Source organism: Thermoanaerobacterium sp. PSU-2, assembly GCF_002102475.1.
Classification (GTDB): domain Bacteria; phylum Bacillota; class Thermoanaerobacteria; order Thermoanaerobacterales; family Thermoanaerobacteraceae; genus Thermoanaerobacterium.
This window is the reverse complement of record NZ_MSQD01000001.1, coordinates 1-57,671: the sequence shown is the minus strand read 5'-3', so window position 1 is coordinate 57,671 and position 57,671 is coordinate 1. Positions and strand designations below refer to the sequence as shown.

63 protein-coding genes, 10 tRNA genes and 2 other RNA genes (1 of these 75 running past the window's edge) are annotated in these 57,671 nt (G+C 36.6%); 67 read left to right on the top strand and 8 right to left on the bottom strand.

The genetic code is table 11. From position 1 onward, the window contains the following. A protein-coding gene (locus BVF91_RS00370; RefSeq protein WP_085111578.1) for a hypothetical protein crosses the window boundary here: on the top strand, positions 1–252 show its 3' end. The gene continues 324 nt to the left of window position 1, outside the view; the window shows 252 of its 576 coding nt (coding positions 325–576); its start codon lies off the left edge, out of view; it ends in the stop codon at positions 250–252. A gap of 86 nt (positions 253–338) precedes the next feature. Beyond that, complete coding sequence (locus BVF91_RS00365; RefSeq protein WP_013787579.1) at positions 339–704, top strand: ATP-binding protein; 366 nt, start codon at positions 339–341, stop codon at positions 702–704. On the opposite strand, the gene BVF91_RS00360 is transcribed toward BVF91_RS00365, so the two are convergent. Beyond that, the gene (locus BVF91_RS00360) at positions 691–996 is read right to left on the bottom strand and encodes a hypothetical protein (protein ID WP_085111577.1); all 306 of its coding nucleotides are present in this window, start codon (positions 994–996) and stop codon (positions 691–693) included. The two genes, BVF91_RS00365 and BVF91_RS00360, sit on opposite strands and share 14 nt — an antisense overlap. Before the next feature lie 124 nt (positions 997–1,120). On the opposite strand from BVF91_RS00360, the gene BVF91_RS00355 reads away from it, so the two are divergent. The 18 genes from BVF91_RS00355 (at position 1,121) to BVF91_RS00270 (ending at position 19,439) form a co-directional block, all read left to right on the top strand. Further along, entirely contained in the window at positions 1,121–1,669 is a 549-nt protein-coding gene (locus BVF91_RS00355; RefSeq protein WP_013787581.1) for a rubrerythrin family protein, read from the top strand. Positions 1,670–1,905: 236 nt separating this feature from the next. Continuing rightward, a complete protein-coding gene (locus tag BVF91_RS00350) occupies positions 1,906–2,853 on the top strand; it encodes a phosphoglycerate dehydrogenase (protein WP_085111576.1) in 948 nt (315 codons plus the stop codon). A 227-nt stretch (positions 2,854–3,080) separates the two neighbouring features. Then, positions 3,081–5,735 carry a sigma-54-dependent transcriptional regulator gene (locus BVF91_RS00345; RefSeq protein ID WP_085111575.1) on the top strand — a complete coding sequence of 885 codons (2,655 nt, stop codon included), beginning with the start codon at positions 3,081–3,083 and terminating at the stop codon, positions 5,733–5,735. A 34-nt stretch (positions 5,736–5,769) separates the two neighbouring features. Then, on the top strand, positions 5,770–6,306 hold the full coding sequence (locus tag BVF91_RS00340; protein WP_240495744.1) for a PTS sugar transporter subunit IIA: 537 nt from the start codon (positions 5,770–5,772) through the stop codon (positions 6,304–6,306). An 80-nt stretch (positions 6,307–6,386) separates the two neighbouring features. Beyond that, positions 6,387–7,166, top strand: coding sequence for a PTS mannose/fructose/sorbose/N-acetylgalactosamine transporter subunit IIC (locus BVF91_RS00335; protein ID WP_085111574.1), 780 nt, complete (start codon positions 6,387–6,389; stop codon positions 7,164–7,166). Between the two features lie 14 nt (positions 7,167–7,180). Next, positions 7,181–8,065: a PTS system mannose/fructose/sorbose family transporter subunit IID gene (locus BVF91_RS00330; RefSeq protein WP_085111573.1), complete on the top strand. Its 885-nt coding sequence runs from the start codon at positions 7,181–7,183 to the stop codon at positions 8,063–8,065. 79 nt (positions 8,066–8,144) lie between these two features. Further along, the gene (locus tag BVF91_RS00325; RefSeq protein ID WP_206198988.1) at positions 8,145–8,648 is read left to right on the top strand and encodes a PTS sugar transporter subunit IIB; all 504 of its coding nucleotides are present in this window, start codon (positions 8,145–8,147) and stop codon (positions 8,646–8,648) included. 65 nt (positions 8,649–8,713) lie between these two features. Next, positions 8,714–8,890: non-coding RNA, 6S RNA (gene ssrS / locus BVF91_RS00320), on the top strand. A gap of 92 nt (positions 8,891–8,982) precedes the next feature. Next, on the top strand, positions 8,983–10,626 hold the full coding sequence (locus BVF91_RS00315) for a nucleoside kinase (protein WP_085111572.1): 1,644 nt from the start codon (positions 8,983–8,985) through the stop codon (positions 10,624–10,626). A 110-nt stretch (positions 10,627–10,736) separates the two neighbouring features. Beyond that, the gene (locus tag BVF91_RS00310) at positions 10,737–12,077 is read left to right on the top strand and encodes a radical SAM/SPASM domain-containing protein (protein WP_085111571.1); all 1,341 of its coding nucleotides are present in this window, start codon (positions 10,737–10,739) and stop codon (positions 12,075–12,077) included. A gap of 49 nt (positions 12,078–12,126) precedes the next feature. Beyond that, positions 12,127–12,786 (top strand): helix-turn-helix domain-containing protein, encoded by a 660-nt coding sequence (locus BVF91_RS00305; protein ID WP_085111570.1) that lies wholly within the window; start codon positions 12,127–12,129, stop codon positions 12,784–12,786. 69 nt (positions 12,787–12,855) lie between these two features. Next, on the top strand, positions 12,856–13,056 hold the full coding sequence (locus BVF91_RS00300) for a hypothetical protein (protein ID WP_014759327.1): 201 nt from the start codon (positions 12,856–12,858) through the stop codon (positions 13,054–13,056). 63 nt (positions 13,057–13,119) lie between these two features. Continuing rightward, the gene (locus BVF91_RS00295; RefSeq protein ID WP_013787592.1) at positions 13,120–13,308 is read left to right on the top strand and encodes a ferredoxin; all 189 of its coding nucleotides are present in this window, start codon (positions 13,120–13,122) and stop codon (positions 13,306–13,308) included. 72 nt (positions 13,309–13,380) lie between these two features. Then, positions 13,381–13,599, top strand: coding sequence for an alpha/beta-type small acid-soluble spore protein (locus tag BVF91_RS00290; protein WP_085111569.1), 219 nt, complete (start codon positions 13,381–13,383; stop codon positions 13,597–13,599). A 134-nt stretch (positions 13,600–13,733) separates the two neighbouring features. Continuing rightward, positions 13,734–16,103, top strand: coding sequence for a Lon protease family protein (locus BVF91_RS00285; RefSeq protein WP_085111568.1), 2,370 nt, complete (start codon positions 13,734–13,736; stop codon positions 16,101–16,103). Between the two features lies 1 nt (position 16,104). After that, entirely contained in the window at positions 16,105–17,247 is a 1,143-nt protein-coding gene (gene queG, locus BVF91_RS00280; protein ID WP_085111567.1) for a tRNA epoxyqueuosine(34) reductase QueG, read from the top strand. After that, entirely contained in the window at positions 17,228–17,872 is a 645-nt protein-coding gene (gene nth, locus BVF91_RS00275; RefSeq protein ID WP_085111566.1) for an endonuclease III, read from the top strand. The genes queG and nth overlap by 20 nt, the downstream gene beginning before the upstream one ends. An 82-nt stretch (positions 17,873–17,954) precedes the next feature. Beyond that, the gene (locus BVF91_RS00270) at positions 17,955–19,439 is read left to right on the top strand and encodes a VanW family protein (RefSeq protein WP_085111565.1); all 1,485 of its coding nucleotides are present in this window, start codon (positions 17,955–17,957) and stop codon (positions 19,437–19,439) included. Positions 19,440–19,460: 21 nt separating this feature from the next. On the opposite strand, the gene perR is transcribed toward BVF91_RS00270, so the two are convergent. Further along, complete coding sequence (gene perR, locus BVF91_RS00265) at positions 19,461–19,883, bottom strand: transcriptional regulator PerR (RefSeq protein WP_085111564.1); 423 nt, start codon at positions 19,881–19,883, stop codon at positions 19,461–19,463. Positions 19,884–20,076: 193 nt separating this feature from the next. Here perR and BVF91_RS00260 point away from each other — a divergent pair, with 193 nt between their 5' ends. The 9 genes from BVF91_RS00260 (at position 20,077) to eno (ending at position 29,762) form a co-directional block, all read left to right on the top strand. Further along, positions 20,077–20,901 (top strand): Cof-type HAD-IIB family hydrolase, encoded by an 825-nt coding sequence (locus tag BVF91_RS00260; RefSeq protein ID WP_085111563.1) that lies wholly within the window; start codon positions 20,077–20,079, stop codon positions 20,899–20,901. Between the two features lie 30 nt (positions 20,902–20,931). Further along, positions 20,932–21,204 carry an acylphosphatase gene (locus BVF91_RS00255; protein WP_085111562.1) on the top strand — a complete coding sequence of 91 codons (273 nt, stop codon included), beginning with the start codon at positions 20,932–20,934 and terminating at the stop codon, positions 21,202–21,204. Positions 21,205–21,301: 97 nt separating this feature from the next. Continuing rightward, positions 21,302–22,651, top strand: coding sequence for an RNA polymerase factor sigma-54 (gene rpoN, locus BVF91_RS00250; RefSeq protein ID WP_085111561.1), 1,350 nt, complete (start codon positions 21,302–21,304; stop codon positions 22,649–22,651). A 169-nt stretch (positions 22,652–22,820) separates the two neighbouring features. Beyond that, positions 22,821–23,843, top strand: coding sequence for a sugar-binding transcriptional regulator (locus BVF91_RS00245; RefSeq protein ID WP_085111560.1), 1,023 nt, complete (start codon positions 22,821–22,823; stop codon positions 23,841–23,843). Between the two features lie 52 nt (positions 23,844–23,895). Further along, on the top strand, positions 23,896–24,903 hold the full coding sequence (gene gap, locus BVF91_RS00240) for a type I glyceraldehyde-3-phosphate dehydrogenase (protein ID WP_085111559.1): 1,008 nt from the start codon (positions 23,896–23,898) through the stop codon (positions 24,901–24,903). Positions 24,904–24,959: 56 nt separating this feature from the next. After that, the gene (locus BVF91_RS00235) at positions 24,960–26,141 is read left to right on the top strand and encodes a phosphoglycerate kinase (protein ID WP_085111558.1); all 1,182 of its coding nucleotides are present in this window, start codon (positions 24,960–24,962) and stop codon (positions 26,139–26,141) included. Between the two features lie 13 nt (positions 26,142–26,154). Beyond that, positions 26,155–26,901 carry a triose-phosphate isomerase gene (gene tpiA / locus BVF91_RS00230; protein ID WP_085111557.1) on the top strand — a complete coding sequence of 249 codons (747 nt, stop codon included), beginning with the start codon at positions 26,155–26,157 and terminating at the stop codon, positions 26,899–26,901. Between the two features lie 12 nt (positions 26,902–26,913). Then, complete coding sequence (gene gpmI / locus BVF91_RS00225) at positions 26,914–28,455, top strand: 2,3-bisphosphoglycerate-independent phosphoglycerate mutase (protein ID WP_085111556.1); 1,542 nt, start codon at positions 26,914–26,916, stop codon at positions 28,453–28,455. A gap of 20 nt (positions 28,456–28,475) precedes the next feature. Next, positions 28,476–29,762, top strand: coding sequence for a phosphopyruvate hydratase (gene eno, locus BVF91_RS00220; protein ID WP_085111555.1), 1,287 nt, complete (start codon positions 28,476–28,478; stop codon positions 29,760–29,762). 29 nt (positions 29,763–29,791) lie between these two features. Here the strand turns inward: eno and BVF91_RS00215 are convergent, their stop codons facing one another. After that, complete coding sequence (locus tag BVF91_RS00215; protein WP_085111554.1) at positions 29,792–30,118, bottom strand: hypothetical protein; 327 nt, start codon at positions 30,116–30,118, stop codon at positions 29,792–29,794. 155 nt (positions 30,119–30,273) lie between these two features. Between BVF91_RS00215 and BVF91_RS00210 the strand changes: the two genes are divergently transcribed. The 15 genes from BVF91_RS00210 (at position 30,274) to BVF91_RS00140 (ending at position 40,724) form a co-directional block, all read left to right on the top strand. Continuing rightward, positions 30,274–30,648 carry a DUF134 domain-containing protein gene (locus BVF91_RS00210; RefSeq protein WP_085111553.1) on the top strand — a complete coding sequence of 125 codons (375 nt, stop codon included), beginning with the start codon at positions 30,274–30,276 and terminating at the stop codon, positions 30,646–30,648. A 70-nt stretch (positions 30,649–30,718) separates the two neighbouring features. Beyond that, on the top strand, positions 30,719–30,958 hold the full coding sequence (secG, locus tag BVF91_RS00205; protein WP_013298463.1) for a preprotein translocase subunit SecG: 240 nt from the start codon (positions 30,719–30,721) through the stop codon (positions 30,956–30,958). A gap of 58 nt (positions 30,959–31,016) precedes the next feature. Further along, positions 31,017–32,027 carry a deoxyguanosinetriphosphate triphosphohydrolase gene (locus tag BVF91_RS00200; RefSeq protein WP_085111552.1) on the top strand — a complete coding sequence of 337 codons (1,011 nt, stop codon included), beginning with the start codon at positions 31,017–31,019 and terminating at the stop codon, positions 32,025–32,027. Between the two features lie 129 nt (positions 32,028–32,156). Continuing rightward, positions 32,157–33,953, top strand: a complete 1,797-nt coding sequence (dnaG, locus tag BVF91_RS00195) for a DNA primase (RefSeq protein ID WP_085111551.1) — start codon at positions 32,157–32,159, stop codon at positions 33,951–33,953. Between the two features lie 31 nt (positions 33,954–33,984). After that, positions 33,985–35,058, top strand: coding sequence for an RNA polymerase sigma factor RpoD (rpoD, locus tag BVF91_RS00190; RefSeq protein ID WP_014759306.1), 1,074 nt, complete (start codon positions 33,985–33,987; stop codon positions 35,056–35,058). A gap of 45 nt (positions 35,059–35,103) precedes the next feature. Then, a tRNA-Asn gene (locus BVF91_RS00185) sits at positions 35,104–35,178 on the top strand. Between the two features lie 6 nt (positions 35,179–35,184). Further along, a tRNA-Ile gene (locus tag BVF91_RS00180) sits at positions 35,185–35,260 on the top strand. A 55-nt stretch (positions 35,261–35,315) separates the two neighbouring features. Then, entirely contained in the window at positions 35,316–36,026 is a 711-nt protein-coding gene (locus BVF91_RS00175) for a tRNA (adenine(22)-N(1))-methyltransferase (RefSeq protein ID WP_085111550.1), read from the top strand. Next, a complete protein-coding gene (locus BVF91_RS00170; protein WP_085111549.1) occupies positions 35,989–37,104 on the top strand; it encodes a Nif3-like dinuclear metal center hexameric protein in 1,116 nt (371 codons plus the stop codon). The genes BVF91_RS00175 and BVF91_RS00170 overlap by 38 nt, the downstream gene beginning before the upstream one ends. Before the next feature lie 63 nt (positions 37,105–37,167). Then, positions 37,168–37,545, top strand: an RNA gene (gene rnpB / locus BVF91_RS00165) — RNase P RNA component class A. Between the two features lie 76 nt (positions 37,546–37,621). Beyond that, positions 37,622–38,731: a tRNA 2-thiouridine(34) synthase MnmA gene (gene mnmA, locus BVF91_RS00160; protein WP_085111548.1), complete on the top strand. Its 1,110-nt coding sequence runs from the start codon at positions 37,622–37,624 to the stop codon at positions 38,729–38,731. A 69-nt stretch (positions 38,732–38,800) separates the two neighbouring features. Further along, complete coding sequence (deoD, locus tag BVF91_RS00155; RefSeq protein WP_085111547.1) at positions 38,801–39,502, top strand: purine-nucleoside phosphorylase; 702 nt, start codon at positions 38,801–38,803, stop codon at positions 39,500–39,502. 18 nt (positions 39,503–39,520) lie between these two features. After that, positions 39,521–40,477 (top strand): mannose-6-phosphate isomerase, class I, encoded by a 957-nt coding sequence (manA, locus tag BVF91_RS00150; protein ID WP_085111546.1) that lies wholly within the window; start codon positions 39,521–39,523, stop codon positions 40,475–40,477. A 55-nt stretch (positions 40,478–40,532) separates the two neighbouring features. Continuing rightward, positions 40,533–40,609 (top strand) — tRNA-Val (locus BVF91_RS00145). 38 nt (positions 40,610–40,647) lie between these two features. After that, positions 40,648–40,724: transfer RNA gene (locus tag BVF91_RS00140), tRNA-Val, on the top strand. A 70-nt stretch (positions 40,725–40,794) separates the two neighbouring features. On the opposite strand, the gene BVF91_RS00135 is transcribed toward BVF91_RS00140, so the two are convergent. Then, positions 40,795–41,421 carry an SGNH/GDSL hydrolase family protein gene (locus tag BVF91_RS00135; protein ID WP_085111545.1) on the bottom strand — a complete coding sequence of 209 codons (627 nt, stop codon included), beginning with the start codon at positions 41,419–41,421 and terminating at the stop codon, positions 40,795–40,797. A 129-nt stretch (positions 41,422–41,550) separates the two neighbouring features. Between BVF91_RS00135 and BVF91_RS00130 the strand changes: the two genes are divergently transcribed. From BVF91_RS00130 to BVF91_RS00095, 8 genes are all read left to right on the top strand, one after another. Then, positions 41,551–41,622: transfer RNA gene (locus tag BVF91_RS00130), tRNA-Ala, on the top strand. 139 nt (positions 41,623–41,761) lie between these two features. Then, complete coding sequence (locus tag BVF91_RS00125; protein ID WP_085111544.1) at positions 41,762–41,971, top strand: DUF3006 domain-containing protein; 210 nt, start codon at positions 41,762–41,764, stop codon at positions 41,969–41,971. An 11-nt stretch (positions 41,972–41,982) separates the two neighbouring features. Next, positions 41,983–42,900 (top strand): ComEC/Rec2 family competence protein, encoded by a 918-nt coding sequence (locus tag BVF91_RS00120; protein ID WP_085111543.1) that lies wholly within the window; start codon positions 41,983–41,985, stop codon positions 42,898–42,900. A gap of 105 nt (positions 42,901–43,005) precedes the next feature. Then, positions 43,006–44,049: a glycosyl hydrolase family 18 protein gene (locus BVF91_RS00115; RefSeq protein WP_502688649.1), complete on the top strand. Its 1,044-nt coding sequence runs from the start codon at positions 43,006–43,008 to the stop codon at positions 44,047–44,049. 123 nt (positions 44,050–44,172) lie between these two features. Continuing rightward, positions 44,173–44,949, top strand: coding sequence for a prolipoprotein diacylglyceryl transferase (locus tag BVF91_RS00110; protein WP_085111541.1), 777 nt, complete (start codon positions 44,173–44,175; stop codon positions 44,947–44,949). Positions 44,950–45,001: 52 nt separating this feature from the next. Then, positions 45,002–45,508, top strand: a complete 507-nt coding sequence (locus BVF91_RS00105) for a GAF domain-containing protein (RefSeq protein ID WP_085111540.1) — start codon at positions 45,002–45,004, stop codon at positions 45,506–45,508. After that, a complete protein-coding gene (locus tag BVF91_RS00100; protein WP_013787624.1) occupies positions 45,505–46,074 on the top strand; it encodes a LemA family protein in 570 nt (189 codons plus the stop codon). Before BVF91_RS00105 ends, BVF91_RS00100 begins: the two co-directional genes overlap by 4 nt. A gap of 12 nt (positions 46,075–46,086) precedes the next feature. Next, the gene (locus BVF91_RS00095) at positions 46,087–46,890 is read left to right on the top strand and encodes a TPM domain-containing protein (protein WP_085111539.1); all 804 of its coding nucleotides are present in this window, start codon (positions 46,087–46,089) and stop codon (positions 46,888–46,890) included. Here BVF91_RS00095 and namA read toward each other — a convergent pair. Next, a complete protein-coding gene (namA, locus tag BVF91_RS00090) occupies positions 46,887–47,909 on the bottom strand; it encodes an NADPH dehydrogenase NamA (protein ID WP_085111538.1) in 1,023 nt (340 codons plus the stop codon). The genes BVF91_RS00095 and namA overlap by 4 nt on opposite strands. 170 nt (positions 47,910–48,079) lie before the next feature. Here namA and BVF91_RS00085 point away from each other — a divergent pair, with 170 nt between their 5' ends. The 12 genes from BVF91_RS00085 to BVF91_RS00030 all read left to right on the top strand — a co-directional run bounded on the left by BVF91_RS00085 (position 48,080) and on the right by BVF91_RS00030 (position 53,747). Next, positions 48,080–48,301, top strand: a complete 222-nt coding sequence (locus tag BVF91_RS00085) for a NifU family protein (RefSeq protein WP_013787627.1) — start codon at positions 48,080–48,082, stop codon at positions 48,299–48,301. 111 nt (positions 48,302–48,412) lie between these two features. Further along, the gene (locus BVF91_RS00080; RefSeq protein WP_085111537.1) at positions 48,413–49,912 is read left to right on the top strand and encodes a peptidase propeptide domain-containing protein; all 1,500 of its coding nucleotides are present in this window, start codon (positions 48,413–48,415) and stop codon (positions 49,910–49,912) included. Between the two features lie 11 nt (positions 49,913–49,923). Next, positions 49,924–50,070 carry an alpha/beta-type small acid-soluble spore protein gene (locus BVF91_RS00075; protein ID WP_014759292.1) on the top strand — a complete coding sequence of 49 codons (147 nt, stop codon included), beginning with the start codon at positions 49,924–49,926 and terminating at the stop codon, positions 50,068–50,070. 42 nt (positions 50,071–50,112) lie between these two features. Beyond that, positions 50,113–50,868 carry an SIR2 family NAD-dependent protein deacylase gene (locus BVF91_RS00070; protein ID WP_085111536.1) on the top strand — a complete coding sequence of 252 codons (756 nt, stop codon included), beginning with the start codon at positions 50,113–50,115 and terminating at the stop codon, positions 50,866–50,868. A gap of 76 nt (positions 50,869–50,944) precedes the next feature. Further along, positions 50,945–51,148 carry a cold-shock protein gene (locus tag BVF91_RS00065; RefSeq protein WP_013298441.1) on the top strand — a complete coding sequence of 68 codons (204 nt, stop codon included), beginning with the start codon at positions 50,945–50,947 and terminating at the stop codon, positions 51,146–51,148. A gap of 140 nt (positions 51,149–51,288) precedes the next feature. Continuing rightward, a tRNA-Val gene (locus BVF91_RS00060) sits at positions 51,289–51,361 on the top strand. Positions 51,362–51,368: 7 nt separating this feature from the next. Then, a tRNA-Asp gene (locus BVF91_RS00055) sits at positions 51,369–51,445 on the top strand. A 13-nt stretch (positions 51,446–51,458) separates the two neighbouring features. Continuing rightward, positions 51,459–51,534 (top strand) — tRNA-Phe (locus BVF91_RS00050). A 9-nt stretch (positions 51,535–51,543) separates the two neighbouring features. Beyond that, positions 51,544–51,619, top strand: a tRNA-Gly gene (locus BVF91_RS00045). A 6-nt stretch (positions 51,620–51,625) separates the two neighbouring features. Continuing rightward, positions 51,626–51,699 (top strand) — tRNA-Cys (locus tag BVF91_RS00040). Between the two features lie 237 nt (positions 51,700–51,936). Continuing rightward, positions 51,937–53,340, top strand: coding sequence for a phosphodiester glycosidase family protein (locus tag BVF91_RS00035; protein WP_085111535.1), 1,404 nt, complete (start codon positions 51,937–51,939; stop codon positions 53,338–53,340). A gap of 65 nt (positions 53,341–53,405) precedes the next feature. Beyond that, positions 53,406–53,747: a PqqD family protein gene (locus BVF91_RS00030; RefSeq protein ID WP_085111534.1), complete on the top strand. Its 342-nt coding sequence runs from the start codon at positions 53,406–53,408 to the stop codon at positions 53,745–53,747. Between the two features lies 1 nt (position 53,748). Here the strand turns inward: BVF91_RS00030 and BVF91_RS00025 are convergent, their stop codons facing one another. Further along, on the bottom strand, positions 53,749–54,201 hold the full coding sequence (locus BVF91_RS00025) for a DUF1003 domain-containing protein (protein WP_085111533.1): 453 nt from the start codon (positions 54,199–54,201) through the stop codon (positions 53,749–53,751). A gap of 79 nt (positions 54,202–54,280) precedes the next feature. After that, complete coding sequence (locus BVF91_RS00020) at positions 54,281–54,580, bottom strand: carboxymuconolactone decarboxylase family protein (protein WP_085111532.1); 300 nt, start codon at positions 54,578–54,580, stop codon at positions 54,281–54,283. Between the two features lie 151 nt (positions 54,581–54,731). On the opposite strand from BVF91_RS00020, the gene BVF91_RS00015 reads away from it, so the two are divergent. The 3 genes from BVF91_RS00015 to murJ are packed head-to-tail and all read left to right on the top strand — an operon-like array spanning position 54,732 to position 56,765. After that, complete coding sequence (locus tag BVF91_RS00015) at positions 54,732–55,058, top strand: thioredoxin family protein (protein ID WP_085111846.1); 327 nt, start codon at positions 54,732–54,734, stop codon at positions 55,056–55,058. Between the two features lie 26 nt (positions 55,059–55,084). Beyond that, positions 55,085–55,219 (top strand): hypothetical protein, encoded by a 135-nt coding sequence (locus BVF91_RS13545; protein WP_276204883.1) that lies wholly within the window; start codon positions 55,085–55,087, stop codon positions 55,217–55,219. After that, positions 55,212–56,765 (top strand): murein biosynthesis integral membrane protein MurJ, encoded by a 1,554-nt coding sequence (gene murJ / locus BVF91_RS00010; protein WP_085111531.1) that lies wholly within the window; start codon positions 55,212–55,214, stop codon positions 56,763–56,765. The genes BVF91_RS13545 and murJ overlap by 8 nt, the downstream gene beginning before the upstream one ends. Before the next feature lie 46 nt (positions 56,766–56,811). On the opposite strand, the gene BVF91_RS00005 is transcribed toward murJ, so the two are convergent. After that, positions 56,812–57,671: FAD-dependent oxidoreductase (locus BVF91_RS00005; protein WP_143588950.1), on the bottom strand; the 860-nt coding region annotated here is incomplete at its 5' end.

The window sequence follows — 57,671 nt, the reverse complement described above, 5'->3', positions numbered from 1 at the left end:
AATGGCAAGTATACCAGTGGAAATAATTATTCTTACGATATTGTCTTTTATACCAATAAAAAAGATGAGAGAATCGGAATAAGCGTAACCAATGAGAAATATATTGATGTCGCTATAACAACAGCTAAGACTTATCATTTATTCTTTTTTAATTGGTACAATAATATAAATAGCTATAAATCTTATAAGATAGTTAACGGCAATATAAATTCACATTTTTTAGATTCTGTATTAGATTCTATAAAAGATTAATTTCAAAATCTGTGATATTTATCACAAACTTTGTGCTGTTTTTGTTGTATAGTATATATTGGACAAAAATGAATGGAGGTTATCAAATGGTCAAAAGGAAGATAGTAAAGATCGATGAAGAGAAGTGCAATGGATGTGGACTTTGCATTTCACCATGTGTTGAAAGCGCAATAGTTTTAGTGAATGGGAAAGCCAAAGTCATAAGCGAGGAGCTTTGCGATGGCGCAGGTGTATGCTTGAATGTGTGTCCAACAGGCGCTTTGTCTATTGAAGAAAGGGAAGCAATGCCTTTTAACGAAGAAGCTGCGTTGAAGCACAAGGCTACAATTGACAAAGATAGATGTTCATATTGTGGCAACAGCGACGATGATGCACCAATTTTGACGTATAAATACAAAGGAGAGATAAAGCAAGTCTGCGTAAGATGTCTTCCGGCTCTTATTCACGGTTGATCCTTTTAGAGATGTTTGGCGGTTGAGAAGATGTACCAAGCTCTTTGTGGCGTGGTGAATGAACCACAGTGATGCTGTTCATGATTATTTCTATGTCTTCTTCACCGTCTTTTATTTTTTTTCTAAACTCCACTCTTGGTACAACTACTGTGACTTCATGTGGCACATCTATGTTTGTCTTCCTTTCTACCTCTACATCAAGGCCGTACAATCTTAATGTTATTTTGTCATATCCTCTGCTTCTTTTAAATAATTTTTTTGCCATATTTAATATACTTTTTATATTAACCATGATATAACCCCCAATACAATTTATGAAAAAAATGATATATACGTTCATACAGATGATGATGTATTGTATAAAATAACAAATTTGATAAAAAATATAGACAAACTCATAAAGAAAGGGTGTATTTATGAAAAATAATATGACGGCAGCAAATCTGCGCTCTGCATTTGGCGGGGAAAGCATGGCATATCAACGGTACAAATCGTGGGGTAAAATTGCCATGCAAGAAGGCTTTAAAAACGTATCAAAACTTTTTAATGCCATAGCGTATGCAGAGGAAGTTCATGCAGGAAATCATTTTAAAGCACATAGAGATATTGAAGGAGATTTTTTAGTGCCATCAATGGCTGGATTCGGCATAGGAAATACGTCTAACAATTTAGGTAAAGCCATAAGCGGAGAGCTTTTTGAAGTAAATGAGATGTATGCAACTTACATTGCTACAGCAGAATTTCAACAGGAACAGGAAGCTTTAAAGTCATTTACATGGGCAAGAGAAGCTGAAAAAATTCACGCTGATCTTTTCAAAGAAGCGAAACTATCAGTAGATATGGGAAAAGACGTAGGATTTAATGAAGTACATATATGCAGTGTTTGTGGTTATACAACAGTAGGACCTATACCTGAGAAGTGTCCCGTCTGTGGAGCAGAAAAAACGAAATTTGTGTCTTTTTAAAAAGGAAGGGTTTATAACCTTCCTTTTAATTTCACACACTTAATCATGATCAGTTTGACACACATTTGAATCACATCTAAATGAATTTCTTGCAATGTGTTTCACTGCACACATTTTTTTATATTAAGCCTAAGGGTTTATTTTGCTGTGCGTTGCAACATTGGCATCAAATTTGCACTTTATATATGGGGGAAGATTGTCTCGTCTAAATTACAATATTGATTGGAGGAGAGCCAATGAAAGGAAAGATTTTGATAACTCCAAGATCTTTGTGTCATAAGAAAAATGATATAATTGAAATGCTTAGTGATTACGAAGTTCTAATGAATGAGAGTGGAAGACCTTTTGTTGAAAATGAATTAAAGAAGCTTATACAAGATGTTGACGGCATTATCGTAGGTGTAGATAAAATAACAAGAGAGATTTTGGCGAATGCCAAAAAATTAAAGGTTATCACAAAGTACGGTGTTGGATTGGATAATATTGATATAGAATACGCCAAAAAGTTAGGCATAAAGATAACTTACACGCCTGGTGCTAATAAAGAATCTGTTGCTGATTTAGTGTTTACGATGATATTGGAACTTAGCAGGCAACTATTTAAGATGGATAAAATCGTAAGAGATAATAGATGGGATAAAGTCATTGGCAGGGAAGTATATGGAAAGGTCATTGGTATAATCGGCACGGGAAATATCGGCAAAAGTGTTGCCAAAAGGGCTACAGGATTTGACATGAGAATATTGGGCTATGACATGTTTCCTGACTATGAATTTGCAAAAGAGATAGGGATGGAATATGTTGACTTGCAGACTTTACTAAAAAATTCAGACTATATAACACTTCACATACCGTTTACAGAAAGCATGCATCATTTTATAGATAGAGAAGAACTAGAAATGATTAAAACCACTGCATATATAATCAACACTTCACGTGGAGAACTTATAAATGAGGAAGCTTTGTACGAAGCTTTAAAGCAAAAAAGATTGGCTGGTGCGGCATTAGACGTATTTGAGATAGAGCCTCCATATAATAGCAAATTGATTAAACTGGAAAATGTGATACTTTCTCCACATTGCGGTGCATCTACAGAAGATGCCATAAATAGGATGAACATGATGGCTGTAGAAGGACTTAAAAGCATCTTAGAAGGTAAGGAGCCTAAATTTGTATATGCATAATGTGCCAAAGCTTAAAATGATAAAGTGCAAAAAACTTGTTATCTGGCTTAATTATGGGTGTAATTGCGTTTTTTAAAAGAAATCAGCAAAAATTTCAGATTGAATAAAATTATTACTGGTGATAAAATTTTAATATCATTTTTGAAAATTTCCGCGTTTTATTTCTAAAGATTTTGTGATAATTAAAGCATTATTTCTATTAATTGTAAAAGGAGCTGGTATAGGTAATGGATTTCAAAAGTAATGAAAGCATAAAAAGAAGCGATAAAGTTTATAAAAAACTAAAGGAGTTGACGGAATCTTTAAACTTCAATGATTTTAACGGTCCTTTAGGATATGACGCTTTATATATAGGAAAGATACTAAACATCTCCAGAAGCAATACCAGCAGGGAACTTAACAAGCTATTAAAATCAGGAAAAGCGATAAAAATAAAAGGTAAGCCGGTTTTGTATTTAGATAGATTGTATTTTAAGGAAAAATTCAGTTACCGTTTTACAAAGTCTGTTTTTGAAGATAGAAAAGATTTTGTGAATACATTAACAAGCGCAGGAATACTGAACCGAGAATCATTTCAACTTAGTCAAAATAATCACAATAAATTTATTAACGCTAAAAAGATCAACAATAAATATTCTGAAAGCATACTTGATAATATCATTGGTGCCAAAAGCAGCTTAAAAGAACAAATTTCAAAAGCAAAAGCAGCCATATTGTATCCTCCAAATGGGCTTCATACGCTGATAATTGGCCCTACAGGGGTTGGGAAGTCCACATTTGCAGAAATGATGTATAAGTTTGGCGTAGAAGCTAAAGTTTTTAAAAGCAATTCTCCTTTTGTAGTGTTTAATTGTGCTGACTATGCTCAAAATCCACAGTTGCTTATGTCTCAATTATTCGGCCATATTAAAGGTGCTTTTACTGGAGCAGACAAAGAAAAAAGAGGCCTCATTGAAGAAGCTGATGGCGGTATATTGTTTTTAGACGAAATTCACCGCATGCCACCGGAAGGGCAGGAGATGCTATTTACGCTTATTGACAATGGGAAATACAGACGACTTGGGGAGACTGAAAATGTTAGAAGTGTAAAAGTTCTGATTATTGCAGCAACAACTGAAAATCCTCATTCGGCTTTGCTTCACACTTTCTTAAGGCGCATTCCTATGGTAATTCAATTGCCAAGTCTTGACAAAAGAACGTTGATTGAGCGCTTTTTATTCATATATCAGTTCTTTTATGAGGAATACGAAAGACTAAATGTGCCTATTAAATTAGAAAATGATGCGTTAAAAGCAATAATGCTTTATGACTGTCCAGGCAATATTGGACAATTGAAAAGTGATATAAAGTTAATCTGTGCAAGGGCATTTTTGGATTATATCATTGAGGAAAAAGAGATGGTAGAGGTCTGTTTATCAACATTGCCGCAAAATGCAAAAGAAGGCCTATTAAAAATTCACAATTTGAGGGATGAGATTGTATTCAAGGAAATAAGCAATAATGGAGATATAGTATTTAGCAAAAACACCGTAGGCGTAAAAGATAAATTGAACATTAATTTTCTAAAAAGTTCCTACAGTGCAGATGATGATTTGTATGACTTCATAATGGATAACTGGGAAAAGTTTAACAGACAAGGGATGTCATCAGAGCACATAAGGGAAAACATAGAAAATCAGATACAATTGTACTATAAAAATTATCTATATCCAATAGAACAGGATACTGATGGCGTCAACAGAAGTGTTTTGTTTAAGTTTGTTGATCCGTATATATTGACTGCTGTGGAATATGCTTTTAATGCCGTTCGTGAAAGCTTTGATGGAGTAATAACTCAGAAAGCAATTTATCTATTGTCATTTCACATAAAGACCATGATTGAGAGGCTTAAAGTAGGAATTGCTATTTCGCATCCTGATAGAGAAAGTATAGCAAGAAGCTATAAATCTGCTTATAGTGCTGCAAATGTCATAAAAGAGAGGCTTGAAGAAAAATTGAATATAGATATACCTGAAGATGAGACAGCCTTTATAGCGATGTTTTTGCAGGCATTGCAGTATGGAAAGAATAGCAGCAAGATTGGAATATTGGTTATGGCGCATGGAAATAGCACTGCCAGCAGTATTGCGGAAGTAACCAATAGACTTCTTGGCACTGATCATGTAAGGGCTTTGGATATGCCGTTGGAAGAAAAACCGGAAGTGACTCTTAATAAAGCTATCAATATGATAAAAGAGATTGATCAAGGTAAAGGTGTACTGATTCTGGTGGATATGGGGCTTCTCAGGACTTTTTCTGACATTATTACAGAAAAAACTGGTATAAAAACAAGGACGATTGAAATGGTCAGCACTCCATTAGTGCTTGAAGCTACAAGAAAGGCTTTGACTCCAGATATGGAAATAGACAAGCTTGTAGATGAGATAATATCTTTGCATCCATTGTTAAGTGGTGATGGCAACGCAAGTGATATTACATCTGGTGCCAACAATATTTCGCTATACGAAAAAAATTTAAAAGACCTTTTAGCCCAGACATTGAATTTTTTAAATCCTGATAAGGTTTATCCTGTCTTAAAAGGGATTTTAAATGATATTCTCAATGAGAAAGATAAAAAAGTAGAGGACGAGATATGGATAAAATTTTTATTTCATTGTGCTTGTTTGATAGAGAGGGCGATTAGAAAGGATTATTTGCCAAATAGCGATTTAGATGTGATAAAAAGCCGCAACAATGGTTCATTTCAATTGATAAAGGAGCATTTTGAGGCTGTAGAGAATCTCTTTGGAATAGAGATTCCAGATAGTGAGTACGCCTATGTAGCGGAGATGATTGACACATATATTGACACACTTGAGCTTAGGAACATGACACACATTTAATTGAATAAAAACATTTACATGACGAAGTGTTTTCATGGCACACATTTTAAAGACGGTGCTTATCTTTCCTGAGAGATATACATTTGCAGATAGGTCATTTTCATGGCATGATTTTTGCATTATAAAATTTATGAAAGATAAAACATCGCATTTTGAAAGGATGATGATCTTGATAGGGATATTAGTCGTAACACACGGTGAATTTGGCAAGGAGTTATTAAAAAGTGCTGAGCTAATATTAGGGAAACAAGAAAAAGTTATGTGTTTGGGATTAAATGAAGGTGATGATGTTTTAAAACTAAAAGATAAAGTAAGGAAAGGCATCATTGATCTTGATGAAGGAGAAGGTGTATTGGTGTTGACAGATATGTTTGGGGGAAGTCCTTTTAATGTGACGTCAGCCAACTTGAAGGAATTGACTTTTAATTATTTGACAGGAGTAAATTTACCTATGCTTATTGAAGCATTGTCGTCAAGGCATAGCTATGATGTCAATACATTAGCTGAAATGTGTTATAAGTCGGGAATTGAAGGGATTAGAAACATGAATAAAGAAATACTCAGCAAGTAAATTTATACGCCGCAATAAAGATGGCTCTTTAAAGAGTTATCTTTATATATAAAAACTTAATAAAAAAAGGAGGACTTTATATGCATGTAAGTATTAGTGCATCACAAGCTGCAATCATTGCTTTATGGGTGGCTATAGTTGAGGCACGTGCTCTTGGTTATTCAACATTGATGCTTCGCTTCACGCCATTGATGACAGGTCTTGTAGTAGGTATCGTCATGCACAATGTACCGGAAGCCATGGTAGTCACTGCTGCCATACAGCTAATATACATGGGGTTAATCGCACCTGGTGGAACATTGCCAAGTGAGCCAGCAGTTGCGGCTTCTATAGCAGTTCCGGTTGCGGTTATGGCACATCTTGATCCATCAGCAGCAATTGCAATCGCAGTGCCTGTAGGACTATTAGGGTCATACTTGTATTCTTTTAGATTCCTTTTGAATACGTTTGTATTACGACTTACGGATAAGTATGCAGAAGAATTAAATGATAGAGGTTTGACATTGACAATAATTGTTTTGCCTATTTTAGTTAGCCTTATATTATTCTTCCCAGCCATATTTATAGCACTTTACAAAGGGACTCCATTGATAGCAGCGTTGATAAAAACCGTTACAGCCGGCAAGCTATTCCATGTTTTGACGGTAATAGGTGGAGGATTGCCTGCGCTAGGAATTGCGTTGACACTTACAGTTATAGGCAAGAGAAAATTTGTCGTATTTTTCCTCTTGGCATACTTTATGGCTGTCATACTAAAATCGTTAAATGTGAATACTGTGACATACGCTGTCTTAGGAGGAATAATGGCATATCTCTACGTTATGTTTACAAGCAAAGAAGCAGATAGCCAACAAATTTGAAGGAGGTAAGTGGCATGGAAGATGTAAAAGCGAAAAACAGTGTAAATTCGGCAGAAATTGATGACGGCAGTAAAAAAATCACAAGAAAAGATTTGCTTTTAGGATGGTTTAGATGGTGGTACGCCAATGAAATACCTCATACATTTGATAGAATGTTGGCACCCTCACTTTTGTTTGGGTTAATGCCTATTTTAAGGAAAATATACAAAAAGAATGAGGATCTTAAAGAAGCGTATAAAAGGCATCTTTTGTTTTACAATACGCAAGCAGTATGGGGCGGTGGCACAATACTTGGAATAACGGCATCATTGGAGGAGGAAAGGGCTAAAAAGCTAAATGAAGGCAAAATTGATGAAGCAGTTGATCCAGAGATCATAAATAGTACGAAGGTTGGATTGATGGGACCTTTGGCAGGCATAGGCGACGCAATAGATTCAGGTACGGTGCAGTATATTTTAATAGGCATATTCCTACCGTGGGCAAAAGCTGGCAGTGCATTGGGAGCTTTTCTTCCTTGGATATTGTTTGTTGCATTGACATTCACATACGGATATTATTTTACTGAATTGGGATATAGGCTTGGGCGTTCTGCAGTTGTTGAAATTGTCAGTGGTGCAAGAATTAGAAAAATCATTGATGGATTATCTGTTTTAGGTACTTTTATGATGGGAATTTTGGCGGCTTCTTATGTGACAGTAAATACATCGTTAAAATGGACTTTGTCAGGAAAACAATTCGTCTTACAGGATATTTTAGACAAAGTATTGCCTGGCTTGTTGCCACTGTTGACAGTTATGCTTGTATATTGGTATTTCTCAAGAAAAGGTTTAAAAATAGTGAAAGTGCTTTTGTGGTTAATAGTCATATTTGCGGTTTTAGGCTTTACAGGACTTTTATAATATTCATGGTTTAGCTTAATTGCCTTTAAAGGCGATTTAGCTAAACCTCTATTTTAAATCATGAGAAAGGATGATCACTGTGGGAGAAATCATTTTTGCCAGAATAGATGACAGACTGATACATGGTCAAGTTATGACAAAATGGGTAAAAGGGTATAATTGCAACTCAATATTTGTCATTGACGACCAATTAGCAAAAGATGAATTTATGAAAAATATTTACATCATGTCTGCTTCTACTGCTAATATTACATTGAAAATATTGACCGTCGATGATTCAATAAAATTGTGGGAGAAAGATCATTACGACGGATTTAAAGTTATATTATTGTTTAAAAACATAAAAACAGTTAAAGACACCATTGAAAAAGGACTGCCTATAAAGAAGCTAAACATTGGCGGTATAGCAAAAAGCGCAGACAGAAAATTCATAATACCTACTGTAAGCCTTAACAAAGAAGAGACGGAATCACTTTTAGAGCTTGAAGAAAATTATGGTGTGGAAATATTCTTCCAGACAGTGCCTGAAAGCAAGAGAGTTGGACTTGACGCTGCGCTTGGTGTGTTTAACATTAAAAGATGATTTCATATTTCCAGGAATCTACTATTGCAATGAAAAGCATTTAGGTATATACTGTAGTCAACAAGATGGTCCTGAGGAGTTTAGTTACGGTGAATTTGTTTTCAACCAACACCATGACAACGGGAATTTGGGTTCAATTACGTATGAAAAGCCCACATTGATGGGACTTCAGAAGTAAGTGACAGGATACCCACTTTAGAAGCGGGCTTGAAAACATAGCCGAACGGCTTCGCGGGATAGATTGGATGTAAAAAAACCGGCAATTGCCGGTTTTTTTTATACACAGATTTAAAAAGATCTTCAATTGTAATATAATTTATGGTGAGGTGATTTTATGAATCTAAAAGTAGAAGGTACTGTCTTTACTTTTCCAGATCATGTGACATTGGAAGAAATATCAGAGCGGTTTAAAGACAACCATAAGTATAAGATAGTTGCGGCAAAAGTTGATAATCTCATGGTTGACTTGTCTACAAGTGTAGATAGAGAGTGTGAGATACAATTTGTCGATATGTCGACAGAAGAAGGGATGATGGTATACAGAAGAAGCCTCACATTTGTCTTGATTAAAGCGGTAAAAGACATCTTGCCTGATTCAAAAGTTACCATTGAGCACTCTTTAGGTAAAGGTTTGTACTGTGAGATTCATGGTTCTACTGTAAACAATAAAATCGTGCATGATATAAAGTGCAGGATGAGAGAGATAATAGATGCAGATTATCCCATAATAAAAAAGTATTTAGACAAAGAAAGTGCTGTTAATCTATTCTCGAAAGAAGGCTTAGAAGAAAAAGTAAGTCTTTTTAAGTACAGCGATAAAGAAAAAATCCCTGTTTATTTTTGCGAAGATGTTGTAGATTTTTTCTACAGCCCATGTGTTCCATCTACAGGTTATTTGAAGCTGTTCGATCTTATACTCTACTTTCCAGGAGTTATACTTTTATTTCCTGAACCAAAAAGTCCAGATGTGCTTCCTGTATTTGAAGATGTTCCTAAATTGGCATCTGTATTTAAAGAAGCTGAGGAATGGGCAAATATACTTAATATAGGATATGTAGCGTCTTTAAATGATATGATTAAAAGCGGCAATGGGAGAGAGCTTGTCTTAATATCGGAAGCGCTTCATGAAAAGAAGATTGCCACCATTGCAGATCATATATATCAAAATAAAATGATAAAGTTGGTCCTTATTGCAGGTCCTTCCTCATCTGGCAAGACGTCATTTGTCCACAGATTAAGTGTTCAACTTAGAGTAAATGGATTAAAACCGCTGCCAATATCACTTGACAATTATTTTTTGCCGAGAGAATTGACGCCAAAAGACGAATTTGGCAACTACAATTTTGAAACGATCGATGCTTTGGATTTAGAGCTTTTTAATGATCACATAATAAAGCTTATGCAAGGTGAAGAAGTAGAGCTTCCGATTTTTAACTTCAAAAAAGGAGAAAGAGAAAAAGTAGGAAGAAAGGTTAAACTTGACAGAAATCACATAATCCTTGTAGAAGGCATACACGGTTTAAATGAAAAGCTTACAAAGGATATACCAAAGGACAGCAAGTACAGGATATATATAAGCGCTTTGACACAGTTAAATCTTGATGAGCACAACAGAATATCTACTACTGAGACTCGACTTTTAAGAAGGATTGTGAGAGATAATCAGTTCCGCTCCAGCGATGCCGAGGAGACAATTCTTATGTGGCCTTCTGTAAGGAAAGGTGAGGAAAACTATATTTTCCCATACCAGGAAGATGCAGATATCATGTTTAATTCTTCGCTTCCTTATGAATTGCCTGTTATAAAAAAGTACGCTGAGCCACTTTTAAGAAAGATAAATAAAGACAGCAAGGCGTTTTCGGTTGCGCAGGAGCTTTTAGAGATATTGAGTTACTTTGTAAATTTAGAAGATGAATCTGCCATACCACCAAATTCTTTGATGAAAGAATTCATTGGCGGAAGCTGTTTAGATGTGTAAAAAGTTCTAAAAAGGTATTGAATTAATATATTATTAGTGCTAATATTTTTTTAAGAAGAATTTTGGTCTTTTTGGTAATTTTAATTTTATTGGTATAAGGAGGAGAAGCTATGAACATCATCGATCCTGTTGTTGGAGCCATTATCAATTACATCGACAAAGATCCAGAGAAAAACCTTCAAGCAATGGCCAATCTAATGTCAAAAATAGCGGTACTGCCGAATCACAGACAGCAAATAGAAAGTGTAAAATCGTTTTTAGACGACAAGGACAGCAACTGGTACAAGTTCACAGTCAAAGGGATCAAAAACATTGACAAGAACATCTTAAAGACGCTCATGATAAACTTCCTTGTTAATGCCAGCCTTAAAGGCATTCCGAAACAGCAAGAATGGGAACAAAAATTAGATGCCAATGTTCCGTGGGCGATACTTATGGATCCTACTGAAGCTTGCAATCTAAATTGTGTGGGCTGTTGGGCAGGAAAGTATAATCCACATAATCTATCATTTGAGACGATGGATAGAGTTTGCAAAGAAGCAGAAGAACTGGGGGTCTATTTCATAGTTTTATCTGGCGGTGAGCCGACCGTCAGGATGAAGGACATAATAAAACTTGCTGAAAATCATAAGAATCAAGTATTTCATTTGTTTACAAATGGTACGCTTATAGATGAAGACATGGTAAAAGAAGTAAAAAGAGTGGGAAATATAACATTTGCAGTAAGCATTAACGGCTTAAAAGACAAAAATGATGAGATAAGAGGCAAAGGCACTTTTGCTAAAGTGATGAAAGCCATGGATCTTATGAGAGAAAATGGGGTATTATTCGGTTACTCTGCTACATACACTAAAACTAATATTGAAGAAATATTCAGTGATGAGTTTGTAGATATGATGATAGACAAAGGTGCTTACTTTGCATGGTACTTTACTTACATTCCTGTTGGAAAAGATCCGGATGTAAAATTCATGGTATCGCCTGAGCAGAGGAAATACGCTTATGAAAGGATTAACTATATAAGAGCTACGAAAGAGCTATTTGCTATCGACTTTTGGAATGACGGAGAATTCAGTGGAGGGTGTATAGCAGGTGGTAAGAGGTATCTTCACATAAATGCAGCAGGAGATGTTGAGCCATGTGCTTTCATCCATTACGCTAATGTCAACATAAATGATGTAAGTCTGAAGGAAGCTCTCATGTCTCCTATCATGAAAGCGTATAGAAAGAGGATGCCGTTTAATCAAAATCATTTGAGGCCATGTCCACTCATAGACAATCCAGAGGAGCTTTTAAATATAGTGAGGGAATCCAAGGCAAAGCATACGGAAAACAGCGATGCATCGCATATTGAAAATTTGTACAGCGATTTAGAGAAAGTTGCAGAAAGATGGGGAGAAGTAGCGGATGATATTTGGAATTCAAAGGCCTCTACCGAAAAAGAAGCTTGACTGTAAAGGCAAAATACCCTATTATATGTAAGAGAAATGGGGTGTTTGTGTGCCTTTAACGAAAAGAAAGGTAGACTTTTTGGAAACGCTTATAAAGCTTTACGACAAGGATAAAGCTCCTGTCCACTATGCTGACGTCGCAAATTATATGGGCATAAGCAAATGGACTGCCTATGATATGCTGACAGAGTTAGAAGAACTGGGCTATGTGAAACGGCAGTATTTTATTGGCGAGGATAAATCTATAGGCAGATCTATATTGGTTTACATGCCTAATGAAAGTGCTTATGACGTTGTAAATAAAAGCAGCATACATGAGTGGAACAGCGTAAAAGAAGTCTTATTGAATGTGATCAGAAAAAATGATGATTCCATATCAGTAGATGATTTTATGAACGAAAAAAAAGCTGCTTTAAAGCCTCTTAAATTTTGCGCTTACGCATTGACAACGCTGCTTTTACAGATTAAAACACTTGATGTAGCAGTAATTGAAAACATAAAAAATTCCATAAACATTAATGGCAGTGAAGCGCCTGTGATTTTGTTTGTGGGAATCGTAATTGGATTTTACATCGATTATCATTTAGCCAGTGAAAGCAGGAAAGTTTTTGAGAAGGTTAATATATTCCACAAATATATAAAAGAGCTAAGCGCGAATGATAAAACATTGTTAAATAACTTTTTGAAAGAATCGCTTTTGTACATTTAAGACCATTTAGGTCTTTTTTTGTATAATAAAAATTTTTTTAAAGAAACTAAGTATTTAGGAGGTGCTTTTATGAACAGAGAAAAAGAGATAAGTGAGATAATGGACTTTGTGGAAAGATACAAAGAATCTATGGCCAGTCAAATGGTAGTGTCCCGGATTTTAGGTGATAAAGGCGCTAAAGTAAATGAAGAAACTATTGACAAGTTTAAAAACAGGATTGTAAATGCTGCAGATGATGATTTGGAAGCATGTTACTATATAATAAAATAAATATTTTGTTTTTTGCAAAAATATGTTATATTAGATGTATAAAATAGCATAGGAGGTAAAACTATGAAAGTATATGTAGATCAAGATTTGTGCATAGCTTGTGGCCTATGCATCGACACGTGTCCAGCGGTTTTTGACTGGAATGACGAAGGCAAATCGCAGGCAATAGTCGATGAAGTGCCAGAAGGAGAAGAACAGGCTTGCCGTGATTCCATAGATGGTTGCCCTACTGAGGCAATAAAAGAAATATAAGTTTTGGAAAATATACAAGTTTGGGATATATGCCTTCGCTGGAGGAAAAATAAAAGCGGAGGTGTTTTTTCTATGTCAAAGAGAAAGAAATTGTATGAAAAGGCGGAAGACGAGCTTGAGAGTTTAAAAGAAGAAGTTGCTGAGGAATTACACCTTGATGATGACATAAAGGAACGAGGTTATGAAAATATGACGACCAGAGAAGTCGGGAAAATCGGTGGCAACATGGTCAAAAAGATGATTAAATACGCTGAAAAACAGATGGATGAAAAAGATGGCAAGATAGATTGATATTAGGCTGAAGGATATCCTTCAGCTTAATATTTATTAATAAGTCAAATCATATGATAAAGCAATCATTAGTATTGTAAAAGAAGGGAAAAAAAGATCTATGTCGAATTCTTATTTATAAAGGAGGGCTTTAAATGAGGGAATTAACAGCAGAAAATCTTAAAAAGCATATAGATCCGGATTTGCTTGGCTTTGAGACTACGGATGATGTAGAACCTTTGAAAGATCTCATAGGACAGGAAAGAGCCAAAGATGCCATGGAGTATGGTTTAAAAATCAAGCAAAAAGGATACAACATATTCATTACTGGGCTTACTGGCACTGGAAAATCCAGCTTTGCCATAAGCAGTGTTTCTAAAGTCGCATCGGCAGAAAGGGTACCAGACGATTGGGTGTATGTGTTTAATTTTGATAAACCATCACAGCCTATTGCCATAAATTTAAGGCCAGGTGATGGCAAGAGATTTAAAAACGACATGAGAGATTTTGTGGAGCAGCTTCAAAGAGAAGTTCCTAAGGCATTTAATTCGAAAGCATACGATTTGCAAAAAAATGAAATCGTGAAGAAATTTCAGGATAGAAAGAATCAATTGATCCAACAGCTAAATGATTTGGCAAAGAATTTTGGCTTTGTGCTTAAAGAGACAAAGACTGGCATAGTAAGCATACCTGTTGTAGACGGTAAGCAGATAAGCAATGAAGAATACGAGCTATTGGATGATGAGAAAAGGAAAGAAATAGAAGCTAAAGCGGCAAGCTTTGAGGAAAAAGCGCTGCAGATATGGAAGGATATACAAAATATAGATAAAGAAACGAGAGATGCTGTTCACGAGCTTGACAACAGCGTAGGACTTATGGCTGTTGGACATTTGATCGATGATTTAAGAAATAAATACGCTCAATATGACGGTGTAATGAGATATCTTGACAGCCTTCAGAGAGATATACTGGAAAACATCGACAGTTTTAGAAGCGATGATGATGAAGACAATCAATTTCCATTTATCATGCGAAAGAACAAAAAAGATGTTTTTAAAAAGTACAGTGTAAATCTTTTTGTGGATAACAGCAATACAAATGGTGCGCCTGTTGTGGTAGAGTACAATCCTAACTACAACAATGTATTGGGAAATATCGAATATGAAAGCGATTTTGGAGTCGCAATTACTGATTTTACAAAAATTAAAGCAGGTGCCCTTCACAAAGCAAACGGTGGATATCTCATCTTGCAGGCTAAGGATGTCTTGACATATCCATATGTATGGGATGCAATTAAGCGTACGCTAAAGACAGATAAGATAGTCATAGAAAATGTTGCGTCGTCCTACGGCCTTTTATCCATATCATCATTAAAACCTGAGCCAATTGATTTGAATGTAAAGGTAATACTCATAGGGACGCCGTATTTATACTACATCCTTTATAACTATGATGATGACTTTAAAAAGTTTTTTAAAGTTAAAGTTGATTTCAACGACGTGATGGATTTAAACGGAGAAAATATCTCAAAAATGGCTTCTTTTATAAAGAAACATTGTATTGAAGACAATTTAAGGCCTTTCCACAAGACAGGAGTGGCAAAAGTCATTGAGTATTCGACAAGGATATCGGAAGACCAAAACAAATTATCGACACAGTTTAATGATATTGTTGAAATTCTATATGAATCAAACATCTGGGCAGAAGTAGATGGAAGTAAAGTCGTCATGGCTCACAATGTGGAAAAGGCTATAAAGGAAAAGGTAAAGCGTGTCAATATGATAGAGGAAAAGTATATAGAATATTTTAAGAATGGAATATTTTTGATGGATGTAGACGGTGAAAAAGTTGGGATTGTAAATGGACTTTCTGTCATAAATTTGGGTGATTATCAATTTGGGAAGCCTTCCAGAATAACGGTTACCACTTATCCAGGCGAAGAAGGTGTAGTAAACATCGAAAGGGAAACCAAAATGAGTGGTCACATTCATGACAAAGGTGTCATGATAATAACAGGATTTATAGGTAATAGGTATGCATTGGATTTTCCGCTTACTTTATCAGCCAGAATATGTTTTGAGCAGCTTTACGAAGGCGTAGAAGGTGACAGTGCCTCCAGCACAGAGCTTTATGGGCTGCTTTCAAGTTTATCAGACATTCCCATCAGACAGGAAATAGCCGTAACTGGTTCTGTCAATCAATTTGGAGTTATACAGCCTGTAGGTGGTGTAACACATAAGATTGAAGGATTTTACAAATTATGCAAAGTGAAGGGATTGACAGGTAGACAAGGTGTCATAATCCCGGAGCAGAATGCAATAAACCTTGTTCTGGACGATGAAGTAATAGATGCATGCAAGAGTGGAAAATTTCACATATACACTGTAAATACGATAGATGAAGGTATGGAAATATTGACAGGTCATAAGATGAGTGATATAAACGAAAGGGTGAAAGATAAGCTAAGATCATTTTACGACATATTGACAAAAGAAAAGTCATCTGATAAAGAAAGGAATGTTTGATGTGACTTGTGTCACAAAAGAGGAGATTAAGGAGTTTGCTTATAAATCCGGTATTGACGTGATAGGCTTTGCAAGTCCTGATTGTCTTTTCGAGTATAGGGATTTATTGCTTTATAGGCTTAACAATGGTTTAAATTGCAACATTGAAGAAAAGGATGTAGAAAAGAGGATAAATCCCTATTATCTTTTTAGCGATGTCAAGACCATAATATCTGTCGCTGTTTCATACAACGTAGATTATGAATTTGAAGTTCCAAAGTCCGGATATGGCGTTATTTCAAAGACTGCATGGGGCACAGATTATCACAAAGTCATGATTGATTTGCTTAAAAATTTGGAAAATTTTATTTCATCTAAATGTGGTGGCACCAAGACTGTTTTGCTTGTTGACAACAATCCGCTTTTGGAAAGAGCCATTGCTTACAATGCGGGTATTGGATTTTTTGGGAAAAATAATATGATAATAAATGAGGAATTTGGATCATATTTATTTTTGGGAGAGATGCTGATAAACGTGCAATTTGAACCGGACTCCAAAATTGAATCAAAGTGTGGCAGTTGCACAAGATGCCTTAAAGCGTGTCCTGGGAAAGCATTGATTGAAGAATACAAAATAGACGCCAATAAGTGTTTGTCGTATGCTACAATTAAGAAAGGATACTTAAGCGATAGCACATTAAAAAGATTAGGAACTCGAATATATGGCTGTGATACATGCCAGGATGTTTGCCCATTTAATGAAAAAGCAAAGAAAGTCACAAGGCGTGAATTTATGCCACAAAATCTTAAACCTAAACACGATTTGAAAGACATCTTATGCCTTGACAATAAAAAGTTTAAAGAATTATTTGGAGCTACATCGGCATCCTGGAGAGGCAAGAATACTATAATAAGAAATGCCATAATTGCGGCTATCAACTCAAATGACAAGGATTCAATCGAACCGTTGAAAAAGCTTATAAACTCTGAAAGTGCTTATATAAGAGGATATAGCGCATACGCATTAAGCATCCTTGACAAAGAAAATGCTTTTCCATACATTGAAAAAGCTTATTTAAATGAAAAAGATGAGTCTACAAAGGAATTTATGAAGAAAGCCATAACGAATATTAGAGGTGAGACTTTTGATGATAACGAAAGATGAAGCGTTGGAAGTTATAGAAATTCTTAAAAAGACATATCCTGATGCAAAACCCGGTCTACATTTTAAAAATGCCTTTGAGCTATTGGTAGCCACAATACTATCAGCACAGTGTACCGACAAAAGAGTCAATATTGTTACAGAAAAACTTTTTAAAAAGTACAAATCGCCATTTGACTTAAAAGACGTTGATCCATTGGAATTTGAAGAAGAAATAAGGGATTGCGGTCTTTACAGGAATAAGTCCAGAAACATAATAAACACCTGCAAAATTTTGTGTGACAAGTACGGTGGCATTGTGCCTGATGATATGGAAAAGCTTATGGAGTTACCGGGTGTTGGCAGGAAAACTGCAAATGTGATTATAAGCAATGCCTTTAAACAGGATGCGATTGCGGTTGATACCCACGTTTTTAGGGTGTCAAATAGGATTGGCCTTGCTGAAAGCGATGATGTTTTAAAGACAGAGTATCAGCTTATGGATATTATACCTAAAAGTTTGTGGTCTTTGTCTCATCACCTTCTCATATACCATGGAAGAAACATCTGTACGGCACGGAAGCCTAAGTGCGATATTTGCCCTATCAATCATATTTGTAAGTTTTATAAAAATTTTATAAAAAATTAATCAGTATGTAATTTATTTGCAATGTATTTGTAATATAATTAAATTGTTCTAAATTTAAAAACTAAATAATGGGGAGATCAAAATGGAGACAAAGGACACAAAAAGCATAAAGAGTAAAAGCAATTATTTTTACATCATTCTTCTTTTATTAATAATAACTGTGTTTGCTGGTTCATTTGTGATGTTCTATGCTGTCATGAATCAAAATACTATTGCAAAGGGAGTTTTTGTCAATGGAATTAGTCTTAGTGGACTTACTAAATCTGAAGCCCATTTAAAACTGCAAGATAACCTTAAGACGGTAAACAATTTAAAAGTCGTTTTAAAGTACAACGACAAGCAGTTTGTACTTCCAAGCGGTGACGTTAAAATAAGTTACGACTATGATGCTATCGTCAATGAAGCTTATTCTATAGGTAAAAGTGGGAACTTCATAAATCGAATAAAGACCATATACGATGTATCTAAGAACGGTAAATATCTTAAATACAGCCCCACAGCCAATTTTAACGGTTTAGATAAATTTGTGATGGACGTATCAAAAAACATAGACAAAAATCCTGTTGACGCTAAGATATACGTGTCTGACGGTAAGATAAACATTACAAATGATATTTCGGGTTTAAAAGTCGATGCAAATAAGACAATTGAAAGTATAAAAAGTGCGGTAAAGAATGTGATTATGACAGGTGATAAAGATTATGTAGAAGTTCCTGTCACGGTTAAAAAAGTCGATGCAGACATAAAGGCTTCAGAACTCAGCATGATAAAAGGCAAAATTGTCAGTTTTTCTACACAATTCAATACTGGCGATGCAAATAGGTCGGAAAACCTTGCTGTAGCTGCAAAAGCTGTAAATGGCAAGCTGCTTATGCCGGGGCAAGTTTTTTCTCTTAATAAAACGTTAGGGCCGAGAATCATACAGAATGGATATAAAGAAGCGCCTGTGATTATCGGTAATAAGCTGGTTCCCGACATAGGTGGTGGTGTGTGTCAAGTTGCAACTACCATTTACAATGCTGCGTTAAGAGCAGATATGAAAATTGATGAGAGATATCATCACACATTTCCTGTCGGATACGTTTCGCCAGGGCAAGATGCTACAATCTCAGGAGACGTTCTCGATTTAAAGTTTGAAAATCCAACAAAATACCCTATATACATTGAATCGTACATCAGCGGAAATAACTTTATAGTGAACTTTTACGGATATCCGGAAGATCCAGGCAAAAGGATCGACATATATTCTGAGATTGTGGAAAAGTACGAGCCAAAAGTAACATATGTTGATGATCCTACTTTGCCTGAAGGAGTCACGCAGGTAGATGTGGAAAAGCATACAGGATACAAGGTAAATACTTACAGGCTCATTTATGAGAATAATGTTTTGGTGAAAAAGGAATTTTTGTATACAGACATATATAAGCCAGTTGACGGCGTCATAAGGCGGGGCGTGAAAAAAGATGAAGTAAGTAATAATGAAAGTGTTCAAAGCCAAATTGATGAAAAGAATGTATCTACAGATGATTTAAATGGAAAGCCGCAAAACATAAATCCTACAAATTAAAAAACGAGCATCGCTCGTTTTTTAATTTGTCACCTTTTTTTTGCAATCAGGGCAATAGCCATAAAAATATAATTTTTGATCCATCAAAAGATAATCTGTGTGTTTGCTTACTTCACCAAGAAGATCATCTAATGCTGAGTCGTCAAGGTCGTCTACCCTATTGCATCCGTAACATATCAAATGTGGGTGTGAATTGACATTCGCATCGTATCTGAAACTACCTTCACCAACATTAAGTTCTTGCACAAGTCCTATACTCTTTAGCATTTCAAGCGTCTTATAGACAGTAGCCAAACTCATTGTTGGGAAATCGGACGACAGCGTCTTGTATATGGTTTCAGCACTTGGATGTTCCTTGGTATTTTTAAGCATGTTGATGATAGCAAGCCTTTGCGGTGTCACTTTTAATCCCTTTTCTTTCAGGATTGACGAGATATCGTCCATCATATCCCTTCTTTCTATGGAATATTAATTAATAAAATTTCTCATGTAATATTTATAGTTACATTATACTATTGCGATTTTATGCTGTCAATCATTTTTTGAAATGCATAGTGAAAATCGTGAAAACTTGAAGTTGATTGTCAGTAATGGTATAGTAATATTGAAAAAATATTCTGATGAATGGGGGACTATGATGTCATATAAATTAATTGCAATAGATATGGATGATACACTTTTGACGCATGACAAGCAAATATCGAGAGAAAACTTAGAAGCATTAAAAAAAGCTCGTGATGCAGGCATTTATGTTGTCATATCAACGGGCAGGATTTATGCTTCTGCTTATGCATACTCGGAATTCTTAGGATTCAAGCCATACATCATTGCCAGCAATGGAGCCATGGTGATAGATGACAATGATGAAGAAATTTATAAAAGTGTGCTTGATATAGACATATTGTCGTATTTGATAGATTTGGCAAAGAAAAACGACCTTTATTATCATTTTTACAGCGATAAAATAGTTTATTCACCGGAGATTACCAGTAAATTCCAAAAGTATGGGGAGTGGAACAGATTGTACGCTGAAACATTACGAGTAGAAGTGGAGAATATACCTTCTCATACAGAATTTGAAAGCAAGTTGAAAGACAGCATTGTGAAATTTGTAATGTTTGACGAAGATTCAGAGAAAATAAAAGCAGTGAGAAAAACGATAGATAACGAAAAAGGCGATAGATTAGAGACTACAAGCTCGTTTCACAATAATATAGAAATATTAAATAAAGGTGTAAACAAAGGAAACGGCCTCAAGATATTGGGAGAATATTTGGGAGTGGACAGATCAGAAATGGTGGCAATAGGTGACAGTGAAAATGATGTAGAGATGGTTGAATACGCAGGTTTTGGTGTGGCAATGGAAAATGCCATAGATAAACTTAAAAAAACGGCAGACTTTATCACAAAATCAAACATGGAAAACGGCGTCGCTTACGTCATAAATAAATTTATCTTGTAAGTAGATTTGCTTTTGGAAGGAGGGGTTTTTGTGAAAAAAACAGTCCATCTTAATTTGACAGGCCATGTGCAAGGTGTTGGACTTAGGTATTCTGTTTACAACATGGCTTTGAGGCTTAATATAACTGGATATGCAAAGAATCTGTACGATGGAAGCGTTGAGATTGTAGCAGAAGGCAATGAAGAAGACATAAACATGCTTATCGATTACATAAAAAATGGACTAAGATGGGCAAGGGTAGAAAGTATAGCTCAAAAATGGGATGACTACCAAGGTCTGTATCACTCTTTTGAAATAATGTAGTTTTACCTGTCGTCAAACTAAAAATATCCATTTTATAAACGGTTACAAATATGGTATAATTGAAATGTGAATATTGATGTATATGAGGGTGTAGAATATGAAGCTGGATATGGGACTTAATTTAAAACAAGTACAGAAATTATTGATGACGCCTCAGCTTAAACAGGCCATCGAGATATTACAGCTAAATTCGTACGAGTTAAATGAGCTTATCACAAGTGAATTGGAAACCAACCCCATGTTGGAGGCGTACGAAGATAAGGAAGACGTCATTGAGATTTACCATGAGTTAAATAAGAATAGTGACCTTGATAAGTACAATTACAGCAGCGATGACGAAGAGAGAGATGACTTAAGCTTTGAAAACATGGTCTCGACTGATACGTCCCTTACAGATCATCTGCTGTTTCAACTTCATATAACACCTCTTACGAAGAAAATAAAAGAGATATGCAAAGTCATAATTTACGATCTTGACAGCAATGGCTATCTAAACGATGATATCAAAAAACTCAGCGAAGATTACAATTACAGTGAAGAAGATGTATTGATGGCTTTAAATGTAGTGCAATCATTTGACCCGCCGGGGATCGCAGCGAGAAATTTAACGGAATGTCTCATGCTTCAGTTAAAAAGCAAAAACATGTATAATGGCGTAGTAAAAGAAATTGTGGAAAATTATTTAAACGAAATTGCGGACAACAAGCTTTCGCTTATAGCAAAAAAATTAAATGTGGATATTAAAGAAGTGCAGAATGCCGTAGACGAGATAAAAAAGCTAAATCCGAGGCCTGGAAGTAGTTTTTCAAGCTATAACGATATCAAATACGTCATTCCAGACGCTTATATAAAGAAAATAGACGGCGATTATGTTGTGCTTATAAATGAGTCTTTGTATCCTGGCTTGAGGATAAATAAGTCGTATGAAAGCATTTTGACTGTCACTGATGATGACAATATAAGGAAGTACCTGTCAAATAAAATTCAGTCAGCCATGTGGCTTATAAAAAGCATTGAGTCGAGAAGGGACACTTTGTACAAAGTGTTAAGTGCGATAGTAAAGGAGCAAAGGTCATTTTTTGACAGAGAACAGAAGTACATTAAACCTATGAACTTAAAGAAGATTGCAGATGCAGTGGGAGTTCATGAATCGACGGTAAGCAGGGCAGTAAACGGAAAGTACGTCGATACACCTTTAGGTGTTTTTGAAATCAGATACTTCTTCCAAAGCGGCATCGGCAATGGCGACGGTGAGATGTTTTCGCAGGAAATGATAAAAGAGATGATAAAGCAACTAATAAACGAAGAAGACCCTCAAGATACTTTAAGCGACCAAAAAATCGCTGAGATTTTATCTAAAAAAGGCGTAACGATATCGAGAAGGACTGTTGCTAAGTACAGGGAAGAGATGAATATTCCATCATCCAGCAAGAGAAAAAGATATTGATAAAAGAGAGCAATAATTTTAGAAAATGCTCTCTTTTATAATCTTGTCTATTGAAAAATTAGAAGTCTTAATATAAAATAGTATTGAAGGTAAAAACATTTATTTGATGTTTTGGTGGGACAGTTAAAATACAACGGGTCTATAAAAGTCCTGAAGAAGGTTTTGATACATGAATGACATAATATCATTACAACAGAAAATTGTGCCTGAGCTAATAGAACTGCTGCAAAAAAGGTATACTATAATGCGTAATATATATTTCAGCCAGCCAATAGGAAGGCGAGCTTTGTCATATCAGCTAAATATTGGCGAGAGGATAATAAGGACAGAGGTATCTTTTTTGAAGCGGCAAGGCCTTATCGATATAAATCCTTTAGGAATGACTGTGACTAAAGACGGCGAGAAGCTTTTGGAGGAGCTTAAGGAGTTTATCCATGAGTTAAAAGGCTTAAACAACATGGAAAAAACTTTGAAAGATCGCCTGAAACTAAAAAAGGTCATCGTGATACCAGGTGATGTCGATAATGATAGGCTTATAAAAAAAGATATGGGCAAATCTGCTGCAGCTTACCTTAAAAGCATAATAAAGAATGACAGCATCATTGCATTGACTGGCGGTTCAAGCGTGATGGAAGTTGCAAATGAAATGCCTCAGTGCTATACCAAATCAGACATAATGGTTGTGCCTGCAAGAGGTGGCTTAGGTCGCGAAGTGGAAAAACAAGCAAACACAATTGCATCAGTCCTCGCAAAAAAGTTGGGCGGTTCTTACAAAATGCTTCATATTCCTGACAACGTAGGCAAAGAAGCTATAGAGACCCTTATGAATGAGCCAGACATAAAAAGCGTTATTGACATATTGAAAGAAGCTGATGTAGTGCTTTTTGGCATAGGACGTGCAGATGTGATGGCTGACAGGCGAAATTTACCTTCATCGACTAAAGAGTATCTTAAGAATGTTGGTGCCACGTCAGAAGCATTGGGCTTTTACTTAAACATAAACGGTGAAACAGTTTATGAGACGCCAAGCATATTTCTCACAAAAGATGATTTAAAAAACGTCAAAAATTTGATAGCTGTTTCAGGTGGCAAAAGCAAAGCCGATGCGATTATATCAACTTGCATAAGCGGAATGGTGGATGTCCTTATAACTGATGAAGGCGCTGCATTTGAGATATTAAAAAGTTGTTAATACACCGAAAGGTGTTTAATATAAAAAAATAAAAATTAAAGGAGGAAATATTATGGCAGTAAAAGTAGGTATTAATGGCTTTGGTAGAATAGGCAGAAACTTTTTTAGAGCAGCATTAAAGAAAAATGTAGATCTTGATATTGTTGCATTCAACGATCTTACTGATGCAAAAACATTAGCACATCTATTAAAATACGATTCAACATTCGGTCAATTCGAAGGCGAAGTCGTCGCAAAAGAAGATTCACTTGTTGTAAATGGCAAGGAAATAAAGATATTAAAAGAAACAGATCCCGCAAAATTACCTTGGAAGGAATTAGGTGTTGACATAGTTATCGAATCAACAGGTAGATTTACAAACAAGGAAGATGCAGTAAAACACATTGAAGCTGGAGCAAAGAAAGTAATAATTTCTGCACCTGCTAAAAACGAAGATATAACAATCGTTATGGGTGTTAACGAGGACAAATACGATCCAAACGCACATCATGTTATTTCAAATGCTTCATGCACAACAAACTGCTTAGCACCATTTGCAAAAGTTTTACATAACAAATTTGGAATTAAGAGAGGTTTAATGACAACTGTTCACTCATACACAAACGATCAGAGGATACTGGACCTTCCTCATAAAGATTTAAGAAGAGCAAGATCAGCAGCAATGTCAATTATTCCGACAACAACTGGTGCTGCAAAAGCAGTTGCACTTGTATTGCCTGAATTAAAAGGAAAATTAAACGGTTTTGCAATGAGAGTTCCAACACCAGACGTATCTGTTGTTGACCTTGTTGCAGAGCTTGAAAAGAGCGTAACTGTAGAAGAAGTAAATGCAGCATTGAAAGAAGCAGCAGAAAACGAACTTAAAGGCATTCTTGGATATACAGATGAACCATTAGTATCAATGGACTTCAAAGGCGATTCAAGATCATCAATTGTTGATGGCTTGTCAACGATGGTTATGGAAGGCAATATGGTAAAAGTTGTTTCATGGTATGACAACGAATGGGGTTATTCAAACAGGGTTGTTGACCTTGCTAAGTATGTAGCAGATAGACTGTAATATCATAGGACAAGGCTTATAACCTTGTCCTAAAATATATCGATAGGAGGTATATCATGAAAAAAACTGTAAGGGATATCGATGTAAAAGGCAAGAGAGTCCTTGTAAGGGTAGACTTTAATGTTCCTATGGACAGTGAAAAAAACATCACTGATGATACGAGAATAAAAGCCGCTTTGCCTACTATCCAATATCTTTTAGACAATAATGCAAAGGTGATATTAGTATCACACTTAGGAAGGCCGAAGGGCAAGTTCAACATGGAGTATTCTATGAAGCCTGTTGCAAAAAGGCTTTCAGAGTTACTTGGAAAACAAGTCATTGTAGCTGATGATGTAATAGGTGAAGATGCTAAGGCAAAAGCTAACGCATTAAAAGACGGTGAAGTGCTGCTTTTGGAAAATGTCAGATTCCACGCTGAAGAAGAAAAAAATGATCCAGATTTTTCAAAAGAATTGGCGTCATTAGCTGACGTATTTGTCAACGATGCGTTTGGCACAGCACATAGAGCGCACGCATCTACGACGGGAGTTGCAAGTTACTTGCCAGCAGTATCTGGATTTTTAATTGAGAAAGAGTTAAACTTCATGGGCGGTGCTTTGGAAAATCCAGAAAGACCTTTTGTGGCAATACTGGGCGGTGCAAAAGTTTCAGATAAAATTGGCGTCATCACGAACCTTTTAGACAAAGTTGACAGCCTATTGATTGGCGGCGGTATGGCATACACATTTATAAAGGCTGAAGGCCACGAAATAGGCAAATCCCTTTTGGAGGAAGATAAATTAGAGCTTGCCAAAGACTTAATCGAAAAGGCTAAGCAAAAAGGAGTTAAGTTGCTTTTACCGGTAGATACAGTAGTCAGTGCAGAATTAAAATCAGGCGTTCCATACGAAGTGGTTGATATAGACAAGATGCCTAATGACAAAATCGGCGTAGACATTGGACCAAAGACAATTGAAGAATTTTCAAAAGTCATAAAAGGTGCAAAGACAGTAGTTTGGAATGGCCCTATGGGTGTATTTGAAATCAGAGAATTCGCAAAGGGAACAGAGGCAATCGCAAAAGCCATGAGTGAGTGCGGTGGCACTACTATAATCGGTGGCGGAGATTCTGCTGCGGCAGTTGAGCAGTTAGGCTATGCAGACAAAGTGTCACATATATCGACAGGTGGCGGTGCGTCATTAGAATTCTTAGAAGGCAAGGTATTGCCTGGAATAGCCGCATTAAACGACAAATAAAGAGGTGTTTTGATTGAGAAGACCTATTATCGCAGGTAATTGGAAGATGTACATGACACCATCTGAAGCTATAAACCTTGTAAATGAGCTAAAACCTTTAGTGTCTGGTGCAGAAGCAGAAGTTGTAGTAATACCGCCTTTTGTGGATCTTATAGACGTAAAGAAAACAATAGATGGCTCTAACATAAAGTTAGGTGCACAAAACATGCACTGGGAAGAAAAAGGCGCATTTACAGGAGAAGTTTCACCGACTATGCTTAAAGAGATAGGCGTAGAGTACGTCGTAATCGGACATTCTGAGAGAAGACAGTATTTTGCTGAGACAGATGAGACTGTGAATAAAAAAGTAAAATCTGCATTAAGTCATGGCCTTAAGCCTATTGTATGTGTAGGCGAATCATTATCTCAAAGAGAAGCAGGAGAAGCTTTCAATGTAGTAAGAGAACAGACAAAAAAAGCATTGGATGGCGTTAAAAGTGAAGATGTCTTAAATGTCGTCATAGCTTATGAGCCTATTTGGGCTATTGGCACAGGTAAAACAGCTACATCGAAAGATGCAAATGATGTAATAAAGGTCATAAGAGAGACTATTGCAGACATATACAGTATAGACATCGCTAATGAGGTAAGAATACAATATGGTGGCAGTGTTAAACCTGATAATGCTAAAGAGCTTATGTCAGAAAGCGATATTGATGGTGCATTAGTGGGCGGAGCTAGCCTTAAAGCGCAGGATTTCACTAAAATTGTAAATTATTAAGGAGAGGATTGCATGCCCAAAAACTTTGTTATGCTTGTTGTCTTAGATGGATTTGGCATCTCTGACAGCAAAGAAGGAAATGCCATTTATTCAGCTAATACACCAAACTTAGATTATTACTTTAAAAATTATCCAAATACAAAGCTTATACCAAGTGGCTTAGCTGTAGGGCTTCCTGAAGGACAGATGGGAAATTCGGAAGTAGGACATCTTAATATAGGTGCCGGTAGAATAGTTTATCAGGAGCTTACAAGGATAAGCAAGGAGATTAAAGAAGGTGCTTTTTTCAAAAAGCAGGAATTTCTTGACGCCATACAAAATGTGAAGAAGAATGGTTCAAAGCTTCATCTGTTTGGACTTCTGTCTGATGGCGGTGTCCACAGCCACATTACACATCTTTTTGCACTTATGAAGCTGGCAAAAGATGAAGGATTGGATGAGGTATACGTCCACGCATTTTTAGATGGAAGAGATGTTCCGCCTGCATGTGCAAAAGAATACATAAAGGCATTTGAAGATGAATCGAATAGACTTGGGATTGGCAAAATTGCCACCATATCTGGAAGGTACTATGCGATGGATCGCGATAAGAGATGGGAAAGGACTAAAAAAGCTTACGATGCTATAGCGTTGGGGAAAGGCGTTTTTGCTAATTCGCCTGAAGAAGCGATAGATATTGCGTATAGCAAAGATCAGACAGATGAGTTTGTAGAACCGACGGTTATTTTAGATGGCGGCAAACCAACTGCGACTGTAGATGCCAATGATTCGATAATCTTCTTTAATTTCAGGCCTGATAGGGCAAGACAAATTACAAGAGCTTTTATCGATGAAGTGTTTAACTTTTTTGATAGAGAAAAAGGATATATTCCTGTTTACTTTGCTTCCATGACACAGTATGATATAACATTTGAAAATATACACGTGGCGTATAAGCCTGAGAACTTAAAGAATACCCTTGGCGAGTACCTAAGCGACAAAGGCATAAAACAGCTTAGAATAGCAGAAACAGAAAAATACGCCCATGTTACATTCTTCTTCAATGGCGGTGTAGAGGAGCCAAACAAAGGAGAAGACAGGATACTTATACCGTCTCCTAAAGTAGCTACGTACGATTTGAAGCCTGAAATGAGTGCGTATGAAGTTACAGATACGGTGGTTGAAAAAATAAAATCCAAACAGTATGGTTTTATATTGCTTAACTTTGCAAATCCTGACATGGTAGGTCATACAGGCGTATTTAGCGCTGCTGTCAAAGCTATAGAAGCAATTGATGAGTGCCTTGGCAGAATAGTGACGGCTTGTCAGGAAGTGGGCGGTACTATTCTTATAACTGCTGACCATGGAAATTCTGAGCAGATGATTGATCCAGTGACAAAAGAGCCACAGACGGCACATACGACAAATCCTGTGCCTTTCATAGTTATAGGTGAAGGCGATGTAACGCTTAGAAATGATGGTATATTAGCAGACATAGCACCAACGGTGCTTGACATATTGGGACTGCCGAAGCCACAGGAGATGACAGGTACGTCCCTAATAATAGGAAGATAAAAAACGAAAGGAGAATGTTTATGTCTATAATTGTTGATGTTTATGCAAGAGAAATACTTGACTCAAGAGGAAATCCAACAGTAGAAGTAGAAGTTGAATTAGATAGCGGTGCTGTAGGCCGTGCTGCTGTTCCATCTGGTGCTTCAACAGGTCAGTTTGAAGCTGTTGAATTGAGAGATGGCGACAACAACAGGTACTTAGGAAAAGGTGTATTGAAAGCTGTAGAAAATGTAAATGAAAAGATCGCTCCAGAGATAATTGGAATGGATGCAATAGACCAAGTGGCAATAGACAAAGCCATGATTGATTTAGATGGAACTACAAACAAATCAAATTTGGGTGCAAATGCAATTTTAGGCGTTTCACTGGCAGTTGCTAAAGCTGCTGCTGAAGAAGTTGGCTTGCCACTTTACCAGTACTTAGGTGGAGTAAATGCAAAAGTGCTTCCTGTGCCAATGATGAACATTTTAAACGGCGGAAAGCACGCTGACAATAACGTCGATATACAGGAATTCATGATCATGCCTGTTGGCGCGCAAAGCTTCCATGAAGCTTTAAGGACATGCGCTGAAGTTTTCCACAACTTAAGATCAGTGCTTAAATCAAAAGGATTAAGCACTACAGTTGGCGATGAAGGTGGTTTCGCACCAAACCTTACATCAAATGAAGAAGCAATACAGGTAATATTGGAAGCAATCCAAAAGGCAGGATATGTGCCTGGTGAAGATGTAGCGATAGCACTTGACCCAGCTTCATCTGAGATGTACAAAGAAGATGGAAAATACCATTTCGATGGAGAAGGTGTTGTGAGAACGTCAGAAGAAATGGTGGACTACTGGGAGCAGCTTGTAAATAAATATCCTATCGTTTCAATTGAAGATGGTTTAGCAGAAGAGGATTGGAATGGATGGAAGCTCTTAACAGAAAGATTAGGCAAGAGAATTCAATTAGTTGGCGACGATCTTTTTGTTACAAATACAGAAAGACTCTCAAGAGGAATTAAGATGGGTGTTGCGAACTCCATCCTCATTAAGCTTAATCAGATTGGTACACTTACTGAAACACTTGATGCGATAGAGATGGCTAAGAAAGCAGGGTACACTGCTGTCGTGTCACATCGCTCAGGTGAGACAGAAGATTCAACTATCGCAGATCTTGTCGTTGCTGTAAATGCAGGGCAGATTAAGACTGGTGCTCCTTCCAGAACAGATAGAGTCGTCAAGTACAACCAATTGATGAGGATAGAAGAAGGGTTAGGCGGAATAGCACAATACCTTGGAAAAGACGCATTTTACAACGTAAGATAATTTATCTCTGCAAAAAAAGAAGCTCAGTATCAATATACCTGAGCTTCTTTTAAATTTTTCTTTTCAAATCCGACTGCATCTACAAATGCACCTGATGCAATCATAAAACTGCCAGCCAAAATAAGCAAATCAGGACTTTCAATGATAACTGCATCTTTATTTTCATTTTGTCTTATCGATATTATATTCAGGGCGTACAGCAAAAAAGTTCCTATAAAAATAATCCATCTGCCAGAAACTGCAAGATTTTCTTTTGTTCTCACATCGCTATTTATTCCTATTGCGAAAAGCATATAACCGATAGCTGTTACCAGAGAGCTTGGAGATGATAATTTTGAAATAGAAGATAGCGTCATAAAAATCATCCTTATATAATATTGTTAACTAATTTATGCTATTCATTGTATTAGAAATATGTGTGTATTGTATTTAAAACTATCTTGATATAATTAACTTATAAGTGATAAAATAGTATTATGATTATGCAAAAAAAGAAATGGGATGTGATAAAATGCCGAGACCTCAAAAATGCAGATGGGTAAAATGTGAACCAAACATAAATTATTTTAAGCCAGTAGGAATACCTATGCACTCATTAAGTGAAGTGGTGCTTACAGTTGAGGAGTTTGAAGCCATACGTCTAAAGGATTTAGAGGGATTAGAACAAGAAGATTGTGCGGAAAGGATGAAAGTTTCAAGGCCTACGTTTTTTAGGATCATCATGTCAGCTCGCGAAAAAGTTGCAGATGCACTTGTAAATGGCAAAGCCATAAGAGTAGAAGGCGGTAATTACAAAGTCTACGGTGAAGACGTACCACATCATGGACATGGACATTGCAATAGGCATGGCATGATGAGTGAATCAATTTCTGATGAAGAAAATTAGTGCTTGATATAAATATGCTATTGCTATATAATATATAATAGTGTAAATATGATTTTCGGAGGTTAAACATATGCTAAAAATAATAGTACTTATAATTCATATTATTGTTAGTTTGTTTATGATGGCAGTTATACTCTTGCAACAAGGGAAAAGTGCAGGTATATCCGGCGCCATTGCAGGTGGTGCAGAGACTTTCTTTGGCAAAAACAAGGCCAGGACGATGGAAGGCACTTTGGAGAGGCTTACGACGATAAGCGCCGTAGTTTTCATAATTACTTCATTGATATTGACGTTGCTGATGGGAAAATAATATCGTCTATATAAAATAAAACCCTTATTGGGTTTTATTTTTGTGAGAAGGTGATATGATGAAAATAAGGGAAATATCCGAGGATATGGAGTATAAGATACTATCACCGTACGCAGCACACAGCAGAGAATCAAAAGGGAGAACAAGAGACGAGGAAAAGTGCGATATTCGCACAGATTACCAAAGGGATAGAGACAGAATCATACATTGTAAGGCTTTTAGGAGATTGAGTCATAAGACGCAGGTTTTTATATCTCCTGAAGGTGACCATTACAGGACGAGACTTACGCATACTTTGGAAGTTGCACAAATATCAAAGACTATCGCAAGGGCATTGCGGCTTAACGAAGATTTAACCGAAGCCATAGCGTTAGGTCATGATTTAGGACATACCCCTTTTGGCCATTCGGGTGAGGATGTTCTAAATAGGCTTTTAAAAGATGGCTTTAGGCATAGTGTTCAAAGCTTAAGAGTGGTGGATGTGATAGAAAATAATGGTTTAGGGCTTAATCTGACATGGGAAGTGCGAGATGGCATCTTAAATCATTCCACATCCGGAAATCCTGGGACATTGGAAGGTAAAATCGTTCAATTAGCAGACAAGATTGCCTATGTGAATCACGACATTGATGATGCGATTAGAGGCAAAGTATTGACAAATGATGATATACCAAAAGATTTAAGGCAGATATTAGGAGATACTCACAGCAAGAGAATAAACACAATGGTTAAGGACATAATTGAAAACAGCATGGGAAAAGATAACATCTCCATGAGCCATGAGATTTATGATGCTACTTACAGCCTTAGAGATTTTTTGTTTAAAAAGGTTTATATAGGTTCGAAGGCAAAAAGCGAAGAAGCAAAAGCAAAAAAAGTTGTTGAACAGCTTTTTTATTATTTTTGCGAAAATGTAGACGACATGCCGGAGGAATTTATCGAATTAACACATGAATATGGTAAAGAAAGAGCGGTTGCTGACTATATAGCAGGAATGACCGATAAATACGCTATAACAAAGTATAAAGAGATTTTCTTACCATCACCGTGGGAAGATAAAAATTTTTAAAATGTAAAAATTTCAAGAAGGATTTTAGGAATTTATGTCGAATATATTAATTCCATGAAAATTTTATAATTGTTTTTTAAAAAGAGGATTTTCCTGTTTTTTGTCGAACTATTAATTAAGGTGGTGTTTATGTCTTATTCAAAAGACGTAATTGATAGGGTAATAGAAGAAAATGATATAGTAGATGTTGTCTCAAGCTATGTTTCACTTAAAAAATCTGGCAAAGACTTTAAGGGATTGTGCCCATTTCATCATGAGAAAACACCATCTTTCAATGTAAGCCAAGAGAAGCAGCTTTATCATTGTTTTGGTTGCCAAGCCAGCGGAAATGTCATTACCTTTGTAATGAATATTGAAAATGTAGGTTTTAAGGAGGCCGTTGAGTTCTTGGCAGATAGAGCTGGTATAGAGATTGAAGAAGAAAATTTGTCAGGTTTAGAGTATCAGAAAAAAAAGCTGAAAGATGAAATATATGAAGTAAATAGGTTAGCTGCTTTGTTTTACCACAGGTATCTTTATTCAAAATTTGGACAGGCTGCATTAAAATACCTCTACGATAGGGGCATTGACGATATTACGATAAAGAGATTTGGATTGGGGCTTTCTCCGTCAAGTGGACTTGAATTGCTTAAGTATTTAAAGCGCCGCAATTACAATATTGACGTACTTGTAAGGGCTGGTCTTGTTTCAAAAAGCAGCACTGGTTCATATTACGATAGATTTAAAAATCGGGTAATATTTCCCATAATAGATGAGAAAAACAATGTGATAGGATTTGGCGGTAGAGTCATGGATGATGCAAAGCCAAAGTATTTAAACACCCCTGAGACGGTTGTTTTTAAAAAGGGAAAGACATTGTATGGGATTAATTACGCCAAAAAATCTAAAGAAGATATGTTTATTATCGTTGAAGGATATATGGATGCAATTGCATTGTACCAAAGTGGACTTGACAATGTCGTCGCATCATTGGGTACCGCGCTGACTTTAGAGCAAGGTAGACTTATAAAAAAGTACAAAAACACTGTTGTCATTTCATACGACGCAGATGAAGCAGGCATTGAGGCCACAATGAGGGGTCTTAGCCTTTTAGACGAACTGGACTTGAATGTAAATATATTGACAGTGCCTAATGGCAAGGACCCTGATGAATATGTGAGAAAAGAAGGTTTTGACGCATTTAAAAAGCTTCTTGAAAAGACAGATACATTGATAGAGTATAAGATAAAGAAGTACAAACAAGATTTGGATTTAGGAAAGCCATCAGACAGGATAAAGTACATCAAAAAGGTGTGCAAGGATCTTGCCACAGTTAAAGACGAAGTAAAGAGAGATGTGTATATCTCCATCGTATCAAAAGACGCTGAAATACCTGAAAACACTATTAGAGCAGAAATAGACCAGTTTGTCAAGGGTTTTTTGCAAAATAATAAAAAAATTAGGTATACAGTTGGCAATAATAGGCATAATATTAAATACAGTGAAGCAAAAAAGATACCGTCTCTTAAGTACTTGATTGCACTGCTTTTAATTGACAACAAGCTTTATAGCAGGGTAAAAGGGAAGCTTTCTGTAGATGACATCGAAGACGAACATTTAAAGGCAGTGATGTCGTATATTTTTGAAAGGCTTGAAGATGGTGGACATGTGGATGCAAAAGACCTAAGCTTTATGCTGGACAATGCTGATTTAAAAGACGAATTTAACGATATATTCAACGTTCTGTATAGCGAGAAAGTGGCAAGCGAGAAGATAGTGGATGACTGTGTAAAAGAGATAATAAAAGATGACATACGAAAAAAAATTGCAAGCATTAAACGTGAAATTGACGATTCATATAATGCTGGTGACGTCGAAAAGGAAAGAGAACTTTTGATACAATTACAGAAATATGAAAAGGAGATGCTGAGTTTAAAAAATGGCTGAGAAAAAGGTTGCCCAAAAGGAGGGGACACCCGTGAATAAAGAAAAAGTAAAAAATTCCATAAAAGAGCTAATCGATAAAGGCAAAAAAAATGGCATGCTGACGTACAATGAAATAATGAATTCCCTTGAAGATATTGATATGGATGCAGATCAGATAGAGAAAGTATATGATACATTCGAAAAGTTGGGTATAGAAATCGTGGGGGAAGAACCGCAGCAGGATGAATTAATTCCAGAGGAAGATCTGGATTTGGATCTGTCTATTCCTGAAGGGATAAATATTGACGATCCAGTAAGAATGTACTTAAAAGAAATAGGAAAAATACCTCTTTTATCTCCTGATGAAGAAATAGAGTTGGCAAAGAGGATAGAAAAAGGCGATGAGGAAGCTAAAAAAAGGCTTACGGAAGCAAATTTGAGGCTTGTTGTAAGCATTGCTAAAAGATATGTAGGCAGAGGTATGTTATTTCTCGATTTGATTCAAGAAGGAAATTTAGGCCTTTTAAAAGCTGTAGAAAAGTTTAACTACAGAAAGGGATTTAAGTTTAGCACATACGCTACATGGTGGATAAGACAGGCAATCACAAGGGCTATAGCCGATCAGGCCAGGACAATACGCATTCCTGTCCATATGGTAGAGACTATTAATAAGCTTATAAGGGTTTCAAGGCAACTTTTGCAAGAATTGGGACGTGACCCTCTACCGGAGGAGATCGCTAAAGAGATGGACATGTCAGTTGACAAGGTCAGAGAGATAATGAAGATTGCTCAGGAACCAGTATCGTTAGAGACTCCTATAGGAGAAGAAGAAGACAGCCATCTTGGCGATTTTATACCAGATGAAGATGCTCCAGCGCCTGCTGAAGCAGCAGCATTTACGATGCTTAAAGAGCAGCTTATAGACGTATTGGATACTTTGACGCCGAGGGAAGAAAAGGTGTTGAGGTTAAGGTTTGGATTGGATGACGGCAGGGCAAGGACATTGGAGGAAGTAGGCAAAGAATTCAATGTCACAAGAGAGAGAATAAGACAGATAGAGGCAAAGGCATTGAGAAAATTGAGACATCCAAGCCGCAGCAAGAAATTAAAAGATTTTTTGGATTGACACTGCTTGACACCGGTTAAAAATGTAGTATAATAATAAATGTATTCCTCAGTAGCTCAATGGTGGAGCAACCGGCTGTTAACCGGTAGGCTGTAGGTTCGAGCCCTACCTGAGGAGCCATATTTAGGGCCTTTAGCTCAGCTGGTAGAGCGGTCGGCTCATAACCGATTGGTCCGGGGTTCGAGTCCCTGAAGGCCCACCATATAATTGATGAAAGGATAGGCATTTGATTTTACAAATGCTTTTTATTTTATAGTATGAAGCTGTCACAGAGATTAAATTCTATCGTCAAAATGATAAAACTTCATTCTAAAGTTGCTGATATAGGTACAGATCATGGATATATACCAGTTTACCTTTACTTAAATGGCATTTCAGACTACATAATCGCATCAGATGTGAAATCTGCTTCCCTCAATAAAGCAATTGATGTTATTAAAAAGCACAATCTGTCAGAAAATATAATTGTACGGCTTGGCGATGGATTAAGCGTTTTAAGGCCAAATGAAGTTGATACTGCTGTAATAGCCGGCATGGGTGGCATTTTGATTTCAGATATTTTAGAAAAAGACAAAAGCATTGCTTCAACTGTAGAGAGATTTATCTTGCAGCCTATGACGGCATCTGACCATCTTCGCAGGTACATCTATGAGAATGGGTATTTGATTGTTGACGAAGATTTAGTTTTTGAGAAAGGAAAGTTCTTTGAGATAATTGCTGTAGAACATGGCAAGGGAAATGTCCACGACGAAATTTTTTATGAAATCGGCGAAAAGCTCTTTCAAAAACGTCACCCATTGCTTAAAGATTATATATCATATAAGATAGGAAAGCTAAAAAAGATTTTTGATGAAGTATCGAAAAGCAATGAAAGTGATTTACTGAAAGAGGATATTTTAAATAAAATAAAAAAATATGAGGTGTTATTGTATGAGTCTGAAATGCCAGACAATAGCTGGAATGATTGACAAACTTGCACCGCACAAATGTGCTGAAGATTGGGATAATGTTGGACTTCTTGTGGGAAATCCCAGAAAAGATGTGTCGTCTGTCATGGTGGCTTTAGATGCTACAAGAGAAGTTGTATTAGAAGCCATATCCAAAAAAGTCGACATGATTGTAACGCATCACCCTATAATATTTAAGCCACTTAAGAATTTGCGTGCTGATAATCCGTTAGGCGAAGTTTTGACGATGCTTATAAGAGAAGACATACCTGTGTATTCAGCGCATACCAACTTTGATGCTGCAAAAGGTGGAATGAACGATATTCTCTGCAACATACTAGGAATATACGACGAGGAGATTTTGCAAGTTACATATAAGGAAGGCTATAAGAAAATTGTAGTATATGTTCCGGTTGGATATGAGGAGATAGTAAAGACAGCCATGTGCAATGCAGGTGCAGGCTACATAGGAAATTACAGCGATTGTACGTTTCAAACGATGGGCATAGGAAGCTTTAAACCGTTAGAGGGAACGAACCCTTTTATAGGTGAGATAGGGAAAGTGGAAAATACTCAGGAGGTTAGAATAGAGACTATAGCGCCAGATAAATTGGTAAACAGGGTTATAAGCGCTATGTTAAAAGTTCATCCATACGAAGAGGTAGCTTATGATATATACCCAGTTGATACATTGTACGACGAATATGGAATCGGGAGAGTTGGCTTCATAAAAGACACTACATTAGGCAACCTTGCAAATGATGTAAAAGCAAAACTTGGCTTAAAAAACATACGCGTCGTAGGTGATTTAAACAAGACAGTTAAAAAAGTGGCTGTGTGCGGTGGCAGTGGAGGAAGTCTTGTGTCCATTTCAGCTTTTAAAGGTGCCGATGTTTTGATAACAGGCGATGTTGGTTATCATGATGCAGTAGATGCAAGACATCTTGGACTGGCTGTAATAGATGCGGGTCATTTTGGCACAGAAAAGATTTCTGTAAATTTCATCGCTGAATACATAAGAGATGAAGCGCAAAAAATGGATGTAGACTTAAATGTCATCACCAGCGAGGTACAAGCTGATCCATTTATATTCATGTAATAATTGCCATTTGACAAACTTATTTAATAGTGGTATCATTCTATATCTGGAGAGTAATACTTACGAGTAAGCCAGATGGTCGCGTACATTATGTACGAGGAAAGTCCGAGCTCCACAGGGCAAGGTGCCGGGTAATACCCGGTGGAGGTGACTCCAAGGAAAGTGCAACAGAGATATACCGCCTATCACTAATTCGTCAATAATAATGCTTTTATTAATAGCGGATTGGTGGTGGGTAAGGGTGGAAAGGCGAGGTAAGAGCTCACCAGCATCCAGGCGACTGGAATGCTCTGTAAACCCCACCTGGAGCAAGGTAGAATAGGAGGGAAATACAAGTGGCCCGCTTGACCCTCGGGTAAAACCGCTGGAGGTATCAGGCAACTGATATCGTAGATAGATGACCATCTAAAACAGAACTCGGCTTATAGACTTGCTCGTATTAAAAGGTAAAAACTCAATGTCATGTGGCATTGAGTTTTTTTAAATAATTTTTTTATGAGAGAGGTTGTAATTTTAAATGGCTTATGAGAATCGAAACGTAAAAGTTGTAGTGGGGATGTCTGGAGGAGTAGATTCCTCTGTGTCTGCACTGCTTCTTAAAGAACAGGGATACGATGTGATAGGCATATTTATGAAAAATTGGGATGAAGAAGACGACTCGGGGTACTGTACGGCAGCAGAGGATTATGAAGATGTTGTGAGGGTTTGCGATAAAATAGGTATTCCTTACTATTCGATAAACTTTACAAAAGAATATTGGGACAGAGTTTTTCAGTATTTCTTAAATGAATACAAAAGCGGTAGAACACCTAATCCAGACGTAATGTGCAACAAAGAGATAAAGTTTAAGGCTTTTTTGGAGTTTTCGATGAAAATTGGAGCAGATTATATTGCAACAGGCCACTATGCAAGGATAGAGCATACAGATGGGCACTATAGGATGCTAAAAGGTGTAGACAAAAACAAAGATCAGACGTATTTTTTATGTGAGCTTGGGCAGAAGCAGTTGTCAAAGACGATGTTTCCAATAGGACACCTTGATAAATCGGAAGTGCGGGAGATAGCACGAAAGGCAGGTCTGAAGACGGCTGATAAAAAAGACAGTACAGGTATTTGCTTTATCGGAGAGAGGAAGTTTAAAGAATTTTTAAACCAGTTTTTGCCTGCGAAGCCGGGAGAAATAAGGGATCTGTCGGGGCGTGTATTGGGACGTCATGATGGGCTTATGTTTTACACATTAGGACAGAGAAGAGGCATCGGCATAGGTGGTGTAGGCACAGGAGAGCCTTGGTTTGTGGTTGACAAGGATGTTGAAAACAATATACTTTATGTTGCACAAGGCGAGAAAAATCCTGCATTGTATTCGTACGGCTTGTTTACGAAGGATGTAAATTGGATAGACGGAGACATAAGCTTTAATGAACTTAGGTGCAAAGCAAAATTCAGGTACAGGCAACCTGACCAAGATGTGATGGTCTTTAATAAAGATGATGGCTATTTAGTTGTGTTTGATAAACCGCAAAGAGCTGTTACACCAGGTCAATTTGTCGTCTTTTACGATGGTGAATACTGTCTTGGAGGCGGTGTGATAGAAACCGTATATAAAGATAAAAAAGCCTTGATATAGAAAGCGATTGAAGGTTTACATCATTTTTGATATTATATAATTGTAAAATATTAAAAGGAGATGGATAATTTGAGTATTCACATAGGTGCAAAAGATGGAGAAGTTGCAAGTACAGTATTATTGCCTGGAGATCCACTGAGGGCTAAGTACATTGCAGACAATTTTTTAAGTGATGTAATTTGTTACAATGAAGTCCGCGGAATGTACGGATTTACTGGCAATTACAAAGGCAAAAGAGTATCTGTTCAGGGAACAGGGATGGGTATACCATCTATATCCATATATGTAAACGAGCTTATCCAAAGCTACAACGTAAAAAATCTCATAAGGATAGGTACATGCGGCTCTATGCAAGAAGATATAAACATAAGAGACGTAATATTGGCAATGGCGTCATCGACAGATTCTGCCATAAATAAGATCAGGTTTAATGGCATGGACTATGCTCCTACAGCCAGCTTTAAGCTTTTGAAAAAAGCTTATGATGCGGCTTTGGAGAAAGGCATCAATGTAAAAGTAGGCAATATACTTTCATCAGATACATTTTACAACGATGATAAAGATAGCTGGAAATTATGGGCCAAGTTTGGCGTTTTAGCAGTTGAGATGGAAACGGCAGGCCTTTATACTTTAGCTGCTAAGTATGGAGTAGATGCTCTTACCATATTGACAGTAAGCGATAGTTTAGTTACAGGTCATGCTACATCTGCAGAAGAAAGGCAGAAGACATTTAACGATATGATAGAAATTGCGCTAAATATCGCTGAATAATATGTGGGAGTGATGAGAATGAAACCACTAAAGTTTAAACCCATATTTATGGAAAGGATATGGGGCGGAGATGCCTTGAAGACAAAGTACGGCTTTAATGTACCTTACGGTAAAAAGATAGGTGAGCTTTGGTGCATTTCTGACAATACAACTGCTGTAAGTGAAGTAGATGGTGGTATTTACGATGGAGTTAAATTAAGCGAACTTGTAAATAAGCATGGAGACGAGCTTTATGGAGAAGGCAAATCGTACGATAGATTTCCATTGCTTATAAAGATAATAGATGCCAATGATAAATTGTCTGTTCAAGTGCATCCAGATGATGATTACGCTTATCATTATGAAAATGGCGATATAGGCAAGACAGAAATGTGGTATATAATCGATGCAAAGCCTGGTGCCAAACTTATCTGTGGTTTAAAAGAAGGCACGACGAAGGAACAATTTAAGTCATTGCTTGAAAAGGAAAGACTTGAAGAATGTCTCAATGAGATAGAGGTAAAGCCAGGAGATGTAGTGTACATACCTTCAGGGATGGTACACGCCATCGGAGAAGGCATACTAATCTGCGAAATACAGCAGAATTCGGATTTAACTTACAGAGTTTATGATTACAATAGAGTAGATGACAATGGAAACAAAAGAGAGCTTCACATTGATAAAGCTTTAGACGTGATTGATTTTAATTTAAAAAGCGATAAAATAGTTCCTAAATATAAAAAGGTAGATGGGGGAAGCATCGCCAATGTCGTTCAGTCAAAATACTTTAAAACGGATGTAATCTATGTTGAGTCAACGGTCAATATAGAGACTAACGGCATTTTTAATACGTTGGTGATGGTAGAAGGCGAAGGAAAGATAATTTACGAAGATGGAGAAGCCGATTTGAAAAGCGGTGAATCGCTTTTGATACCTGCGTCAATTGGCAAATACACCATTACTGGCAATTGCAAACTTATAAGGTCTTACGTGTAGAAAGTGATGTTGACATAGAGGTAAAAATATAATATACTAAACATGTGAGGCGAGTGGGGTTATAGCCCAGCTGGTTAGAGCGCTACGTTGACATCGTAGAGGTCACAGGTTCGAGCCCTGTTAACCCCACCATTTTAACTAATTTAAAATTTAAATATGGATTTTTAAGTGGGGTTATAGCCCAGCCGGTTAGAGCGCTACGCTCACATCGTAGAGGCCACAGGTTCGAATCCTGTTAACCCCACCAATCTGAAATATGCAGCTTAAAAAGCTGTTTTTATTTTGCAAAAAACCGCCTCTAAAAGGCGGCTTGAAGATTAGAAAGCATTGATTAAATTAAGCCATTCTTTAGCAATGAGGGCATGCCCCGCATTTGTGGGATGCACACCATCTGAAGCCCAAAAAGCTGGATCTTTTGCGGTTGAATATTTTGCCATGATGCCATCCAGCGGGATGAAATATGCTCCAAATTCCCTTGACAGATTTCTGACCACATGGATTTTTGGATCTAAGTCCACTCTCCATTCTCTTCTGTCTTCAGGGACTGGAAGGACAAAAGGCTCCATGATGATGATTTTTGCGTCAAGATTTTCTCTTGTCTTTTCAAGTATGTATCTATAATCTTCTTCGAATTTTTTCGGTGATGTGTAGTCGTTGTTGTCGTAATTTCTCCATGTATCATTTATTCCAATGAGTATTGATACAACAGTCGGCTTTAAATCTATACAGTCATTTTGCCAGCGTTCTTTGAGATCTCTAACCCTGTTTCCACTTATGCCTCTATTTAAGAATTTTACGTTTAACTCAGGATGTAATGCGTAAAACATTGATGCAATGATATTGGGATACCCAAATCCCAAATCGTCAGGGTTTTCTCGATTTCGACCAGCATCTGTTACACTGTCGCCTTGAAATAATACTACATCACCATCTTTTAATAACATATTAAATCACCTCTATTAAAATTGACGATATGATATCGTAAACTATGTTATCACATTTTAGATGATGATTTCAACTTTTTGACAAAAAAGTAGAAATCATCGCCGTTTTATGATATAATTATTTTCGATGGGGATGTAACTCAGCGGGAGAGTACCACATTCGCATTGTGGGAGTCGAGGGTTCAAATCCCTTCATCTCCACTTAGAAAAAAGGGATTGGACATTTAACTTAAGTCCAACCCCCTTTTTTATGCCGATTGATGCCATATCTTTTTATTTTTTTCATTTTAGTGAATGGAATAAAATGTTCCCATGATATAATAATTTGGGAGGGATGATTATGAATGAAATGTGCATAATAGACAGATTCGAAGGTGATTACGCTGTAATTGAGTTTGGGCGTATTACATTTAATTTTCCTCGTACTCTTTTACCGAAAGATTTAAAAGAAGGCGATGTAATAAAGTTTGATGTATACATTGACAGTGAAGAAACGCTTAAGCGAAGCCAGAAAATAAAAAGGCTGGCAGATGAACTTTTTAGAGAGTAGGGAGGTGCATCATGTTTAAAAAAATAGCAATTTTTGGTTTGATATTTGTTTTAGTTTTTTCTTTGGTTGGATGTTCTGACACCACAAATTTCAATCAGAAACAAGGCGAAATTCAGAATTCTACAGTGCAATCTACAGATGGCTTACTTAAAGTGTATTTTATCGATGTGGGACAGGGCGATAGCATTTTTATTAAGACACCTGACAATAAGACAATGCTAATCGATGCTGGCGTACCAGAAATGGGGAAAAAGGTCGTCGACTACATAAAAAGTTTAGGTGTAACAAAAATCGATATATTAGTTGGAACACACCCACACGAAGATCACATTGGTGGAATGGATAGAGTAATAGAAAGCTTTGAAATAGGGAAGTTTTACATGCCAAGAGTAACTACAAACACGAAGACATTTGAATATGTATTAAACGCAGCGAAAAATAAGGGATTGAAGATAGATGTGGCAAAAGCGGGAGTGACTTTGGACCTTGGTCCTTCTGTCAGCGCTGAAATGATAGCGCCAAATAGCTCTAAATACGACGATCTTAACGAATACAGTGCAGTGATAAAACTTGCTTATAAAAACACATCGTTTTTGTTTACTGGCGATGCTGGTGCTGAATCGGAGATGGAAATGATTGAAAAGGGGTATGATTTGAAATCGGATGTACTTAAAGTTGGTCATCATGGAAGCTCAACATCAACTACTGCGAGCTTTTTAGATGATGTCAGTCCTAAATACGCTGTAATCTCCTGTGGAAAAGGTAATGACTACGGACATCCCCACAGTTCTACATTAAAAAAACTTAAAGCCAGAAACATACCGGTCTATAGGACAGACGAATGTGGGACAATAATTGCTTTAAGCAATGGGCAAAGTATTTCGTTTAATGTTAAACCAGGTGATTACACGCCGGGACAAAAAAACTAAAAGCGGATTTTTGTTACATAAATAAGTAGATTTCATGAAAAGATATAACCAGAAAGAATTATGAGGAGGTTATATCTCATGAAAAAATATAAAAAATATATTGCGATGATGTTGACTTTTGTTATGATGCTTGCAACTGTATCATTGGCAGGATGCAAAAGCTCAGTTAAAAAGCCAGTCACATCCAAGAGAAGTTTAAATGTTGTTGGATTTTATGTTGATTCACCTGGGTACGACAACTCATACAATTCTCTTGTAAAATACGCGAAGTATATGGACACGGTTTCGCCACTGTGGCTTACTGTGCAAGGAGATGGATCTGTTAAAGATTCAACAAATCCGCAAGCTTTAAACTTCGCAAAGAAAAATGGTTTAAAAGTTGTACCGCTTGTAAACGTGGCTGACAGCAAGGATTCGGTTTTGCTTGATTCTAAAGTGAAGACTGAGACTATGAATGAGCTTATAAGTCTTCTTAAAAAACATGGATTTGACGGATACAACATAGACTTTGAGTTTATTCCACATGGCACAAAAAATTATGTTAAGGATAAAGACTACCTTACGGCATTTATGGGTACTTTTAGGACGATGATGAAAAGAGAGGGTAAAATCTTAGATATGTCTGTGATTCCTCATTATCAGGTTTCACCTGATATATCGGGAATTTACGATTATCACAAATTGGCGCCATTAGTTGATCATGTGACATTGATGACTTACGACAGGCATAATGCTTCATCGCCACCGGGACCAGTATCACCGGAGCAGTGGGTTGAGAACAATGTGAAGGATGCATTAAAAGAAGGCTTTAAACCAAGTCAGATTTGCCTTGGTGTTGCGACGTATGGATACGATTGGCCTGCAAATAAGTCAGGTGGTTTTTCTGCTCCAACAAAGACGATACTTCAGAATGCTCAGCAGAAAGGTGTGACAGTACAGTGGAGCAATACGTATCAAGAGCCATATTACACATATTATGACAGCATATATGGCGCCACAAGGCAGGTATGGTTTGAAAATTCTACGACGATGGCTGAGAAAATAGATATAGCGAAAAAATACGGCATTCATGGCATTTGCATATGGAGAATAGGTTTTGAAACACCATCATTTTGGCAGGTTATAGCCAAAAAGATTGGAGCAAAGTAAGTAGTAGCCACTCGCATAGCGGGTGGTTTTTGATTCATCTGTAAATTCAATAAAACGTTGACTTACTGTTAAAAGAATAATATAATCAAATCATGACAAATAAACATATATTGGAGGTTAGTTATGTATATACCATCTATTAGCCCGTATGCATTTAAAATTGGACCGATTGCTGTACATTGGTACGGAATTTTTATGGCTTTATCTATAGCTGCTGGTGCATATTACTTGTACGTTAGGTCGAAAGAGCTTAACTACGATGAAGATTTCTTGTTAAATCTTTTGATGATTGTGGTCATATCCGGAATAGTAGGAGCAAGATTGATGTTTGTATTGGCGAATGACATTGATTGGTTTTACAAAGATCCGATACAGATTCTTAAGATTTATCAAGGTGGACTATCATGGCATGGAGCTGTATTGGGAGGATTTCTTGCAGGCCTTTATTACTGCCGTAAGAAAAACGTCAAGATAAATCCATTGGAAGATTATGCTGTCATAGGATTGGCTATAGGGAATATGCTTGTAAGAATAGGAAATATATTTAACCAAGAGGTTTTGGGAAGGCAGACTGATTTTGCTTTTGGAAGATGGCCTGCACAATTAGTTGGTGTAGCAATGGGACTTATTCTTTTAATACGTTATTTCTACATCGAGAGAAAGCACATGCCGTACGGGTATCAGTTTTGGTCTTTTATATTTTATTATCAGCTTATGAGAGGGCTTATTGAAGAAACTGTAAGGGACAATCCACTGTTTTGGCCAGTTTATCTGAATAAGCACCTTGGAATTGGATTTTTTACTTTGACGCAGATTGCAACTCCTTTCATACTTATATTGGCATATTGGATGATGAGGCGTGTATTAAATGATCCAGAAAATAAGAAAGTAAATTATTGACCTGCTTTACGCGGGTTTTTTATATAATGAAAAATGAGAGAGGGAGATTGTGATGGAGAAAAAAGAATTATTTAAAAGATTGCTTTCGATGATAGAGAAATCATCAAGTGATATAGATGATTTAAACTATTTTTACCGTGAGGTTGTGAAAATATTGGACAGCAATTTGTCTTACTACAATTGGACAGGTTTTTATTTCATGGAAGATGGAATGTTAAAACTTGGTCCATACATAGGAAGGCCTACAGAACATGTGAAGATAAAAGTTGGTCAAGGTATATGTGGCAGAGCTGTGGCTGAAAATGCTACAATTGTCGTTGACGATGTGACAAAAGAGGACAATTACTTGGCTTGTAGCATCGAGACAAAGTCTGAGATAGTAGTGCCTATAAGAATTGGCGATGAAATAATCGGTGAAATTGACATAGACAGCGATGAAAAAGCGGCTTTTGACGATGATGATAGAGCATTTTTAGAAGCTGTGGCAGAAATAGTCAGCAAAAAAATAAAAAATGATCATATAATATCAGAGAAAACAGAGAAAGGAGAGACAACATGAAAAGATCTTCTGTTGTGTTGATATCAGTAGCAGCAGTAGTGTTATTAATAGTTGTTTACTTTTTTTCAAGTTATAACGGGCTTGTAAGTCAGCAGGAAAATGTAAATAGCAAGTGGAGTCAAATAGAAAATCAACTGCAAAGGAGGGCTGATTTGATTCCTAATCTCGTTGAGACTGTAAAAGGTTATGCTGCTCATGAACAGTCTGTGTTTGATAGCGTAAATAAAGCCAGAGAGAAGCTTCTTGCCGCAAATACGGTTCAAGAGAAAGCAAACGCCAATGATGAACTTGGGACAGCTTTAGGAAGGCTTCTGGCTATATCAGAAAACTATCCTAACTTAAAAGCCGATCAAAATTTCAGGCAGTTAAGCGATGAATTGGCAGGTACAGAAAATAGGATCGCTGTTGCCAGAATGGATTACAACAATGCTGTTCAACAGTATAACACCAGCATAAGGCAGTTTCCTAACGTCATCATAGCAAGGATGTTTGGATTTACGGAGAAACAGTATTTTAAAGCACAAGCATCAGCATCAGAAGTTCCAAAAGTCGATTTTTCGAAATAGGGAGGTTATGTGGTGTTAAAATATGCCAAAATATTATTTTTGCTGATATTTTTTCCTATACTAATTTTTGGCCAAATATTTGCTGCTACAATTCCTCCTAAGCCTTCCCAGTACGATTATGTGTACGACTACGCAAAGCTTATGAGCCAAAGCGATATTGATACAATAAGAAACATAGGAAAAGAGATAGAAAACTTAACTGGTGCTCAGATAATCGTAGTGACGGTTGACGATATAGGAGACTATCAAATATCAGATTACGCATTAAACTTATTTAGAAACTGGGGAATTGGACAGAAAGACAAAAATAATGGCGTACTTCTTTTAGTAGATAAAAAAAGGCTATTGGAGGGATTAAGCGGCAAAGTATTTATATCTGTCGGATATGGATTGGAAGGTGCTATTCCAGATTCTGTAGCAGGAAGGATTTTGGACGATTACGTACTGCCTAAATGGAATGATAAAGATTATTCTGGGGGCATCGTAGAAGGATATAAAGCAATAGCCACATTGGTTGCCAAAGAATACAATGTGGATTTAAAAAATGTTGACCAAAGCCAGTATACTCAGCAAAATGACAGTAGCAGTAAAAAAGCGGAAGGAATAATTTCTGTAATTGCTCTAATAATATTGCTTATAATTTTTTCTAATATACGTGGATGGTGGTGGCGTGGTCCTGGCGGGTTTGGCCCTGGAGGATTCGGTGGCTTTGGCGGATTTGGAACCGGCGGTGGTGGCTTCGGAGGAGGCTTTGGCAGCGGAGGAGGTGGAAGTTTTGGCGGCGGATCCACCGGTGGAGGTGGAGCTGGCCGCTAAACTCTGAACTTTCCCCTTTCATATTGCTTTGGCCATTCTACATCTTCTTTAAGGTCGTGGGCTGCATACAGTGGCCAATACGGATTTCTCAGAAGCTCACGGCCTAACGCTATTAAATCAGCTTTTCCGTCTTTGAGGATTTGTTCAGCCATTTCAGCTTTTGTTATTAAGCCTACTGCCGCTGTTTTAAAACCAAGCTGGCTTTTTATTTTTTCAGAGTATTTGACTTGATAGCCAGGATAAAGATCGATTTTCGCATTTAGAAGTCCACCGCTGCTTGCATCTATCACGTCTACGCCTAAAGGCTTTATGTATGATAAAATTTTTATCATTTCGTCAATGTCGATGCCGCCTTCAATGTAATCGTCGGATGAAACCCTTACAAATAAAGGTTTATTTTCTGGCCATACTTTTTTTACAGCTTCTATGACTTCTTTAAGCATTCTCACTCTGTTAGTGACATCACCGCCGTATTCATCATTTCTCTTGTTTGACAGGGGCGACAGAAATTCGTGTAGCAAATAACCGTGTGCCGCATGTATTTCAATAACATCAAAACCAGCATTCAAGGCTCTTACTGCTGCATCTTTAAACTTTTCTACGATAGCCTTTATTTCTTCTTTTGTGAGTTCATGTGGCAATTTATAATCATCGCTCCAGTTTATTGCTGAAGGCGCAACAGGCGTTTCATCTGCCACTTCTGATTTTCTTCCAGCATGGGCTAATTGTATTCCCATTGTAACACCGTATTTTTTGCACTCATCAACAATTCTTTTGAGTGGTTCTACCTGTTGGTCGTTCCAGATGCCAAGATCGCGATCAGTTATTCGCCCTCGACTTTCTACTGCCGTTGCTTCAACCATTATTAACCCCACACCGCCGACGGCTCTGCTTAAGTAGTGAACAAAGTGCCAACTGTTTGCAAGTCCATCTTTGTCAGCGGAATACTGACACATTGGAGACATCATAATCCTGTTTTTTATAGTAATGTCTTTTATTTTTATGGGTGTAAATAACATAAAAACATCTCCTTTCAAAATATATATTACCACTTAAGCTACAAAAATAAAAATTATTAAATAAAAAGTTATTTTATATGCAAAAACGTATTCATTAAGATTGTTTTATTTCTATTTTCCGCAATTCGTGTTATAATATATGTTGTAGATTTTAAAAAGGAGGGCGTAACGTGAGAGAAAGAGTAGAAGAAGTTTTAAAGCTTTTAAGACCTTCTCTTCAAGCAGATGGCGGAGATGTAGAACTCGTCGACGTTACTGACGATGGCGTAGTTCAGGTAAGGCTTACAGGTGCTTGCGGCGGCTGTCCATTTGCAGTAATGACATTGAAAGAAGGAATAGAGAGAGCAATAAAGGAAGAAATACCTGAAGTAAAGGAAGTTGTTGCTCTTTAAAGATAAAAAATCCGGAATTAACCGGATTTTTTTGTGTTAAAAAAAGGATTTTTTAAAAATACATAGAATACTATATATGGTAATATTTTACTTAATGGAGGTATTCTATGTATGATTAAAAGGATTTTTCTTTTAACTTTGACATTGGTAATGGTATTCAGCTTAAATGCTTTTTCATTTGGTTTCCCTGACGATATTCAAAATCAAGATTACTTAAAATTGTTAAAAAATAAGATGCCATTTATAAGTAATATGTCGGTAGATCAAATCAGAAAAAATAGCGATGGATCTATCCAAATAAACATGAAAAGCGATGGCGATACCTACAAAACCCTTGATGTTGTATTAGACAATGGAAATATCAAAAGCGTGGATTATTATGTTGATCAAATGAAATACTTATTTGGCAAAAGCGGTAAATCAAAAATAAGGAAGGACGATGCTGTAATAATAGGCAAAGAACTTTTGGAAAATATTTTTGGAGAAAAATTTGGTTATGTATCTGAGGTTAATGATTCAACGTATATTGATGATGCTTTGGAAAGACCAATAATTTATAAATTTTGTTACAAGAATTTAGTTGACGATATACCTGTGTACAATATAGACGCTTATGTTTACATTGACTCTGAAAGTGGCGCTATATTGAAATTAAAAGGACAAAGTATAGGTGAGTCATCTTATAATAAAGACATAAAGACGATTGGCAGTGTTGATGCCTTGAAGGCGTTTAATAGCAAACTTGATCCTACTCTTGTGTATTTGAAAAACAACAACGATGATTTTCCTAAATATCGGCTGTACTATGCTTTAAGCATTGATTATAATCTCGTTGGTATAGACGCAGTAAATGGTGATTTGGTAGATTTTAATGGTAATATGCTATATGATGATGTTTTAAAGATTAAGTGTGATGCCAATGATTTTAAAAAATCGTATAGCATAGTAGCTTACGACGAGGCATTGAAAATAGCAATGAATGAAATGAATAACTTTCACATAAATGATATTAAAGTATTAGACAGCAAGACAATTGAAAGGTATTTTCTCACTGAAAGAGAAACATATACATTTAATATGAACCATACTGATAGAAATTTAATAGCCAATGCAAATATAGCAGTCGACAAAGAGACCGGAAATATAATAAGCGAGAACGTAGATATTTCTGACGATGGTGGGTTATTTGATACGTATGGCAATTTGGACAGAATAATCGGTTTTACAAAGGAAGTTTTAAGAGGAAAAGATTGCAATTTGGATCTTTTAAAGAAACCTGCCATAGAAGATGATGATTATACATACGTATTTTATCGAGTTTACAATGGTGCAATAGTTCTGGATAATTATGTGAGAATTAAAACAGATAAAAACGGCAAAATAATAAATGTCTCATTAAATTGGGATGAGGCCCATAAACCATCAACAACAGATATTTTGAATGAAAGTATTGCAAAAAATATATTAGTAGGTGAAAAACCATCTCTTTATTATTTATACACAAGTAAATATGAGCTTATGCCAATATATCGTTTGTCTACAATGGATTCAATAGTGGATGCATTAACTGGTCAAAAGGTATCTGTAAATGAATTTGAAAAAGGCTATTAGGAGATGATACTATGGATGAAAAATTAAAGATAGAGGCGGCTAAAGAGTTGGGGCTATTAGATAAGGTACATAAGGTAGGATGGTCGAATTTGACGGCACAAGAAACAGGGAAGATAGGAGCCATTGTGAAAAAGAAAAAATATAAATCGGCCATGTAAAATTTTTGTTGTGGTGGTATACTTGTATTTGAGGTGAGACAAATGGGTCAAGAGGATGTATATGAAAAAGTTGCAAGATTGATAGAGAATTCTAAAAAGACTGTTGTGCTGACGGGTGCTGGAATATCTACAGAAAGCGGTATTCCTGATTTCAGAAGTCCAGGAACTGGACTTTGGGAAAAGATGGACCCTATGGAAGCACTGTCAACAAGAGTTTTATACAATGACCCTAAAAAGTTTTACGACAATGGTTTTAAGATTTTGTTGTCCATGAAAGATGCAAAGCCAAACAAAGCACACTATATATTGGCGCAACTGGAGCAGGATGGGTTTGTATCATGCGTAATTACCCAAAACATAGATAATTTGCACCAAAAAGCAGGATCGAAGAAAGTATACGAAGTACACGGCCAGACGAGGACAGGAAGTTGCACAAATTGTGGTACAGTGGTACCAATTGATTTATTGGAGGTCAAAGTGTCTAAAGGGGAAATCCCGCCTAAATGCGACAAATGCAATGGGATTTTAAGGCCAGATGTTGTAATGTTTGGAGATCAGATGCCTGAAGATTTTGAAAAGGCATGGCATGAGGCCGAAGACAGCGATTTGATGATAGTCATTGGTTCATCGCTTACTGTATCACCTGTAAACTTTCTTCCGGGACTATCAAAGCATCTTGTCATAATAAATAAGTCAGAGACACCTGAAGATAGAAGGGCCGATGCAATTATAAGAGAATCGGCAGGCGAAGCTTTAAGCAAAATCGTAAGATATTTAAAGACGGCACAACAAGGCTAAAATTCATTTGACAATGTATATGTTTCAGTGCTATTATAAAGAAGTAAATTATTTATCACGTTTGGAGGAAGATATAATGGTAAGAGGTAAAGTAAAATGGTTCAATGCTGAGAAAGGTTATGGCTTCATAGAAAGAGAAGGAGGCTCAGACGTATTCGTTCATTACTCAGCAATTGAACAGGATGGTTTTAAGACGTTAGAAGAAGGACAGGAAGTCGAGTTTGATATAGTGGAGGCCGAAAAAGGGCCACAAGCCGCTAACGTTAAAAAAGTTTCCTAATGGAGAAAATCAACCCTAACAGCAATGTTAGGGTTTTGAAATATATGGCAATGCATATTTTGATGAGATGTGAAAAAAATTAAAAAAGGATATTGACGAATCGGCATTTTTTATGTATACTAATACTTGTCACGGAAATTGGTCGTATAGCTCAGCTGGGAGAGCACCTGCCTTACAAGCAGGGGGTCATAGGTTCGAGCCCTATTGCGACCACTGTCATGGCCCAATAGCTCAGTTGGTTAGAGCGCCAGCCTGTCACGCTGGAGGTCGAGGGTTCGAGCCCCTTTTGGGTCGCCATAAAATTTAAAAAGCCTCGATAGCTCAGTCGGTAGAGCAAGGGACTGAAAATCCCTGTGTCAGTGGTTCGATTCCACTTCGAGGCACCATAAAGTTAAGCGGACATAGCTCAGTTGGTAGAGCATCACCTTGCCAAGGTGAGGGTCGCGAGTTCGAGTCTCGTTGTCCGCTCCAAAATTTGGCGGCATAGCCAAGTGGTAAGGCAGAGGTCTGCAAAACCTTTATCTCCAGTTCGAATCTGGATGCCGCCTCCATATTTAATCAAGCGATATCAAGCCTTTCATGGCTTTTATTTTTTTATTTAAAAATAATTTAATGTCTGCCTATATTCCCAAATGCAAACAAAAAAATTAATAAAGCAAGAAGGATTTTTTTTAATGTGTCGAATAATTCATAAAGTATTATAACAATTATAATTTTGCGTAAATCATTTCCATAAAAAGGAGAGGAGGATAAGGAATAACACTTAAATAATAGTTGTTCCAATTGATATGAAAAAATTTCTACAAATTATTGTACCTTTGATTTTGGTTTTTATATCTACTTCACACGTTTACGCTGATACATACTACAATGGTTTTTTGTATACATATAAAAATAATAGCTATATGATGGTACCCGCCAGAGGTGTATTTCAGAGCATGGGGGCAGATGTAAAATGGGATGGTGATACACAAACAGTTAAAATCATAAAAGACAGCCTTCAAATCGTTATTAAGATTAACAGTACAAATGCAGTTGTCAACGGAGAAGGTAAAGATATGCCGGTGCCTGCTATAATAAAAGACGGTTCAACCTTTTTGCCGCTTCGGTTTTTGGCTGAATTGATTGGTGATAATCAAGTCAAATGGGATGATGATACGCAAACTGCTGCTATCCCTTTTAATAATTCATATATTTATGTTAAAGCGGTCGATTATAGCTTAGACGCCACAAGCTTTACTCAGAAAGTTGATGGCGTTGTTGTGACAGGTGTGAGAATACCTCACAACTCGCCATATAAACCTGCTGTTATTTTGGCGAATAATCAGATAGGTACTACGCAGAGCCTATATGACATGGCTAAATACTACAATGCAGATGTTGCAATAAACGGTACATTTTTTAATGCTTATGGTGGAGATCCAGTACCGTGGAATACTATAATCAAAGATGGCAAAGTTGTGCATGTAGTTAATGTAGGATCTGTCTTTGGCTTTACGGCTGATGGTAGGGTGAAGATGGATAAGCTGAGGATAAGTATTGTAGGTGGGACTAATGGCTCTTATAGCTGGCCAAATAATTGGTATGCTTATGGTTTCAATCACATACCTTCTACAAATTCTGTGTATATATTTACATATGAGTGGGGCAGTCACCTTGGCTTCAACTATGGAATAAATATTGTTGTAGAAAATGGCGTGGTCAAAGATATTGAAGAAAACCAGGATGTAAATATTCCTGCAGATGGATATGTCATAAATCTCAATGGCAGCGAGGAATACTTGGCTAAAGTATTCAATGTAGGAAAGACAGTTGAGTATAAAATCAACTTTACAGATGATGGCGGAAATCCAGTTGATTGGTCTGATGTCACTGAGGCTGTAGGAGCAGGTCCTACCCTCGTTAAAGATGGTGTGGTCAGTGTAGATCCTATAGGAGAGGGTTTTACAGAGGATAAAATCGTAAGCTTATCATACGCAAGAAGCGCTATTGGAGTAACGGCACAAGGCGACATTCTTCTTGTGACTACACCAGAGATTACGGTGTATCAGTTGGCACAGATAATGAAAGAATTAGGCGCATACGATGCAATGAATCTTGATGGCGGTGCTTCTTCTGGGCTTTATTTTAAAGGTGAGTATTTAACAAAGCCAGGTAGGGATTTAAGCAATGCACTTATATTCTACAAATAATGGTGTGATATAATATATTTAGTGACTGCATAAAAAAAGGCGATAATATAAGGATGATGTGATAAATGGCTAAAAAGAACAACAATTTCATGCTTTATGTACCCATTCATTCAAAAAAACTTATGTGGGAAGAGAATGGTAACATAGTCAAGCTTTTGTTTAGACACGATAAAATCGTCGAGCGGTTGGCGAGGCTTATCATCAAAAGGCCAAGGATAACGACGATAGAGCTTGATGAAATCGGCAGCACCGTTTGGAAACTTATTGACGGCAAAAGAACTGTTTATGACATAGGCATTAAGCTTAAAGAAGTCTATGGCGATAAGGTTGAGCCTACGTACGATAGACTAAACAAATATTTACGCTATTTGCATCAAAATGGATGGATTAGATGGAGAGTTCAATAATTTATTGTTTTTGCGTTTGGCTTTCCAAAAGCTTTAATATTTTTTCTTGATTTTCGATGATTTTATCTGCTTTTGTATGTAGGTCTTCTATTATTAGCTCTGCTTTTAAATTTACTTCGTAGTCATTTTGCGCTCTTAATCTATCTTTTGCTTCTTGCCTGTTTTGGCTCATCATGATTATTGGAGCTTGTATTGCAGCAAGGCATGATAAAACCAAATTCAAGAGTATAAATGGATACGGGTCAAAGTGTTTTATAAAAGCGACGCTGTTTATAACCATCCAAACGATAAGCAGAAAGCCAAACGTAAATATAAATGACCAACTGCCAGCGTAGTCTGCCAATTTATCTGCCATTCTATCGCCAAATGTCAGCGAATCTTTGTGTTCTTCATTGATATTTTTGGAGACTTTTTTGTCAATATATGAATGTATCAGTTTTTCTTTATTATCCATATTTTTGTTCACCTCTACTATATGATTTTTAATACAGTGAGAAGCTTAAATTTCTTTAAAGCTTCTCACTTTTTAATGGCTATTTGTTTTTGAAAGCAGAAATATACGAAGCTAATATTGTATTTCCAGATGCGAAGTATGCGATTCTAATTGCTTCTTTTATTTCTTCCTCGCTTACCCCCATATTTCGCAGTTGATTTGATATGTTTTCTACTCCAAGGTTAGCGCCGTGCAACGCATCAATAGCCAGTGCGATTAACAATTTTGTCTTTTGGTCTAATGCGCCTGGTCCCATTGCATAAGAATAGACTTTTTCTATTGCAGATGCAAATTCATGATCATTTTTATCAAGCGATGACAAAAATGGCGGTAATGGCATCTAAATCCCTCCTTGTATATTTTTACATAATATATTATATCACCATTGAAAATTAAATTTTAATATTAAGGCAAGATATATAAAAATTTTTCGCTTTGTGGTAAAATACTTTATATGTTAGATTTAAAAATAATTTCGGAGGGCAAAGATGATGGAGAAATTATATGCAGTTGACGATATAAAGAAATTTGTGAATGATGAAGAAATGGCGCTATTGTATTTTTCAACAAATGATTGTGGTATATGTACTACATTGCTTCCGAAACTTGAAATGATGCTCTTAAATTATGACCAGATATCCAGTGGTCATGTCTCTATAGACGAATTGCCTGCTGCATCATCGGAGTTTTCGGTTTTTACTGTGCCTACAGTGCTTCTTTTTGTGGAAGGAAAAGAAGTCATAAGAGAGGCGAGATTTATAAGCATGGATATCTTAGAAGAGAAGATACAGAAGTACTATGATTTGTTTTTTTCATAAGTTACAATAGCTATTGATGTGAAAAGTTGACAAGAAGATTTAATTTTCAAGTTGCTGTGTATTGCCTAAAAGCCGTTTACGATGTAAAATATAAAATTGTTATGAAGCTTAAAATTACTGTTAAGAAAAATTACGAGTTAGATTGGAGATCGTATGAGTAATAAGAAACTGTTTAAGTCGGCAAGCATTGTTGCATTTATAACGATTTTAGGGAAATTTGCTGGACTTTTGAAAAATACTGTGCAGGGTAAGGTGTTTGGCACCACATGGGCTACCGATGCATATACGGTGTCATTAAATATTCCTACAGTGCTTTACTCTATAATAGGTGTTGCTGTATCCACAGCTTTTATACCCCTTTTAAATGAGACGTATGCTAAGCGTGGCAAAGATGAGATGTTTGACTTTGCTAACAATATAATGAACATTTTATTTTTGTTTTCATTTGCCATATTCGTCATAGCATGGATTTTTTCGCCATACTTGGTAAGATTGATGGCGTCGAATTTTACAGGTGAAAAGTTTCAACTTGCAGTAAATTTGACCAAAATAAGCATTGTAAACATGCTGTTTTTAAGCATGTCAGCAGGTTTTACTGCTATCCTTCAAACTCTTAATGACTTTACTGCACCTGCTTTAAATGGTATTTTGATAGACATTCCACCTATTGTGTTTATGCTGTTTTTTGCAAAGGACGGTGGCATAGTAGGCCTTACTATCTACACTACAGTCGCATTTGGACTTCAGGTGGTAAACCAGATACCGTGGCTTATTAAGAACAAGTACAGGTACAGTCTAAAAATTGATTTTAAAGATCCTCGCATAGTAAGGATGCTTAAGCTTATTAGCCCTGTCATTGTGGGATTATCTGTAAATCAGATAAACATAATCATAAATACGAGGCTTGCTTCAGGATTGCCAAATGGAAACATCACAGCTTTTAGCTATGCCAGCTTGTTGACAGGTGCATTTTACGGGACATTTGCTACATCGGTTGTCACGGTCATATTTCCTACTTTGTCAAGGGAAGGGAGTACCGGCGATTATAAAGGCATGAAATCTCACATGATAAAGGCTATAAACAATATCAATATGATCATGATTCCCGTTACTTTAGGCATCATGATTTTAAGGTATCACATAATAGATATATTGTTTAAACACGGCAGATTTAATGATTACAGTGTTGAGATTACGGCTATTGCGCTTTTGTACCTTTCAATAGGAATGATTTTTTATGGCATAAGAGATGTGTTTAATGTATCATTTTACTCCACAAATGACACAAGGACGCCTATGATAAACAGTATTTTAGGCATAGCAGTAAATATATTGATAAGCATAATACTTGTAAAATATATAGGTATCGCAGGTCTTGCCATAGGGTCGTCTGCATCTGCTGCAATTTGTGCCATATTATTGATGAAGGATTTTAGGAAGAAGATGGGTGCTTTTGGTGGACGCGATATTGTAATTACCGGTGGTAAATTGGTTTTATCTTCTGTTACCATGGGTGCAGTGGTATTTTTAATGAATAATTTTCTTTCAAGATACATGGTTGGGTTTAAGATGGAATTGTTGCTTACAAGTTTGATCGTCATTATTGGTGGTGCTATATACGCTGGTATGATGCTTCTTTTAAAAGTAAAAGAGTTTAAGTACTTATTTGGCATTGTTGCAAACAGAATAACTAATTTTCAGAATTAATTAAAGCTCGGTTAAAAACCGAGCTTTTTGCATATATTTTACTTTGTCAGAGCTTGCTTAGGTAATTGTGAAGTGACAATATCATGTCATATGAATCTTCCCATTTTACGTATTTTAAATTTTTCATCTTTTGATATGCTGTATCAGATATTAGTCCTTTTTCATGTGCTAAATCGCATAAACTACCACTATATTTATTAGCTTCATTTCTATATCCAGCATACGTCAAAAGTATATCCGCAGCTTCTTCTTTTGTAAGAGGCTTGTCTACAATGTATTTTTGCAGATACTGATAATCATCATCTATAAGCTGTGATTTATCTGGTATTGACCTTTTAATCATGTTTGTTGCCATATAGTAAAATGATATGCTTTTTATGCTTTCATTAAGCTTAAAATTATTTGTGTATCCAGGTACTATAAGCCCCCAATGAAGGGCAAATTTTAGCCCGTCAAAAGCCCAACTTTTCTCTACAGCTTCTTCTACTTTAAACGGCTTAAGGTATGCTCCTTGGCTTACTAATATGGACTGTATGTTCTTTATATCTTCTTCATTCTTTGCGATGTCTTCAAATGATTTGTCTTTGGCTATGGAGTACGCTGACGCTACGCCTGCTGCATCTCCTTCTGCCATCCCTATTGGTATCGTTCTGGCAGACCCTGCTGCTAAGTGGCTGTAGGATGCTGACCGCCCTACTACAAGTAGGTTCTCTACCTTCTCAGGCACTATGCACCTAAATGGCACTGCATACTCTACAGGCTTCCCATATACATACCCTGTGTCTTCTGGTGATGTTGCTTGTACGTCTACTGGATATGAGCCTATGGCTATCCTGTCATAAAAATCCCTATTGAATACAACATCGTTTATGTCAAGTGTGTAGTATCCTTTTATGTGCCTCGTTT

Coding starts and splice junctions, on each gene's coding strand:
- rpoN (WP_085111561.1), top strand. CDS start 21,302: ATGAAGCTGGATATGGGACTTAATTTAAAACAAGTACAGAAATTATTG.
- eno (WP_085111555.1), top strand. CDS start 28,476: ATGTCTATAATTGTTGATGTTTATGCAAGAGAAATACTTGACTCAAGA.
- namA (WP_085111538.1), bottom strand. CDS start 47,909: ATGTTATTTACACCCATAAAAATAAAAGACATTACTATAAAAAACAGG.
- BVF91_RS00340 (WP_240495744.1), top strand. CDS start 5,770: ATGGCACACATTTTAAAGACGGTGCTTATCTTTCCTGAGAGATATACA.
- BVF91_RS00295 (WP_013787592.1), top strand. CDS start 13,120: ATGAAAGTATATGTAGATCAAGATTTGTGCATAGCTTGTGGCCTATGC.
- BVF91_RS00360 (WP_085111577.1), bottom strand. CDS start 996: ATGGTTAATATAAAAAGTATATTAAATATGGCAAAAAAATTATTTAAA.
- BVF91_RS00215 (WP_085111554.1), bottom strand. CDS start 30,118: ATGACGCTATCTTCTATTTCAAAATTATCATCTCCAAGCTCTCTGGTA.
- BVF91_RS00350 (WP_085111576.1), top strand. CDS start 1,906: ATGAAAGGAAAGATTTTGATAACTCCAAGATCTTTGTGTCATAAGAAA.
- BVF91_RS00260 (WP_085111563.1), top strand. CDS start 20,077: ATGTCATATAAATTAATTGCAATAGATATGGATGATACACTTTTGACG.
- dnaG (WP_085111551.1), top strand. CDS start 32,157: ATGTCTTATTCAAAAGACGTAATTGATAGGGTAATAGAAGAAAATGAT.
- BVF91_RS00065 (WP_013298441.1), top strand. CDS start 50,945: ATGGTAAGAGGTAAAGTAAAATGGTTCAATGCTGAGAAAGGTTATGGC.
- BVF91_RS00285 (WP_085111568.1), top strand. CDS start 13,734: ATGAGGGAATTAACAGCAGAAAATCTTAAAAAGCATATAGATCCGGAT.
- BVF91_RS00200 (WP_085111552.1), top strand. CDS start 31,017: ATGAAAATAAGGGAAATATCCGAGGATATGGAGTATAAGATACTATCA.
- BVF91_RS00300 (WP_014759327.1), top strand. CDS start 12,856: ATGAACAGAGAAAAAGAGATAAGTGAGATAATGGACTTTGTGGAAAGA.
- murJ (WP_085111531.1), top strand. CDS start 55,212: ATGAGTAATAAGAAACTGTTTAAGTCGGCAAGCATTGTTGCATTTATA.
- BVF91_RS00315 (WP_085111572.1), top strand. CDS start 8,983: ATGAATCTAAAAGTAGAAGGTACTGTCTTTACTTTTCCAGATCATGTG.
- BVF91_RS00075 (WP_014759292.1), top strand. CDS start 49,924: ATGGATGAAAAATTAAAGATAGAGGCGGCTAAAGAGTTGGGGCTATTA.
- secG (WP_013298463.1), top strand. CDS start 30,719: ATGCTAAAAATAATAGTACTTATAATTCATATTATTGTTAGTTTGTTT.
- BVF91_RS00020 (WP_085111532.1), bottom strand. CDS start 54,580: ATGCCATTACCGCCATTTTTGTCATCGCTTGATAAAAATGATCATGAA.
- BVF91_RS00210 (WP_085111553.1), top strand. CDS start 30,274: ATGCCGAGACCTCAAAAATGCAGATGGGTAAAATGTGAACCAAACATA.
- BVF91_RS00100 (WP_013787624.1), top strand. CDS start 45,505: ATGAAAAGATCTTCTGTTGTGTTGATATCAGTAGCAGCAGTAGTGTTA.
- BVF91_RS00235 (WP_085111558.1), top strand. CDS start 24,960: ATGAAAAAAACTGTAAGGGATATCGATGTAAAAGGCAAGAGAGTCCTT.
- BVF91_RS00080 (WP_085111537.1), top strand. CDS start 48,413: ATGATTAAAAGGATTTTTCTTTTAACTTTGACATTGGTAATGGTATTC.
- BVF91_RS00310 (WP_085111571.1), top strand. CDS start 10,737: ATGAACATCATCGATCCTGTTGTTGGAGCCATTATCAATTACATCGAC.
- BVF91_RS00030 (WP_085111534.1), top strand. CDS start 53,406: ATGGCTAAAAAGAACAACAATTTCATGCTTTATGTACCCATTCATTCA.
- BVF91_RS00335 (WP_085111574.1), top strand. CDS start 6,387: ATGCATGTAAGTATTAGTGCATCACAAGCTGCAATCATTGCTTTATGG.
- BVF91_RS00330 (WP_085111573.1), top strand. CDS start 7,181: ATGGAAGATGTAAAAGCGAAAAACAGTGTAAATTCGGCAGAAATTGAT.
- BVF91_RS00365 (WP_013787579.1), top strand. CDS start 339: ATGGTCAAAAGGAAGATAGTAAAGATCGATGAAGAGAAGTGCAATGGA.
- BVF91_RS00120 (WP_085111543.1), top strand. CDS start 41,983: ATGTTTAAAAAAATAGCAATTTTTGGTTTGATATTTGTTTTAGTTTTT.
- BVF91_RS00355 (WP_013787581.1), top strand. CDS start 1,121: ATGAAAAATAATATGACGGCAGCAAATCTGCGCTCTGCATTTGGCGGG.
- mnmA (WP_085111548.1), top strand. CDS start 37,622: ATGGCTTATGAGAATCGAAACGTAAAAGTTGTAGTGGGGATGTCTGGA.
- BVF91_RS00115 (WP_502688649.1), top strand. CDS start 43,006: ATGATGTTGACTTTTGTTATGATGCTTGCAACTGTATCATTGGCAGGA.
- BVF91_RS00070 (WP_085111536.1), top strand. CDS start 50,113: ATGGGTCAAGAGGATGTATATGAAAAAGTTGCAAGATTGATAGAGAAT.
- BVF91_RS00110 (WP_085111541.1), top strand. CDS start 44,173: ATGTATATACCATCTATTAGCCCGTATGCATTTAAAATTGGACCGATT.
- BVF91_RS00015 (WP_085111846.1), top strand. CDS start 54,732: ATGGAGAAATTATATGCAGTTGACGATATAAAGAAATTTGTGAATGAT.
- BVF91_RS00125 (WP_085111544.1), top strand. CDS start 41,762: ATGAATGAAATGTGCATAATAGACAGATTCGAAGGTGATTACGCTGTA.
- gap (WP_085111559.1), top strand. CDS start 23,896: ATGGCAGTAAAAGTAGGTATTAATGGCTTTGGTAGAATAGGCAGAAAC.
- BVF91_RS00035 (WP_085111535.1), top strand. CDS start 51,937: ATGAAAAAATTTCTACAAATTATTGTACCTTTGATTTTGGTTTTTATA.
- BVF91_RS00175 (WP_085111550.1), top strand. CDS start 35,316: ATGAAGCTGTCACAGAGATTAAATTCTATCGTCAAAATGATAAAACTT.
- manA (WP_085111546.1), top strand. CDS start 39,521: ATGAAACCACTAAAGTTTAAACCCATATTTATGGAAAGGATATGGGGC.
- gpmI (WP_085111556.1), top strand. CDS start 26,914: ATGCCCAAAAACTTTGTTATGCTTGTTGTCTTAGATGGATTTGGCATC.
- BVF91_RS00170 (WP_085111549.1), top strand. CDS start 35,989: ATGAGTCTGAAATGCCAGACAATAGCTGGAATGATTGACAAACTTGCA.
- BVF91_RS00135 (WP_085111545.1), bottom strand. CDS start 41,421: ATGTTATTAAAAGATGGTGATGTAGTATTATTTCAAGGCGACAGTGTA.
- BVF91_RS00290 (WP_085111569.1), top strand. CDS start 13,381: ATGTCAAAGAGAAAGAAATTGTATGAAAAGGCGGAAGACGAGCTTGAG.
- BVF91_RS00105 (WP_085111540.1), top strand. CDS start 45,002: ATGGAGAAAAAAGAATTATTTAAAAGATTGCTTTCGATGATAGAGAAA.
- BVF91_RS00025 (WP_085111533.1), bottom strand. CDS start 54,201: ATGGATAATAAAGAAAAACTGATACATTCATATATTGACAAAAAAGTC.
- perR (WP_085111564.1), bottom strand. CDS start 19,883: ATGGACGATATCTCGTCAATCCTGAAAGAAAAGGGATTAAAAGTGACA.
- BVF91_RS00345 (WP_085111575.1), top strand. CDS start 3,081: ATGGATTTCAAAAGTAATGAAAGCATAAAAAGAAGCGATAAAGTTTAT.
- BVF91_RS00270 (WP_085111565.1), top strand. CDS start 17,955: ATGGAGACAAAGGACACAAAAAGCATAAAGAGTAAAAGCAATTATTTT.
- BVF91_RS00245 (WP_085111560.1), top strand. CDS start 22,821: ATGAATGACATAATATCATTACAACAGAAAATTGTGCCTGAGCTAATA.